Here is a 57,671-nt window from a genome sequence, read left to right as displayed (position 1 = left end):
TCACTTCGCTAACACTAAATGGAAAAGCCAGACTGCTGTATTGCCGCATGACTGCACGGGTACGGGCCAATTCCTGCGGCTGCCAGCTCTTCAGATCTTTGCCGAGCAATTGGCATTCGCCATCAGAAGGGGTGAGGTAGCCGGTTAACAAGCGCAGCAGGGTTGATTTCCCCGCGCCATTCGGCCCGATAATGGCTACCATTTCGCCGCTGGCAATTTGTAGCGAAACATTCTTGATTAGCCTCTGGCCCTGCACATGATAGGCGAGCTGATTAGCCTCTAATAACGCCGGCGGTGTTACTGCCTGATTAACTCCAGCTATATTAATCCCTGCTATATCAACCACTGAGTTGCTCCCGCTGACGTAAAATCAGCCATAGAAAATAAGGGCCACCCAGTAGGCTGGTTATCAACCCGACCGGCATTTCAGCCGGGGCGACTAAGGTACGGGCCAGAGTATCGGCGGTCAGTAATAGACAAGCCCCACCCAGTGCGGCACCGGGCAGCAACCAGCGGTGGTCAGCACCGATACGCATGCGGATAAGATGTGGCACGACCAGCCCGATAAAACCGATAACTCCACTGACAGCCACCGCGGCACCGATCAAGATGGCGCTCAGTAATAGCAAACGCAGCTTGGCTTGGCGTACATTAACACCGAGGTAGTGTGCCTCTTCATCTCCTAGCTGCAACAGATTCAATTGACGCGCCTGTAATAATCCAAGAACACAGGCGGGTAGGATCAGAGAAGCCGCCACCATCAGTGTTGACCATTGAGCCTGGCCTAAGCTCCCCATACTCCAGAGTGAGAACTGGCGTAATTGCTGGTCATCACTGATATAAGTCAGCACCCCGACCGCCGCACCGCACAGCGCATTAATGGCGATACCAGCCAGTAGCAGGCGGGATAAGTTGCCATGGCCCCAGCGGCTGAGGGTAAAAATAATGGCTGAGATGGCCAGGCTGCCAATAAACGCGCCGACCATATGGCTATAAAGGGCTAATAGTGGCGGCAGGCTGAATGGCATGACAATAATTAGCCCGACACACAAAGCGGCACCACTACTGATACCCAATAGGCCGGGATCAGCCAGCGGATTACGGAATAACCCTTGCATGATGGCACCGGAAACCGCCAGCGCGCAGCCGACAACCACCGCCAACAACACGCGCGGCAGGCGGATATTCAACCAGATATGCCACATAGCATCATCTAATGATGCATGCCACAAGGTACGGAACGAGAGCGTCAAAGCCCCCATATTGGCCGAGCCGAGTGCTAATAAGATTAGAACCATCAGTAAGATGCTCAGCATCAGGCGTGGATGGATACGGCAATTCATTGCGCTTGTTCCATGCCTTTGCGCAGCAGCGCCAGCACTTGCGGCGTTTCCAAGCCAAAGCCAAGTAATGCCATGTCATCCACCACTAACAGGCGCTTATGTTGACCCGCGGGTGTCAGGGCTATACCGGGTAATTTCCAGACCCCCTCATTGCCACCCAGTGCTTTCACACCGGCACTGGTAATCAGCAATAAGTCAGGTGCACTAGCGATAACCCCCTCTTGTGACAGTGGGCGGTAGCGGCTAAAGCCTTGCATGGCATTGCTACCACCGGCGGCACGGATCATGGCATCTGCGGCAGTATTCTGACCGGCAGCCATCGGTGTCAGGCCACCGTGACTCATAACAAACAGCACTTTTACCGGCAGTGGCGTACTGCTCACCGCAGCTAAACGTTGTTGGTAGTCTTTAATCAGTTTTTGGCCTTGTTCTGGCTGATGAAGCGCTGTGGCGACCGCACTAATCTTCGCCGTTACACTTTCCGGCGTGGTTTGTCCCGGTACAGTAACCACGTTAACCCCGCTGTCGGCAACCTGTTTGAGTACCAATGAGGGTTGAGCCAGTTCGCTGACCAACAGCATGGTCGGCTTCATCGCCAAAATCCCTTCGGCATTGAGCATTCGCATGTACCCCACGTCAGGCAGCTTCTGCACTGCCTGCGGTTGTAGACTGGTACTGTCACGAGCCACAATCTCGCCACCAGCACCGAGTGCATAGGCGATTTCTGTTACATCACCACCAATGGTGACAATACGTTCTGCGGCGAATGTATTTAGCGGCAGAATACCGGCGCTCAGTGACAGAATGAAAGGGAGTGACAGCAGCCTTAGTCTCATGCAGCGATATCCTTATTGATCAGGAGGGCAATCTGCTCACGCCATTGATTTTGTTCTGGTTGCCCTTCGGTGCGTTGACCATAAAGTTGAGCAAGTTGGGTACCATCGGCGGCAAACAGTTCCAAACTGGTGACAAACCCATCTTTGGTTGGTTTACGGGTGATCCAGCTTTCAGCAATAGCAGTTTCAATCAGATGCAGCGTAAAGCGTTTATTGAAAACGTTAATCCAGTCTTGATGCGGGGCCACTTTCTCAATTAAACCGGTGAAAATTTGCACGCAGCCGCGGTTACCCACAAAAATCATGATTTCGTTCTGATCCTGCTGGGCGATATTCAGTAGTTGTGTCAGTGAACTGTTATCAACACGATAGGCGAGATCATCCCCGACGGCGCGGAATGCTTGCTGGCGGGTCAAATTATTGCGCTTAAGCAACTGGAAGAATTGGTGTACATCGGTCATGGCACGCCATTCGGTATCCACGGTGGCATCATCAACTGTTGGCTCGGCCACTTCAGGTGTGCTCAGTGCTTCTAATGGCAATGCTGGATTTTCTGTACTGATAAACTTCGCCAGCACGGCTTGCCAAGCCACCATATCCGTCTGTTCAGTAGCATAGACTTTATGTAACGCATCACCCTGCTGGTCAAAGAACTGGATACTATGGAGCACACCGTGGCGTGTCTCTTCTGACAGTGTGAATGCACTGGCCCACTGATTGAGGAACAACCGCAAATCCAATTCACGCGGGTTAAGGATTAAACCCGCATGACCGTTCAGATGTTGATTCTGGTAACGGCCCATCTGCTCATGCACGGCATAGGTGTTGCGGGTGATAGCTTTGGCTTCCCCCACCGCCTCCAATGCGGCCAGTAGGGTGCGGGCATCGCCTTGTAAGCGTTTTGCATCATGACCCACACGGCTATGAGTCAATTCCGCTTCTGAAATACCCATTAGTGTCGCTAAATCACGCGCGTATTTGCCTGGGTTATCCGCTTTGGCTTGTATGTACTGCTCATATATAGATTTGCTCATTAATGACATCCTCGTTCTATTGATTTTTTATATGCAGGTGACAGCGTTAAATGATAATCCGGTAACCCATAAATTGGATTACCGGATGAGTAGTTTCAGACTATCTTTTTTTAATGAATTACCACTGGTAACTCACAAATAGCTTCGCGTTGCGGCCATCTTGTGGCACGCCTTGCGGCGCGTAGTACTCTTTGTCGAATGCGTTGCCCAGAACCACGGTAGTTGTGACACCTTTCAGTTGTTCCTGGCCTTTATAGCTGACATAGAAATCATTGAGACCATAACCGGCCTGACGTTTACCGGTGCTTAACGGTTTGGAGCGGTCAGCAAATGTGGCAATCCAACCCACCGCGAAACCACTGCTGGCAACCGGGATATCCACTACGCTGGTGACGGTATCCGGGTTAATGGACTCGAGCCATTTATTGGTGCTCTGATTTTTACCCCGGGTACGGTTATAGGCCAGATCCCAGTTAAACAGGGCTGTTTTATAGCTCATGGTGGCATCCCAACCCCAGATTTTTACCCGGTCGATATTCACTGATGATGTGGTCATCGCCGTCATATTAACGCTGGTGTCGATATAGTCTTTCGCATTGGTATCGAAGTAGCTGGCCTTGAATTGCAGGTCATCTTCAGCCATTAGCAAATCATTGAAACGTAAACCAAACCCGTACTCTTGGGTTTCATTAGTTTCCGGTTTTAGATTCGGATTGGGCACCCAGTAGTTGGTGAGTGTCATTCCCGGGCGGATAGGAATTGAGAAGTGTTTTGAGTCGTTGTACATCTCGCCCATGGTTGGTGCGCGGAAAGCTTGGGCATAGGAGCCAAACAGCATCAACCAGTCAGTGGGGGTAACACTCACTGCGCCGCGTGATGACCATTTGTCGGCATCGACGTCAGCATAGCCTTCGCTGCTGCCGCTATAGTTGTCATAACGGGTACCGGCTAAAATGGACACTGGCAGGTCGCGCAGGGTGATTTCATCTTGTAGCCAGCCGGAGCCAAACCGAATATCTGCTTGTGGGAAGCTGGTCGTCGCGCCTCCCGGCGTCTGCTCTTGTTTATAGGCTTCTGTGCCGTAAGTCAGCAGGTGTGATGCAAAGCTGTCGGTAAACAAACGCGTCCGGTTTTCCAGCTTTCCGCCTTCCGTGGTTTGTTTACGTCCCTCTTCGGTTGCACCTTGTGGCCGTGCATTGATTTCCACTTCAGAGTAGTAAACCCGTGCGGTGGCATTCAACCACTCCTGATCCAGTGGCTTAAGGTGGTAACTGAGTTGGGCATCACGTTGGATCGTTGAACGATTGGTTATGACATTGCCACTGGAAGCTGCACTGGTTTGTGGATTTTTGGGTTCTATTGCGTTGTTGTTGTAATAGCGCAGATTGGCACTCAGTGATTGAATCTGGTCAATATGCCATGTTCCTTTTGCCAGCACATTACTGATGGTTTCGTCATTTGGTGCATCAAAACCATTACTCTGACGGATATTGCCGATATCACGGGTACCGAAGGAGAGAATGCCATCAACATCATCGGTGCGGCCATAGGCACTGGCACCGAGGCCGAAACTGTGATCACCGGTAGCCGCAGAGCTGTAAACGCGGTAACCGGTATTTTGGCCCGCTAACAGCAAGTCAGCGGCATCGACAGTTTCAAAAGAGATAACACCACCTAATGCGCCACTGCCGTACAGCAGGGCAGATGGGCCACGTACTACTTCAACACGTTTCACCAGTGCCGGATCAAGGAAAGTGGCGTTCAGATGGCCGGTATCGGTACCTTGGCGAATACCATCAACCAGAGTCAATACACCTTGCTTACCGTAGCCACGTAGTGTCACATCCTGGCCGTTGACCCGCCCGCTGCCGGTGACGGTCAGCCCCGGTATTTTGCGCAGCATATCTGCCGCAGAGGTGGCGGTCTCGCTGGTCGGCGAGGTACCTTCAATCACGGTTACCATCATCGGTGCTTCAAAACTACTGCGCTCATTACCTGTTGCCGTAACCACCATGGTATCGGTAGTGTGCTTTTTACTGCTTGTCGGCGTGGTAGTGGTATCAGCCGCTTGAACGGCCAAAGGCAGCGTGCAAGCGATTGCCAAACTGAGTGGGGACCAGCGGAAACGGTCAGAAATGAAACGAGGCATGTCGGCAATTCTCCATATTTTCTATGCGAATAAAACAGATATATAGGTTGCTGGCTGCCTTGATTCGAGAATCTGGGTGGCTTGCTATCCCCTTCGTCTTTTGATGCTACAGCAGTATTAGCGGCCCGTTACTCGGCTCTGTACGGCTGCTGTTTTGCTGTAATACCCATGACGTGGGTTCTGTGTATGTTATTTGGTCAGTATTAGTTTGCCGGCCTTGGTCTGGCGCAGTTGATAGTGTTCGCCTTGATGGACGATAAAGGCGACACCGTGCTCTCCCAGCAGTTGTTCGCTGGTGACAGACAAGGGCTTACTTGCTGTCGGATACTCGACAGCAGGTTCGTCGTTCAACCTCGGTGTTTTATTCAACTGTGTGTCCATATATTTAGCACGGAAATGATAACGAGTATCAATATAATAAGCATTATCATGTATGATCGAATGTTACATCAAGACATATTTATTGTTAATTGATTTTTTAGCTGGCGAACTAAATCTGGCTCGACAAGTGCGTAAGTTTGATGCCAGTACCATCCGTGGCTCAAGGCCGTTAATGGTTGAATCAGGCAATCGCATGCGGGTCAGTAGTTGGTTTGGCTGGATGGACGAGATAATCGCGTAGCTGTACTTAGCCAAAAAACACCCACAGCCACGACGGTCTATGGCCTTCTGACGGCACTGGCAGAAAGTGAAGAAACTAAATATAATGAGGTCATACATTAACCAGAATTATATTAAGGAGGATTACTATGTTGACCCGTGAATTGTTTCTTTATTCACTCGTCTTTAGTGATCGTGATTGCTCAAGCGTTACCGGTATCGTGCTGCGATAACCTGCTTGAGCGAAGCTAACTAACACTCTGACAACTTCCCTCCGGCTTACCGGTTATCGTCGGCTTTATTGACGATAGGCATCTCTATGCCTGTAAAACTTGAGTAAGCAATGACCACATTACTTTCTGCAAAATCTGTCGGTTACGACAACACTTTCGGCCCACTGCTGGCTGAGATTTCCTTCGGCCTGAAAAAAGGTGACCGCATTGGTTTGATAGGCCATAACGGTTGTGGAAAAAGCACTCTGCTGAAAATCCTCAGCGGTGATCTTCCCGCCACGGCCGGTACTATCACTACCGCCAACCAGTGCCTGATGGCTCGGGTTGAACAACATCTCCCCGCCGCTTTAGATGATTGCACCTTACTGGATGCGGTGCTCAATCACCTCCCCAATAGCCTGCATCAACCAGAACGTTGGCAAGCAGAGGTTTTGCTCGTCAGCTTGGGGTTTGATGAACCCACTTGGACACTGACTGCCGGTACGTTAAGTGGTGGTCAGCATACGCGTCTGTTGCTGGCACGAGCACTGATCCGCCAGCCAGATTTGTTGCTATTGGATGAACCCAGTAACCATCTGGATTTACCTACCCTGCTGTGGCTGGAGCAGTTTCTCCTGAATTGGGGGGGCAGTTTTGTACTGGTTTCACATGATCGCAGTTTGCTGGATCGTGTGACCAACTGTACCTGGATTTTGCGTGACAAAAATCTGCAATTTATCCGCCTGCCTTGCACTCAGGCACGGCAGGCATTGGCGGAGAAAGATATCTCGGACAGTCATCGCCGTTTAGCCGAACAAAAGGAAATTGATCGGGTAGCAAAAAGCGCCAAGCGACTGGCCATCTGGGGCAGCGTGTATGACAACGAAAAGCTGGCGCGTAAGGCTAAACAAATGGAGAAGCAGGTCGATCGCCTCAAGGATGATCAAACTCAGGTTACCGCCGGTAATCAGTGGCAATTGCGCCTAAATGGCGAAGCTCTGGCGGCAGACCGAGTGCTGGCACTCTCAGATTTACGGGTTCGACCAGCGGCTCAGGCACCGGTGCTATTTGAATTGGCACAATTTCGGGTCAAAAGCGGTGATCGCGTCGCACTGGTAGGCCGCAATGGTTGCGGTAAATCTTCTCTGTTGCACTGCCTATGGCGGGCTTTTAGCCAACCAGAGACCGCCGACGTGGGAGTGACGTTCCATCCTAGGGTACGTGTGGGCTATTACGACCAAAGTCTGCAACAACTGCGTGACGAAGACACTCTATCCGAGGCTTTAGCCCCCTTTGCACCCTTGACCGAAGATCAGCGAAAAATGGCGTTGATCGGTGCCGGATTCCCCTATCTTCGGCATCAGCAGCAGGTTAGCACCTTGAGTGGTGGCGAGCGTTCACGCTTGTTATTTATCGGCCTGACACTGGCTAACTATTCATTGCTACTGCTTGATGAACCGACTAACCATCTTGATATGGAAGGTAAAGAAGAGCTGGCAAATACGCTGAAAACCTTCAGTGGTGCGGTGTTGCTGGTTTCCCATGACCGTACATTGATTGAACAAAGCTGCAATCGTTTTTGGTTAATCGATAAGCAGTGGTTGGAAGAGTGGCACCATCTAGAACCGGTCTATGCCATTTTGGCCGATAAACCCGCATCAGTTTCTGTGCCCGCCTCCACATTCGAACCTGAGTCGATAATGTTAGTGGAAAGTGAAGAAGAACAGTTGTTGGCTGAGTTGTTGGAATTAGAAAGTAAGCTGAAACAGGATCTGGCACGTAAGTTCAAGCATCAGAAGCCAGAGCTGCAATGCCAGTGGCGACAACAGATAGCGCAATTAAACACCTTACTTGATTTGACGTAATGCTCAAGCCGCAAGGATGCGGCTTGTTTTTGTGGCACGGCTAATCGAACTCAGCAAGCCCATTTTAGATTATAAAAACTAATCCAAATTCCAGAATGTCGACCGCGTTACATTTATTGAAATAAACAACTGGTTGAAAGATCAAGTTCACTTCTTTTTGCTGTAATCATCACATTAATGCAGTTTTTTGTGTCGTAGCATCCTGCCGAACGAAATACATAATTCTTAGGAATTTTAATCTGCAAGGCTATGAAAGATGAAAATTTACAGTAACTTACCGATAACTCTCAATGATGTAATTGATGCACAAAAACGATTGAGAGGTCATATCTACAAAACAGGATTAGCGAGGTCGAATTATCTGAGTGAGCGCTGTCATGGCGAGATTTATCTGAAGTTTGAGAACATGCAACGTACCGGGTCATTCAAAATTCGCGGCGCATTCAATAAGCTCAGCTCACTCAGCGAAGAGGAGAGAAGGCAAGGGGTTGTGGCTTGTTCTGCGGGTAATCATGCGCAAGGGGTTTCTTTATCCTGTGCCATGTTGGGGATTAACAGCAAGGTGGTGATGCCAAATTGCGCCCCTAAATCAAAAATTGCGGCGACCAGTGAATATTCTGCGCAGGTGGTGCTACATGGTGAGAATTTCAACGATACCATAGCAAAAGCCAGTGAAATTATTGAAATGGAACACCGTATTTTTATTCACCCTTTCGATGATGAGAAAGTGATTGCTGGTCAGGGCACTATCGGGCTGGAAATACTCGAAGATCTCTATGATGTCGATAATGTGATTGTCCCTATTGGTGGCGGTGGATTAATTGCCGGTATCGCGCTGGCAATTAAATCTATTAATCCAACCATTAATATTATTGGCGTCCAGTCAGAGAATGTTCACGGCATGGCGGCATCTTATTATAGCGGTAGTATTACTAATCATCGTAAAACCGGTACGCTTGCCGATGGTTGTGATGTGACTCGCCCAGGTACGTTACCTTTTGAAATCGTCAAAACATTGGTTACCGACATTGTACTGGTCAGTGAAGATGAAATAAGAAAAAGTATGATTGACCTTATTCAGCGTAACAAGATTATTACCGAAGGTGCAGGTGCATTAGCATCCGCAGCATTATTAAGCGGCAAACTAAAAGATTATATCACCGGCAAAAAGACCGTCAGCATTATATCAGGCGGCAATATTGATTTATCGCGCGTATCACAAATAACGGGATTAGGCAGTATTTCGTAAAATATATTAATAAGGAATTTATTAATGGATATCGATAATGCTATTACAACCACTACCGCAATCGAAACAAAAACGTGGCGCAAATCAGATACAACCTGGACTTTGGGATTATTTGGCACAGCAATAGGGGCAGGCGTTTTATTCTTTCCAATCCGCGCAGGTTTCGGCGGTTTAATTCCTATTTTAATTATGTTGGTGTTGGCTTATCCGATTGCCTTTCTCTGTCATCGGGCATTGGCGCGTTTATGTTTATCTGGCAGTAACTGTTCTGGCAATATTACGGAGACCGTGGAAGAACACTTCGGTAAAACCGGTGGTGTGGTGATTACCTTCCTCTATTTTTTCGCCATTTGTCCGTTGTTGTGGATTTACGGCGTAACCATCACCAATACCTTTATGACCTTCTGGGAACATCAACTCCAACTGGCTCCGCTAAACCGTGGTGTGGTGGCACTGGCGTTGCTGTTGCTGATGGCTGCAGTGATTTACTTCGGTAAAGATCTGATGGTTAAAGTGATGAGTTTTCTGGTATTTCCGTTTATTACTTGCCTGGTATTGATTTCACTCTCACTGATCCCTTACTGGAATGCCTCGGTTATTGAGCAGGTAGATTTGAGCCAGATTTCTCTGCTAGGGCACGATGGCATACTGGTGACCGTGTGGTTGGGTATTTCCATCATGGTGTTCTCTTTCAATTTCTCGCCGATTGTCTCTTCTTTCGTGGTCTCAAAGCGCGAAGAATATGAACCGGAGTTTGGCCGGGATTTTACTGAGAAAAAATGCTCTCAGATTATTAGTAAGGCCAGCATGTTGATGGTGGCTGTGGTGATGTTCTTTGCCTTTAGCTGCCTGTTTACGCTGTCGCCGCAAAATATGGCAGAAGCTAAGGCACAAAATATTCCAGTGCTGTCTTATCTGGCAAACCATTTTTCTGCCATGTCCGGTAGCAAATCGACCTTCTCCATTACGCTGGAATATGCCGCTTCACTGATTGCGCTGGTCGCTATTTTTAAATCTTTCTTCGGACATTATCTCGGTACGTTGGAAGGTCTCAATGGTCTGATTATTAAGTTCGGCTACCAAGGCGATAAAACTAAAATATCCGGTGGCAAGCTTAATCTGGTCAGTATGTTTTTCATCATGGGATCAACCTGGGTGGTGGCTTATCTCAACCCGAATATCCTTGATTTGATTGAAGCCATGGGGGCACCAATTATCGCCTCACTACTGTGTCTGCTGCCTATGTACGCCGTTCATAAACTGCCTTCTCTGGCCCGTTTCAGAGGCCGGCCAGAAAACTATTTTGTTACCCTCGTCGGTCTGCTGACCATCTTCAATATCGTCTACAAATTAATATAAGACGGCGCTTAAAAGCCCGTATTTTGCCCAAAAAACACGGGCGGAGTAATCACATGACATTAAATCCTACAGTTTTGGTTATTAACTGTGGTTCATCATCCATTAAATTTTCAGTACTGACCGCCGACAATTGTGACGCGGTAATCTCCGGGATTGCCGACGGTATTGGCACTGAAAAACCTTTTTTGCGGATTGATAGAGTCACTCAATTTCAATTGGCTCAATGGAATTATGTTGATGCATTAGCAGCGATTGCCGATGAGCTGGAAAAGCGTGGCCTTAATAAATCAATTTCGCTGATTGGCCACCGTATTGCCCATGGTGGTGAAATATTCAGTGAATCAGTGCTGATTGATGATTGGGTGGTGGAGGAAATCAAAAAGGTTTCGCCATTGGCTCCGCTACATAACTACGCCAATTTGCACGGCGTTGAGGCGGCACGCCAGCTATTTCCCGGCATTAAACAAGTCGCCGTATTTGATACCGGTTTTCATCAAACATTAAAACCGGAGGCTTATCTTTATGCGCTACCTTACCGCTATTTCCGCGAACAGGGGGTACGACGTTATGGTTTTCATGGCACGTCGTATCGCTATGTGGCAGGGCTTGCCGCGAGTTTCTTCGGATTTGATGGGAGCGATTGCGGCCTGATTATCGCTCATTTGGGGAATGGTGCATCTGTCTGCGCGGTTCAGGACGGCAAAAGCGTTGATACATCGATGGGCATGACCCCATTGGACGGTTTGGTCATGGGAACACGCAGTGGTGATGTGGACTTTGGCGCACTGGCATATCTGGCGCGCCAAACCGGGAAAAGTCTGGAAGATTTGGAGCATATGCTTAATAAGGAGTCCGGTTTATTGGGGATCTCTGGTCTGTCTGCTGATATGCGGACGCTGGAGAAAGCCTATCACGAGGGGCATGAAGCGGCGCGTCTGGCGATACATACCTTTGTGCATCGCCTTGCACGCCATATTGGCGGGCATATCAGTTCGCTGCGCCGGTTCGACGGCCTGATTCTGACCGGGGGAATTGGCGAAAACTCATCGCTTATCCGTCAGTTAACGCTGGAGCATCTGGCCGTTTTTGGTGTCGACATCGATCACGGTAAAAACAACCGGCTACAGCATGGAACCTCTCATGTCATCACTACCGCCCGCTCACGGGTCGTTGCCGCAGTTATCCCCACCAATGAAGAAAAAATGATTGCGCTTGATGCGGTCCGCCTTGGCTATGCGCAACAGGACGCAGCGGTTTCCGAGGCTGTTTTTTGACCCTCAACCCCATGAAATCACCAGCTATATTCTGTTTATTGGAGTTTGTTCATGAAGATTGATGTTGATGTAAATAATAAAAAATATGCCGATGCATGGCTCGGATTTAGCGGGAACAATTGGCATAGCGAAATTAATGTCAGAGATTTTATCCAGCAGAACTATCAACCTTATGAAGGTGATGAGTCGTTTCTCTCCGGCGCCACCCCTGCGACCCAAAAATTGTGGGAGCAGGTTATGGAGGGGATTCGTTTGGAGAATGCGACTCATGCGCCGGTAGACTTTGATGATGATATTGCCACCACCATCACTGCCCATAAAGCGGGTTACATTGAACAACAGCTGGAAAAAATCGTCGGGCTACAGACCGATAAACCCCTGAAGCGTGCGTTACATCCTTTTGGCGGTATCAACATGGTGCAAAGCGCATTTGACGCCTATGGCCGTGAGATGGATGCCAACTTCAAATATATCTTCACTGATTTACGTAAAACCCATAATCAAGGCGTGTTCGATGTTTATTCGCCTGAGATGCTGAAATGTCGTAAATCCGGCATTTTGACCGGCCTGCCGGATGGCTATGGACGAGGGCGAATTATTGGCGACTATCGGCGTATCGCACTGTATGGCATTGCCTATCTGGTGCGGGAACGTGAGCTACAGTTTGCCGATTTACAGCCACAACTTGAGCAAGGTATTGAGTTGGAAAGTGTGATTCGTTTGCGCGAAGAGCTGGCTGAGCATCGCCACGCGCTGTTGCAGATTCAAACCATGGCCGCACGCTACGGTTGCGATATTTCAGGACCGGCCAAAAATGCTCAAGAAGCTATTCAGTGGCTCTATTTTGGTTATCTGGCCGCGGTGAAATCGCAAAATGGTGGTGCGATGTCACTGGGCCGCACCGCGACATTCCTCGATATTTATATCGAGCGCGATTTAGCCAACGGGGTGTTGAGCGAGCAGCAGGCGCAGGAGCTTATTGATCACTTCATCATGAAGATTCGCATGGTGCGTTTCCTGCGGACACCTGAGTTTGATTCACTGTTCTCCGGTGATCCGATTTGGGCCACGGAAGTGCTGGGCGGAATGGGCTTGGATGGCCGAACCTTAGTGACCAAGAATACCTTCCGTTATCTCAACACGTTGGAAACCATGGGGCCAGCGCCGGAGCCTAATTTAACCATTTTATGGTCGGAGGCGTTGCCACAGGCATTTAAGCGTTATGCGGCCAATGTCTCGATTCAGACATCTTCGTTGCAATATGAAAATGACGATCTGATGCGGCCAGATTTTAATAGCGACGATTATGCGATTGCCTGCTGTGTTAGCCCGATGGTGATCGGTAAGCAAATGCAATTCTTTGGTGCGCGCGCCAATCTGGCTAAAACGCTGCTGTATTGCATCAATGGTGGCATGGATGAAAAACTCAAAATTCAGGTCGGCCCGAAATGTGCCCCGATGACCGATGACGTGCTGGACTATGAACGGGTGATGGCTAGCCTCAACGTGTTTATGGATTGGTTAGCGGTGCAATATATCAGCGCCCTGAATCTCATCCATTATATGCATGACAAATACAGCTACGAAGCGTCACTGATGGCACTACATGATCGCGATGTTTATCGCACCATGGCCTGCGGTATCGCCGGGCTTTCGGTAGCGGCGGATTCGCTTTCAGCCATTAAATACGCCAAGGTTAAACCAATCCGTGATGCCGATGGGCTGGCTGTCGATTTTGCCATTGAGGGCGAATATCCTCAGTACGGTAACAACGACGAGCGTGTCGACACTATTGCTTGTGATTTAGTTGAGCGTTTTATGAAGAAAATCAGCAAGCTGCCAACCTATCGCCATGCAGTGCCGACGCAGTCAATTCTGACTATTACCTCTAATGTGGTGTATGGACAGAAAACGGGTAATACCCCCGACGGCCGACGCGACGGTATGCCATTTGCACCAGGTGCCAACCCTATGCATGGCCGTGATCGCAAAGGGGCCGTGGCATCACTCTCCTCTGTCAGCAAGCTGCCGTTCAAATATGCCAAAGATGGGATTTCTTACACGTTTTCGATTGTCCCTGCGGCCTTGGGCAAGGACTCGGCGGTGCGTAATAATAATCTGGTCGGCCTGCTGGATGGTTATTTCCACCATGATGAGTCGATGGAGGGTGGGCAGCATCTTAATGTCAATGTCATGAATCGCGATATGCTGCTGGATGCCATCGAACATCCAGAAAACTATCCAAATCTCACCATCCGTGTTTCTGGTTATGCCGTACGTTTTAACGCCCTGACGCCCGAGCAGCAGCAGGATGTGGTCTCCCGAACCTTCACCAATACGTTATAATTGTTAGCCCCTCCCTAACAAGAGGGGCCAATAGCTTATCTCTGCGTATTTCGCACTTTAATCCGGCTTTACGTTGTAGTGATGTTGAGCATAGCCGATTCGCCCTAGTCACTGTCACTTTCTGCCTGAGGCCATTCCCGCAGTTCGTATGCAATGACTGCCGGGTTGATATAAATCATATGCCAGCTACGGGCGCCTTGAACGGGTAGATCATCATGAATTTCAGCGGGGTTGACCATGATGATATCTCCGGCTGAAGACTCAACTCTGCCGATGTTACTCCATGAATGTTGTGATCCCTGAACAAAGATACCGATGCCAAACTCGTCATGGGAATGACGGGGAAAGGTGTGCTCGGTCAATAATGACATCGCTTCGGCCCCCGGAATCACCTGATGATGCAGTTTGATTTGGTGAATTGCGCGTTTTAACGTCATCTCTCAGCAAATTCGAGAATTAAAATCAGAGAGTTAGAATCAAGCTGACGATAAAACCATTACTTCATTCGTACGTGTCTTACGCTAATATTGAAATCCGAGAATGGATTATCTTTAAAGCTTATCACTCTCTGGTTCTCAGTGAAAATACGTGCAGTATAGTGTGACAAATATAATAACCTGTTGAAAAGGCAATTTCATAATCCTCCTGATTTTAGGATGTAAAATTAAGCTGCTGATAATCCATCTTTATTTCTGTCAGAGAGTATACTATCACTTGATCGAAGTACCTTTTTTCTGCCCGATAAACAAAATGGATTTTTTGTCAAAAGTGTCAAAATAATTTTTTGATCGACTAAAAAATGATTATATCTAAACTTTATATTTATTTTGCCGATAACTCATTATCAACTGGATGATGGCTTGATATTGTCGTTGTGTTAGGCGAGATAGGGTGGTTCATCATATGACATTATGAAGATAATATTATTATCTTAAGGGATACTTATGTTGCCAACATCTCATGATAATATAAAGATTGAATTTTTATTTGGTGGGTTTATATTTTTAATCGCATATTTTTTTGTGTTCATATTTAATTTAAGTGAGGTGCTGTTTCCCTATTTGTCAAAATATAAGAAATATAATCTAGATGCGGTTTTTATTGCACTAAATGTCACCGGATTGCTGGGGTTTATCTATAGCTCATTGCGAATAAACAGAATGTCAAAGGAGATAGCGAAACGTATTGAGGCAGAAAAGAGCATCAACTGGATGTCTGGCCATGATATTTTAACGGACCTACCTAACCAAAAATTTCTCGACTCTTATATTTCACGTTCTGCTAAGAATAAAGATGCACTAAATTATGTGGTTCTAAGTATAGAGATTAATAAGTTTAAAGATGTCAACGATCTGCTCGACTACGGCCACCGAAATGAAATATTTAAGCTGGTTGGACAACGTCTCTCTTATATGTTCCCAGATAATGTCTATAAATTACGTGGTGATGAGTTTTTGGTATTAAAGTCAAATAAAGATAAAGCGGACCTATCATTGCTGGGCGAACGCATAGTGAAGACTATTTGCAGCCTTATTCAAATTGGCGGCTTTACCTTTAATATAGCCGCCAATGTTGGTATCTCCCGCTATCCTGAAGATTCTGGCGATCTTCGACAAGCTATTCAGCAATCGGCCTGTGCTTTGTACATTGCTAAGAAGGCCGGTCGTGAGGAAGTCCGAGTCTTTACTCCCTTGATGCAGAATACACTTTTATCCCGAGCCCAACTTAAGAGTGATTTTAAGAAAGCGTTGGCGAGTAATGCATTCTCTGTCTATTACCAGCCGTTAGTGGACCTGAGAACCGAAAAAACAGTCGGTTTTGAAGCCCTTGCGCGCTGGGAGATTTCCCCAGGCAAATTCATTTCCCCTACTCTATTCATCCCTCTGGCAGAAGAGATGGGTAAAATCTCTGAGCTGACGGAGCAGTTGTTTCGGCGGGCCTGTCTCGAAACATTAAGCTGGCCTGCTCATCTGGTACTGTCATTTAATATTTCCCCGATACTGCTGTGTAATAAGCAACTGAGCACGCGCATCATGAGTGTCATGAATGAGTTGGGGCTGCCCGCAGATCGTCTGGAGGTAGAAATCACGGAAAGTGCACTTTTTCAGAATGCCAATGTAGCCCGATTTACGCTTAAAAAACTGAGGGATGAGGGAATAAAAATTGCGTTAGACGATTTTGGTACCGGTTACTCCAGCCTTTCTCAGCTTTGCAACTTCTCATTTGATAAGTTAAAGATTGATAAGAGCTTCATCGATACTTTCCAACACAATGAAAAAAAAGAAAAAATCGTACGTGCCATTATCTCATTGGCCAGTTCTCTGGGGGTGAAAGTCACCGCCGAAGGTATCGAACACACCAGTCAACTTGTGCGTCTACAGGATATTGGGTGTGATATTGGCCAGGGATATCTGCTTGGTATGCCCGCAGCGAAAGCGGTCCTATATCCGGTGGAATCCTTATTGATTTATAAATTTTCTCCAGAAGTCGCTGAGAAAGAGAGCGCATAAAAACAGGAGGATATACCGCTGAGGTATTGGCAGTGGGCAATATTTCTCTGTGGGAGTATGAGGGGGGAATCATTGAGGGTACGCTGTGCCCTTCGCTGGCAGGCAGCGAAGGGCGGTAACATTAAAACTTAGTCCAGCCGCCCTGTTCTGCGACTAATGCGACACTCTTAATTCGTGTCTTTGGCCTGAGCAGAGGGCCTGTTGAAACGCCAGGTGCCTTTCCTTTGATTTTAAATACCGAGACAATTTCTGTTAGTTGACGAGCCTGCTCTTCCAGCGAGGCAGCAGCAGCAGCAGATTGCTGCACTAAGGCGGCATTTTGCTGCGTGACGCTGTCCATTTGAACCACCGCAGAACCAATTTGGCTGATCCCTTTACTCTGTTCGGTCGAGGCTGCGGCTATTTCGCTCATAATGTCATTTACGTTGCTGACTGAGCTCACGATTTTGTCCATCGCATCACCTGCTCGCGTCACCTGTTCAGACCCGGATTTAATATTTTTAACTGACTCATTGATCAGCACATCAATCTCTTTTGCTGCCTGTGCGCTGCGTTGCGCCAAATTTCTCACTTCACTGGCGACAACGGCAAATCCCCGGCCTTGTTCCCCTGCTCGTGCTGCTTCGACCGCGGCATTTAACGCAAGAATATTGGTTTGAAACGCAATACTGTTGATGACGCCAATGATATCGACGATTTTATGTGAGCTGCTGGTAATTTTCGTCATGGTGGCAATGACGCCACTGACAATTACGCCGCCCTGTTGTGCTTCCCGAGTGGCCTGGTTCGCCAGTGTACTTGCCTGACCGGCATTATCTGCATTCTGCTGAACGGTTGAACCGAGTTGTTCCATGCTGGAGGCGGTCTCTTCCAGCGCCGAGGCTTGTTCTTCAGTTCGGGAAGACAAATCGGTATTTCCGACTGATATCTCACTAGAACCCCTGTAAATCGAATCCGCACTGTTGCGGATTTCAAACACCGTTTTGGCCCAGTTATCCTGCATCTTGTTAATATAAGGAATTAACTGGCCAATACAGTTTCTACCCTGATCTACGATGTTGTGGTCAAGTATGCCTTGTGCCAGAGATTCAAGATGAGCTTTTACTCTGTTCAAAGGCTTAACGAGAAAGTTAACCAGATAGCGGTCGGTTGTTACCATGATCAGCACACTGATTAATAACGCACTGACTAGGATATATTGACACCACACTAGCCATTGGGAAATCCGCTGATTTGCTTCTTCATTTAGGGATATAATTTTTGCGTTGTATTTGTCTATCGCTGCACTGAAGTTCCGTCTTAACGGAAGATATTTACCTGTTTTTATTACTTCAAAATTGTTTATATTTTTCTCTCTTGCTGATTCAAACATCGGCAAAACTGCACTGTTATAGAGATTAAAAGAACTGTTATAAATATCATCTATTGTGGTTGAGTCAATTTTCCCATGATCAATAGTTTTAAATTGACTGAGCCCATTTTTAAGGCCGTCTAATTCGGTAAGAGTTGCCTTCATCTCAAGATCGAAAACTCCAGTGTCATTTTTCGCCATTGCTCCCATAGCACGTTCCATCGCTGTTGTCGCGCGGTAGTATTGTGCATTGGCACTATTAATAATATCGCCATTTTGCTGCTGAGTATGGGTTACACCTAGCTCTTGGTTTAATTGCTTAAGAGAGTATAAAGCAAAGCCTGATGCCCCGGCCCACAACAGTGAAAACACGATGAGAATGAGTATAAGTGCCGTTCTTATTTTAATATTTTGTATGAATCTCATGTTATTAAACCTCAAATGTCGGACACGGGAAAGATACCTTGGAAAGGCAGTTAATAACTAATTTCGGTGTCTATAAAACAGTTGAGTAAATTGTTTTATATTTCATCTTTATTATTATCGGCGGTTGAGATTTTATCTTGAGTTGTTTTTTTTGTTATAGAGTAAATAATGTGTTTTTAATGAAGTGATAAAATTATATTTATACATTAGGCCATCAAGATTAGACCTATTAGCTCACTTGATTAAATGAGTTGGTTATAATTAGTACAATAAATAAAAGGTGAAATACTCATGTTTATCATGATCTAATGTGGTTTATTAAATTTAAAATTGAATTGCTCAATAGATATCACATAACAAATTATCAAGAAGTGTCATTCTTTATAAGACTTAATTATTCAAAAATAGGATGTGTTTTCTGAATAATTTGAATTTATGGGCACGGCCAATATCACTTTCTTCTTGGAGAAATCAGCACGATTGGAAAAGTTAAAGATCAAAGTGACATTATTTTAGGGTGGATTCACTGAGTTTTTTGAAAAACTTGCCGAAAACTTATAAATTTCATAACACAGGTATGATTTATAATGACAGAATTAAATATCTATGGGCAAGCACTGGGCAAATCATTACCCGACTGGTTGCCTCGAACAACTCCCCAACGGATTATCCTCAAAGGAGACTATTGCCTCCTTGAACCTATTGATATCAAGCATAGCAAGGATCTATTTGAAGCCTGGCACAGCATTGATGACGAGCGTGACTGGACTTACTTTCACATTAATCGCCCCATCACAATTAGGCAATGTGACCATTATATTGCCTCTCTTAGTGCAAGTAAGGACCCTCTCTTTTATTCAGTCATCAATTACTCCACCGGAAAAGCAGTAGGTTTTATCGCGTTACAACGCATTGACCCCGAGAATGGGGCGGTAGAAATCGGTTGGATTAACTGGTCACCGTTGATGAAACGTACTTTATGCAGCACTGAGGCAATATTTCTTTTGCTATCCTATGCGCTGGATACTTTGCAATACCGGCGATGTGCGTGGAAGTGTGACAGTTTGCACCAGCCAGCGATTCAAGCGGCAGAACGCTTGGGATTTCAATACGAAGGTACTTTCAGACAAATACAAGTATCCAAAGGGCATAGTCGTGACACCCGTTGGTATTCTATTATCGAGAGTGAATGGCCAGGGATTCGGCGAGCTATACAGCTTTGGCTAAGCTCAGCTAACCTGGATGACCGGGGTAAACAGAAGCAGAAATTGGCCGAGTTTATGCCAGTGACAGAAGAGTAGTTATTTTCAATTAGCGTAATGCTGGCTTCACATCACCGAAGCCAGTGTATGGCATCTTATTGTTTATTATAGTATAAATCGTAATTCTGGTTAGTTATGCTGCTCATTTAGAGGTTAGTGGCAAATCATGGGGTGATTTTACTCAATGTGAGACGTAATAGTCATTTTGGTCTTCAATCAGCGCAAGGATTGGAAGACGATGTAGAAAATAGTTTGGCTATATAATAAATTGATATTGAAAGTTATTTTTTGTGTGACTTTTCGATGATGTAGTGAGCACAAAATCTCTACATGAGTGAGTGACAGTGCGGAGTGTCCTACCATTTACTGCCGAATGGTATTTGTCAGCCTGGGTGCACAAAACGGAAATCGATAACGCCTAATGCTAGAGCTAAAATGTGGAAGCAATACCGCCATCGTAGTACTACATGAGATTTATGGTATTAATCCGCATATCAGGCGGGTGTGTCATGAATATCATGCGATGGAGAGGGACGTTTATTGCCTCAATCTTATTGGGCGTGATGAGCCATTTAGCTATGCACAGCAGAATGAGGCATATCGCTATTTTATTGAAAATGTAGGTTTTGACACATCCCATATCGTTACTCTGCTCCAGACTCTGCGGCCACAGTATGACAATCTTATCCTCGTAGGATTTAGTGTTGGAGCCACGCTTGCGGCCAGAAGCGGGTTATGTGCAAGGGTTGTCTGCCACTACGGTTCACGTATCCGCGAGCACAGCGATATTGCGCCACCTTGTCCAGCCCTTGTCATCCTTGCCCGACATGAGGCTTCTTTCGACACGACAATCCTGCAAAGTGAACTAAAAAAATATCCTAATGTTGATAGCCGCATATTCAGCAGCCATCATGGGTTTTGTGATGGGGATAATGCCAACTTTGATGCAGAAAATGCCGATCTTGCAACTAGATTGGTACACCAGTTTATAGGGTAGCTTTGAAAAAATGGGCAAGTTTTCCATTAATACTCTAGCCCGCACGATTAGCGACTACTTTTGCGGTAGTGTATGTCCTATTACGTTAATGAGGCTCGCGGCTACTGACTTTCTTCTCTATATTTTAAATAATAAACATTTAAATTGTTAATGCCATATTTTCTACAGATACTACGACGATAGCCACTGACGGTTTTATAACTGAGTGATAACCTTTTTGAAATCTGAACAGAATTTAAACCTGATATAATACATTGTAATGTTTCATTTTCTCGTTTAGTTAATTTATTTTTAACAAGATTATCGTCATCAAGAGGTATGAAATGACCGTCATAGCGGTTGTGACATATTGTCCCTATTGTTTTTTTGATGTAAGGCATATTACTTTTTCTGTATATGACTGCATGATATATATTAGGGAGGTTAGACAGGTCAGAGTAGTTGTCACAAAATAAAATAATCCCTACATTGTGGGATGACTTTATTTTAATTAATAGATCATGAACTTCACTATGTTTGAATCCAGTAATGTCAAGTAGTATCAGCTTGAGTTTCCCATCTATATTTTTTATCAGTGAGGGAATAGAACGGTAAACCCTTATTACTGAGTCTTCTGAATGTTGGTATAGCACATCATTCAATAGTATTTTGAAAGAGAAAGACATAAGCCCGCACTGACTGAGGATAAAATAGTTCATATAATAATTCCTTTTATTTTTAACTAATGAATGAAAATAAGAAAATCCACTGCGAAATAGTGATGTATTTACTGATGATACTCTCGGAAAGATAAATATAGCCGTAGTGAACATCATTGCTAAAGGCCAAAAATCGCCATGCCTTCCCCCAATAATGCTTCGCTGAAAACAGCGGCTATCTAAAGGGAAAGTCAATTAGCCTGCCAGAAAAATTGATAGCTAAGTTTATTAGAACTTAAGATTTCAGCTATTTGTAGCAGGCCATAATCATCTGATTTTTATTTACTTATATCTAATATAGAAATCTAGATTAGAAATTATATTTCACACCTAGCATTACAGCGGTATCACTGTAACCTTTGTTGCCGATTTGCTGGGCAACATTACCCCACAGGTTAACTTTTTTATTGATTTGGCCTTCAACACCCACTTTTAATTCACCGATATTGGCGGCTCCATCTTGCTTCACTGTCACGTTATCCATAGTGACACCAAAGTCTTTGGTATTATGGATCCAGTTTGCTTCTACAAATGGCTGAAATACTCGGTCTTTACCTTTATCCTGGCTGCTATAGCCATTCATAAAGGCTTTCACACCCAGACGGGTCTGAATATTGCCATCACCTTCACCAGAGACATTCGTGCCGTTAGCTTCTTTATGGTCGTCAGCTTTCACACCCATCCAGGTCACCTGCGCTTTAGGCTGGATAAAGTAGGTGGCATTTTTAGCGGCATTTTCACCGATTTTGAAGGTATAACCACTCTCAACCGAGGCAGTTATCCCCTTAGACTTATATTCTTCAGTATTCAAATCTTGACCGTCAACGGTGTTGTTGAACCAGCTGTATTGCGCCCAACTGTCGACATATAAGCCGGACTTATCGGCCTCGTTGGCATACCAGGTCCCGTAGACACCGGCGCTGTAACCGTCAGTTGACCCTTTAGCGTTGTAACCGGACACTTGCGAGATGGTGGTGCTTTTGCTGTTACCATACCCAGCCATAACGCCCAGATGGAAACGGTCCATGTCGTTATTGCTCCACTGAGCAATATCTCCGCCTAATTGCAGCACATAACGGTTAGCCTGTGTGCTCAGTTGATCTTGAGAATCACGGAAACGGTTATGCCCACCCTCGTTACGCAACCACATACTGGTTACTTTCTGTTCGCCAGTCAGTGCGTCGATATACTGAGTTTCGCCCAAACGATCATGCAAACGAGTGACAAACATATTATTAGCCGAGGCTAAGTTGGCAGTATAGCCGCCAGCTTCTGGACGCTCAGTCATAGCAGATGGAACTGTTGGGTCTGAAGGTGGCGTAGGAATAACAGCATTAGTCAGATACCAGTTATTGGCATTAGCATCAGAACCGCGCATCAATGAATAATCATAAGCACCGGCAACGATACGATCCTTTTGAATAAACTCACCGTCAGATAAGCCATTAACCTGAATCAATTCAATACCGTTTAACGTTGTCGCGCCAGTGCCACCCGCGTTAGTCACGCTGACGAAGGTGTTCCCTGAAGTGTTACCTTCGACGATCATTTTATCCGTTATGGAGTTGTCGTCATTTAATTCAGTATTAAACAATAAGTTACCGTTATTACCAATATAGTCACCATGGACAGTTAATACGTCGCCTGCAATAGGATTGGAGAAATTAATTGTCCCGGCGTTAGTCAGCTCAGCGACGTCAGAACTTGCCATCATATTCCACATGGCGCGACTATCAATATTCACCTGGCCGCCATTACGTGCAAGACCATTCCATTGTGTATTGTTAATGCTGAGATTAGCTTGGCTACCTAAACCTGACTGGATATCACCATTTAAAACCATATCGTTTGCATTAACATTAACGATACCAAAGTTCGCCAGGCTAGCATCGGTATCTGCATTTATTAATATGCCATTGTTAATAACACTACTGTTATCAAGGACTGCATTGATGGTGCCACCAAGAGCATTAAATGTTTTGCCGTTTTGACTATGTATATTGGCATTCTGTTGATTCATAGTCACAATTGCTTGTGTGTTACTATTCACTGCATCAGCGTTATTACCACTAGTAACTATATTGGTATTAGTCACATTAACAGTGGTCCCACTGTCATTAGCCTGAACAGCATACGCATTATTACCCACCGTACTGATGTTATTGCCCTGACTAATAATAGAACTCGCGGAACTGGCCATCATGGCTACTGCACCATTACTGGCTGTACTGATAGTGCTACCCGTAATATCAGCCTGGCCGCCTAAAACTGCCTGGATAGCGGTATTATTAGCGCCGAGGGTTTTAACCGATGCTCCTGGGTTAATAACAATTTTACCACCTGGCCCTCTCGCACTTACTGCGGTTGCCTGATGAGTGATAATTTGCGTATTTCCACTGACAGTAGCTAAAGATGATCCATTACCATTCAGTTCAGAAGAGACTAGCGCAGTACCCGCCCCGAATGTTTCCAGGGTACTGTCGATGATATCAAATTGAGTATTTGCACTATTTGTTGTTTCAACGAAGACCGCAGCGGCAGAGGCTCCACCGGTACTGGCGTATGAGCCGGTCATGCTCCCTCGTGAACCATTTGCTATTTGTAAAGCACTGGCACTTGAGCCGAGATAAGCACCTGTTGTTGTCAATCTAGAGTTATTGATAATTACTGAACTATTATTAGCAGCTATACCCTTGCCACCGGCACCTGTTGCTGAAATGGTACTGTTATTTAATGAAATTTGGCTATTAGAGACCAGTGACAGGCCGGAGGCATTTGCCCCTGAAACTGAAATATTTGCGTCATTCAAGTTAACACTGGCGCCAGTTTGCGCATACACGCCGTGTGAGCCAGTCCCTGTAGTGGTTAATGTACTTCCGTGTAAAAAATCGACACGTGAGCCTGCCCCAGAAGCATATAAAGTATCAGCGGCATTACCCCCAGTCGTTAATGTGATATCACCGTCAGCAATTAATACGCCACCATTTGATACCGTTGCTGCATGCCCAGAAAAATCGTTAATCAAGCCAGTATCTACTACTGTCCCATCAGGGGCATTTACAGTTGTGCCATTTACTATAATTTGGGAAAAAGCAGGCGTTGTTATTGATGTAAAGGCAATAGCGATTAGAGTTTTTTTAAAGGCAGGCATATTATATCTCTCATTTTTTTAAGTAAAAATCTGTTTATTAACAAGTGGTTATATTATTGGTGTTTTTAATGTAATTGAACCGTTCTCGATAACCATTTTTACTTTAGTAAATATGGAGTGTAGGCTACGCCACAGTGTATTTAATATTATATGGCATACTAATGATTGAGTTTTTATATCATGCTGTGATTATAGCTATAATTTATTTTGTTAAATATAGGATATGATACATATCGCTGTAGGAATTTTCTTGATTTGTTTTTTTGTAAAATGACATGGAAAATTTCTTTAGTATTATTTAACTAAATGATTAACATTTCATATCTACGAGGGGAAACCTATTTTTGTATCTAATGGGGGGATACTCTGGCGTTGACGTATTTTAACACTTATCCATTTGAGTTTTGTAGGAGAGTGAGCCAAGAACAATGTCTTCTAACTGAAAATAGACATTGTTGAGCATCAATGCTTAACGTCCTCTCAACTTGTCATTTTAAACGTAAATTATCTTATTAAAAATACAAAAACAAATGAGGAAACTATAGATGCGATAAATATAGAGATGCCGATTAGTATATCAGTCATGAGATCATTCATAATGAATCCCTGTTAAAATCACTCTAGCCTATTTTAATTTACGAATATATTGTCAACTTAGCGGCATTAGCATCCACACTATGCACCAGCGAGTAATCATAAACACCCTCCACGATCATGCCATTTTGAAAGCTCACTGTTAGAGCCAAAGCCATTAAACTTAATCAGCTCGAAACCATTTAGTGTCTTTTCACCACGATAACTAAGGTTATTTAACCTATCCGCTGTTATCTAATGGTGCTAACGTGCTATCACATAAGCTGCACATTAAACAGTATCAATTAAACAGACAGTTTGATTAAACTTTATTTAAAACTAAAATAGTCTACAGTTTTATACGTGATAGTTATGATTAACATCAGCGGTGTGGAGGATTTGAATAGTAATAAATACTAAAGTGTTAACACAATTATAGGATTGAAAAAATAACGAGTCGTCACTCACCGATCTCATTATCTCCAGTTCCTATTATTTGATAAAAAATAACAGGGATCCCAATGTGTTTATATTGCTACTTTAGATGGAATAGTTAAATTTATTTTGCTGGAATAGTTAATTATAATTTTTTAAGTTATACCAGCGTTTATTTAAGTTCCCCTGTATTGATTGACAGATGGATTAGCCACATCAATCAATAGGGCAACGCGTCGTGTTTATACGTCCCTTATTGTAATCAGAGAGTGAATAATTAAAAACTCATCACTATATTAACCATTGTTGCTGCATGTAGATCTCCTGCTTTGGCTCAAAATGGAGACTTTTATGAACCTAATGCTTCTGCATCACAAACCAGTGTAAATGATGGTTTTATTGCATATGGCTTTCAATGTAACATCTGATAAACTGGAGCATCTCTTTATCTGGCAGGTTAATCGATACGCTAATTTCATGGTCGATATTTTCTGGGTATTATTATCCTCTGGAACCTACGCTGGTATTGCAAATAGGGTATCAACTGCCATAAACGCCAGATAATGTTCGCAGTACGTGCTACTGCGAGGGGGGAGATATTCTACGCTTAATCAATATGCCAATGAAATTGGTAGGAAATGTTAATGTCCACTTGAGGAGTTCAATGTGTCTTTGAGCAAAAATTACTTATATCAGGCTGGAGCTACCCAGGTAAGATGGGCTAGCGAGTTATTTTCGGCCTCTATTTTATTATTTTGTGGACTAATACTCTATTCAGTTAATTTGTGCGCGGCACAATCTCTTCCCCATAACGACTTACTCACTAAACCCGGCGATGTTATTCAAATTAAGCTCAGTGAGTTGCATCCGACCCAAATAACCGTAGGTAAGCTCCAGATTGCAGGTGATTTGGCTGATTATGCTAGCGATTCAAAGCACTTATTCAACGATTTGTGTAAAGTTCAAGGGGCAGGGAAACTGGCTAAATATAGCCTGTCATCAACACCGAAAGATCCCACTTCATATACCTGTAAACAGGCTATAGGAACCAATAAAGCTGATATGAACACGGTTGATATCGGACCAATGGGGAAACTTTACCTGACTGATGGTCATCATGCATTTAACAGCTTTTGGGATGCACCCGGTGGTGGCGGTGATGTGACCTTAAGCGTACTGGTCAGGCAGAATATAAGCCGTGACAACGACGGAACGTTATTTACTCAAGCTCAGTTCGAACAACAGATGACTGAACTTAAACATTTTCTCCCTATTGATGCCGAGGGGAAACCAATTACGTTCTCTCAATTGCCTGCAACCCTGGGGACGAGTGCTTTTCAGGACGATCCATATCGCTCAATACTCTATTATCTACGCGGTATATCTTACGATAAGTCTGATAAAAATCTTAACCCTGAAACGGGTAAGCCTTATAAAGAAATACCTTTCCTCGAGTTTTATTGGGGACAGCTATTACGCAGTAAGATGGATTTAAAACGTTATAATTTGCATAAGCAAGATGACTATATCAAGGCTCTGGAAGACGCCGCAACCCTGATGGTGAATGTACCCAAGCAGCAACTGATAGGGCATTCAGGTCAAACGGCAAGAGCTTTAGGCCAGCTGAACAGCATTGATGAAAAGCGTTTAGATAAACTGGCGAAACCAGATTCTAAATTAGCGAAGGCACTTAATTATCAGTCAACTAACTGAGTTATAAAAATAAGATCTTTGTTGAATAAATCGAACTTTTAGCCCTAATCAGGTTTGGATCACCACATTTCTGATGATATTGCAGTATCTCGTGGCAAAACAAAGGTTCGATATCATCCATTGGACAGCTTACAACAAGGCGCTCATCAGTCGCGGCTTGCTAACATTCTGGCTGGATGAGTCGGTCATCTAGACTTGGTGTCGATAGGAACAGGTGAGTTCGGTTGATATGGGGATGAGAATAATAAAAATAACGGAAAGATTTCAGCTGGCCCTGCCGGGCAGGGCCAAACCGTTTAGCACGAGATCAACTTAAATCGACATCCTTATGCCCGAAAAGCCACGTCAGGATAAACCCGGAAATATACGAAATAACCAGACCAGCCACATACACCAGCATCCCGGCGAAAATACCTTGGGCTGATGTCATCAGAGGAATAGATACCAAGCCAGATGGGCCAAACACGGTATTCAGGCCCACCGGTAATCCCAACCAGGCAACAAGGCCAATAAAGAAGCCGCCGACAGCACCGCCTAAACATGCGGTAATAAAAGGCTTCAGGCGTGGTAACGTTACGCCATAAATAAGCGGCTCACCGATCCCCAGTAGCCCAGGGAAAATAGCCCCTTTAATCTGTGTCCGCAGGACTGAACCTTTTGGCGAACGAGCATAAAGTGCCAGTGCCGCACCCACCTGACCGGCACCCGCCATGGCCAGAATAGGGAATAATGAGTTAAATCCTTGTGCATCCATTAAGGCGAAATAGACCGGAACAAACCCTTGGTGGATACCAAACACTACTGCAATCAGGAATAACCCTGCCAGAATGGCAGTACCAAACGGGTTACCATTCAAATGCATAAACAGCCATGACATCCCCTTAAACAGCTCGCCACCCACTGGCATGATAACAACGAAAGTGATTGCTCCTGTAGCGAGTAACGTTATCGCCGATGTCAGGATCATATCCAGATTATCAGGGATAAAACGGCGCACCTGTCGCTCAATCCATGCGCCCAAGATACAGGCCAACAGAACCCCAATGATATTGCCGCGCGGGTCAATTGCCAGACCAAAGAAGTTTTCCATGCCACCGTAGTAGCCGACGGTACCTTCCGGCACATAGCGTAAAATAAATAGCGAAGCGATAATTGCGCCGTTGACCCCCGTCCCACCAAAGGCTTGCTGCGTATTAAAGCCAATCAGAATGCTAAGGAAAGTGAACAAGCCGATGCTAAATACTTTCATGTATGCAATCAGTGCCGCCAGCCATGGAGACTGAATAACGCCGTCCAATGCCAGTGTCTGCTGGAGTAATGTTGCTATCCCCAATAGTAATCCTGCGGCAATGAACCCTGGAATGAGTGGGGTAAAAATGGTGGCGAATTTGGCCAGAAAACTATGAACAGCGCTTTTTTGTTTCGCTTTCATTTGCTGTTTTGTCTGGCTGGCTAGCACCTGCAAATCAACATCCTGAGCACTTTCATGTCCCTGCTGCGGTTCAGAACCCAGGAGCTTGTTCATCATCTCGCTGGCGGTCTGGGCTTTGCCCGGCCCGAGAATGATTTGCAGTTGATCATCGCTGTTCACCACCCCCATCACTCCAGGGATTTTTTTCAGGTCGTCATGTTGTATCAGTTGACGGTCTTTTAAGGTGAGACGGAGCCTTGTCATGCAGTTTCCGCAGACAATGATATTTTTACTCCCGCCCGTGAAGAGTAAAATTTGGTCTATCGTAGTGCCGGTTATTTTCGCCATAGTTATACTTTAATCTCCTGTAGCGCTTTACCGATAAATCCCTTATTTTTGTTAAGGATAGCGCTAGCTTCCTCAGCAGACATACCACTTAGGATCATCATAATGGCTGTTTTACAGTGTCGGTTGTACTCATTTCACTATTTTGATTACAGGAAATAGCCACTACGCTAGTGCCAACATGGCGTGCATAGGCCATAGCCCCCAATACATAAGGTGTGCGGCCACTTGCTGCAATGCCCACTAACACATCATGTGCATTAAAATTGAGGTTATGCAGGTATTGCTCACCCATTTTGCGGCTATCTTCTGCATTTTCAACTGCCTGTAAAATAGCAGTATTACCGCCAGCGATCAGCCCTACGACCATTTCTCGCAGCGTACCATAAATTGGCGGGCATTCGCTCGCATCCAACATCACCAAGCGACCAGAAGTGCCTGCCCCACAGTAAATTAATCTGCCACCTTGCGCGAAAGCAGTACCTCTTTTTTGTTTTTATTATTTTGGATGGGTTGGCTAACCCCCGAGCTGCTCTTCAAAAAACGAATACACGGCTATTCTGGTAATAACTCATCCACAATATAAGGACATTGCTCATGAAGAGAGGTGTCTCCGCCGCACAAATCATCAATATGTCGAAAGATCTCTAAAATTGAATAGTTTGTTTGCGCGGGATGCTTACAGGGGGAAATCTATTGAAATCGTGTCAGTAATGGATAGGGAGTCGGAGCGGAAATAGAGCAGAATCCAGATACGAAAAAGCCCCGCTTTGCAGCGAGGCCTTATAAATAGTGGTGCCCGGACTCGGAATCGAACCAAGGACACGGGGATTTTCAATCCCCTGCTCTACCGACTGAGCTATCCGGGCAACGGGGCGCATTAAACCGTATTGGCCGCTGATCGTCAACGAATTTATGGTTTAAAACCACTAAAACTGTACTGACTGCTCTCTTTTCAGACAAAAGAACCAGAAATTATCTCAGGGCAGCGATAAAACTTAGTGGTAAATTACTTAACCCAGTGCGCCATTTTTACGGCATTGCGCGACTTCCAATACATCTTCAGCCAGGCGCTTGGCAATTTCAACATCGACGAGTTGACGTTTAACCAGCAGTTTGCTCAAACAACCTTCCAGAATCAGTTCCATCTGTTGTGCAACCATAGCTGCATCATCAGCGTCCATCTCTTGCAACAGCTCTTGGGTATAGAGTAGTGAGGCCTGTTTCTGCTGTTCAGCCAACTGGTGGATCGGGTGTTCATTATCGGGATAGAAACTGCATGCAGCAATAAATAAGCAACCGGGGTAACGCTGATTCTGCACTTGCTCACCTAGCGTCTGGTAACGCGCCAGTAACTTTTGTTTGGGTGATAAGGTCTCGTCCAGTTGCAATTGTCGCCGCCAGGTATCTATCTGCTGGCCATGAAAGCGCAGACAGTCATACAACAAAGCTTCACGATCCGGCCAGAAACGGGCCAGATCACTGACTTCAACTGACACCTCTTTTGCCAGCATCTCCAGCGTGGTGTTTGCCAGTCCTTGCTGCTCCAATAGATTGAGCGCACTGCTTAAAACTTGTTCACGTTGCACGTTGCTCTCCTCCAACCGCTTATCTGGCAAGTGTGGTTTACCACCGCCTATGGTGCAAATAGTCTATACCCTGCGTACTGATTAATAGACATCGGCAGGTATGGACATTTTCTGCCAGCAGACTCTGTACCTTATCATTACTACGGCGACATTTTTCTAACTCTTTACCCTTTAGTTGTTTGTTAATTTATAACGACAAAATCACCGCACGATTTTTGCTATTTAGCAGTCTGTGAAGCAGGGCGCATTTTATTGTGCATCTGCCTATAACGATTGGTGAATAACTCATAATTCCTGTTCTTTTGCCTGATGGTTTATTGGAACGGGGTTTCTATAATGATCATCGTGAACCGTAAATAGAAAAAATCTTACAAAACAGGCGCAAAATTAACGACTAACACCCACTGCGGTGTGCGCTGGCAACCTGAATTGCATCACGTCCTGCATCGAGCCGTCGTTCCATCCGGGCGTTCAATTATAAGGATCGAAAATGAGTCTGCAAAATTATCCTAATCAGTTCCGCCGCAACCTACAACAAGGGCAAACCCTTATTGGTTGCTGGAGTGCACTGGCAAATCATATTTCAGCCGAAGTGCTGGGCCTGGCGGGTTTTGACTGGTTGGTTCTGGACGGTGAACATGCGCCGAACGATGTTACGACGTTTATTCCACAACTCATGGCGCTGAAAGGCAGTAATAGCGCACCGGTTGTACGTGCGCCCTGTAATGAACCCATCATTATAAAACGCTTATTGGATATCGGTTTTTATAACTTCCTGATCCCGTTTGTTGAAAGCGAAGCAGAAGCCATACGTGCGGTTGCCTCAACCCGTTATCCACCGGCGGGGATCCGCGGGGTTTCTGTGTCTCATCGCGGTAACAATTACGGCACCGTACCCGACTACTTTGCCACCATCAACGACAACATCACCGTACTGGTGCAAATCGAAAGCCAGCAAGGGGTGGATAATATTGATGCTATCGCCGCCGTTGATGGGGTGGACGGTATTTTTGTTGGACCGGGCGATCTGTCGGCGGCACTGGGTTATCTGGGGCAGCCCAATCATCCCGAAGTACAAAAAGTGATTCGTCATATTTTTGATCGCGCTAAAGCACAGGGTAAGCCGAGCGGCATTTTGGCGCCAGTTGAAGCTGATGCCCGCCGTTATCTCGAATGGGGGGCAACCTTTGTCGCTGTTGGCAGTGATTTGGGCGTATTTCGTAGCGCGACTCAGGCGTTATGCGACAAATTTAAAAAATAACCATCAGTCTGTTTTGACAGTTTAGTACTGCCGCGTTGACGGCCTTCCGACTTAATTGAGGAGTAATAAATGAAAATCGGCTTTATTGGTTTAGGGATTATGGGAAAACCAATGAGTAAAAATCTGCTGAAAGCGGGCTACTCATTAACTGTCCTCGATCGTAATGCTGCGGTACTGGATGAATTGATCACGGCTGGCGCACGCACCGCAACGACGCCAAAAGCACTGGCAGCAGAATGCGATATCATCATTACCATGCTACCTAATTCGCCTCATGTAAAAGAAGTGGTACTGGGTGAAAACGGTGTTATTGAAGGTGCTAAACCGGGTTCTGTGCTGATTGATATGAGTTCGATTGCACCGCTGGTTAGCCGTGAAATCAGTGAAGCGCTGGCACTAAAGCAGGTTGCAATGTTGGACGCGCCAGTCAGTGGTGGTGAGCCAAAAGCTATCGATGGCACCTTGTCAGTGATGGTGGGTGGTGATAAAGCGGTATTCGAGAGCTGTTTCGAGGTGATGAAAGCCATGGGGGGATCGGTGGTGCATACTGGTGATATTGGTGCTGGTAATGTGACTAAACTGGCCAATCAGGTGATTGTCGCACTGAATATTGCCGCGATGTCTGAAGCCTTGGTGCTGGCAACTAAGGCGGGAGTGAACCCTGATCTGGTATTCCAAGCGATCCGTGGTGGTCTGGCAGGCAGTACCGTGTTGGAAGCCAAGGCACCGATGGTGATGGATCGTAACTTCAAACCAGGCTTCCGTATCGATCTACATATCAAAGACTTAGCTAATGCCCTCGACACCTCACATGGCGTCGGTGCTCAGTTGCCCCTGACCGCAGCCGTGATGGAGATGATGCAGGCGCTGAAAGCTGATGGTTTGGGCACCGCTGACCACAGTGCATTGGCGTGTTATTACGAGAAATTGGCTAAAGTTGAAGTCACTCGTTAATCGGTGGCACCGGTGCCTGCGGGTGCCGGGCTACTGGGTAACAGGGCTATACTGGTAAGCATTCCGTTATCCTGAGCGGCCGGTTTATAACGTCGGAGCCTGTGCGGTATTGGATAGCTCATGAGATTGAATCATTTATGAAAATAGTCATCGCCCCAGACTCTTATAAAGAAAGCTTATCTGCGCTGGATGTTGCGGTGCAGATTGAAGCGGGTTTTCGCACTCAATTTCCCGATGCACAATATATCAAATTGCCGGTCGCGGATGGTGGTGAAGGTACCGTTGAGGCCATGGTCGCGGCCACCACTGGCCGGATTATTCAGGTCAATGTGACCGGCCCGTTAGGTGACGAAGTTGCGGCTTTTTACGGAATATCCGGTGATGAAAAATCGGCTTTTATTGAAATGGCGGCCGCCAGCGGGCTAGAGCTGGTTCCACCAGAACTGCGCAACCCACTGAAAACCACTTCCTACGGTACCGGCGAATTGATTTGTAATGCGCTGGATCAGGGGGTCAAACATATAATTATCGGCATCGGTGGCAGTGCCACCAATGATGGCGGTGCGGGCATGGTGCAAGCGCTGGGTGTCAAACTGCTGGATAAGCAGGGTAAGCAGATTGGTTTTGGCGGCGGGAAGCTGGCTGAACTGGATGTTATTGATATCTCAGGACTGGATCCGCGGATTAAGCAGTGCCAAATCGATGTTGCTTGTGATGTCACCAATCCACTGACTGGCAGTGAAGGGGCATCGGCTATTTTTGGGCGGCAGAAAGGGGCGACACCTGAGATGGTTAGCCAACTGGATGACGGTTTGCAGCATTATGCAGGTATCATTAAACGTTATCTTGATATTGATGTTGACCAGGTTGAAGGCGCTGGCGCGGCGGGTGGTTTAGGCGCGGCATTACTGGCGTTTTGCGGTGCAACCTTAAGTCCCGGTATTGATATTGTTACCGATGCTCTTGGTCTGGACGCTTTGGTTAGGGACGCGACATTTGTTATTACCGGCGAAGGGCGCATTGATAGCCAAACCATTCACGGCAAAGTGCCGATTGGTGTCGCGAGAGTTGCCAAACGTTATAATAAGCCAGTGATTGGTATTGCCGGTAGCCTGACAGATGATGTTGATGTGGTGTATGAGCATGGTCTGGATGCGGTATTCAGCGTGATCTACAGTATCTGTACTCTGGAGCAGGCACTGGATAATGCGGCAGCCAATGTGTTTATGACCGCACGCAATATTGCCGCCACGCTGGCGATGGGGATGGCTGTCGGTAAATCAGCGCAAGAAAGTAAATAACACGTTTTTGGTCATAACCATTCACCGGTAAATCTCTATCAGGGCTAACGATTGATTGGCCCTGATTTCCTCGTTGGCGCTCAACTTTGCCAGCAACATGCCCCCGGTCTTGCCATTTATGTGACCCGTCCCTCAACTCTCTTTCTTTGTGGTGTGAATTGGGCGTTTGTCCAATGTATTCCCCTTCCAGACCTCATATGCTGGTGCATCAGCCCAGACTGAGGCCCATTCATGAGTGTATATAATCTTGACCCCCGGCTAGCCCAGGATATTGTTACCCGTACCATGAAGATCATTGATACCAATATTAATGTGATGGATGGTAAAGGGCGGATCATTGGTAGTGGTGATGAAGAGCGCCTTGGCGAACTGCATGAAGGGGCGCTCTTGTCGCTGTCTCATGGCCGGATTGTCGATATCGATGAAGCTGTTGCTCGCCAGTTGCACGGGGTGAGGCCAGGGATCAACCTGCCATTGCGCCTTGAGGGCGAAATCGTGGGGGTGATTGGCCTAACCGGCAACCCGGGGCAACTACGTCAATATGGCGAACTGGTGTGCATGGCAGCAGAGATGATGATGGAGCAGGCGCGGTTGGTGCATCTGCTGGCGCAGGATAGCCGTCTGCGTGAAGAGTTGGTATTGAACTTGATCCGCACCGAAGAGATATCACCGGCACTGATTGAATGGGCGCAGCGCCTTGGGGTGGATATCAATGAACCACGGGTCGTAGCCGTGGTGGATGTGGACAGCGGCCAGTTGAGTGTCGACAGTGCTATGTCGGAATTACAAGAGCTGCAAACCCTGTTGACGACGCCAGAGCGCAATAATCTGATTGCGATTGTTTCACTGACTGAGATGGTGGTGCTTAAACCGGCGCTAAATAGCCATGGCCGCTGGGATGCTATTGATCACCGGCGGCGTATGGAGTCTTTGCTGTCGCGCATGACTGAGCGGGGCCGCTTGCGAGTGCGCCTGTCGCTTGGCAATTTCTTTACCGGGCCGGGCAGTATTGCGCGCTCATACCGTACCGCTCGTACTACCATGGCGGTCGGTAAGCAACGGATGCCGGAGCAACGCAGCTATTACTATCAGGATTTGGTGTTACCGGTATTGCTTGATAGTTTGCGTGGTGGCTGGCAGGCCAATGAATTAGCCTTACCACTGGCTAAATTACGGGCGATGGACAGTAACGGTCTGTTGCGGCGCACTCTGGCCTGCTGGTTCCGTAATAACGTGCAGCCAACGGCTACTGCCAAAGCGTTATTTATTCATCGCAATACCCTGGAGTATCGGTTGAATCGTATTTCCGAACTGACCGGTTTAGATTTAGCGAACTTTGATGATCGCTTGCTGCTGTATGTGGCGCTTCAATTGGGCGAGCAGGAGTAGAGATAGATGTGATAGCAAGAAGAGCAGGCCGAGTGAGTGTCACCCGGCCTGATGATTCACTGATACTTAGGTCACTGGTGCCGGATTAAACACCGCCAAGGCATTGCGCAGCCCCCATTGATCGGACCACGTCCGTTTGCGGTCACTGGCAATATCCAGAATAAATTCAAATAATTGCTGACCAACCTCTTCAATAGTGGCATCACCTGTCGCAATGGTTCCGGCATCGATATCCATCAGGTCATGCCAGCGGTTAGCCAGATCAGTGCGGGTTGCCATTTTGATTACCGGCACTGCCGCCAGACCATAAGGGGTGCCGCGCCCGGTGGTAAATACCTGAACGGTAATACCAGATGCTAACTGTTGCGTGCCGCAGACAAAATCACTGGCTGGGGTGGCTGCAAAAATCAGCCCACGCTTGGTGGGGCGCTGCCCCGGTGAAAGCACTTCCACAATGGCGCTGCGGCCGGATTTGGCAATGGAACCGAGTGCTTTTTCCACGACGTTTGCCAATCCGCCCTTTTTATTCCCGGGTGAAGGGTTGGCGCTACGATCGGTTTTGCCGGTTTCGAGATAGTCGTCGTACCATTTCATCTCTTCCAGTAACCTTCTGCCAACCTCCTCGTTAATCGCCCGCGGGGTTAACAGATGGATAGCATCACGCACTTCCGTGACTTCAGAGAACATGACGGTTGCGCCGCAACGCACCAGTAAGTCCGAAGCATAGCCCACCGCAGGGTTGGCGGTTACGCCAGAAAAAGCGTCACTGCCACCGCATTGCATACCGACCACCAATTCAGAGGCTGGGCAGGTTTCACGTTGGCGCATATTCAGGCGTTGTAGATGTTTTTCCGCTACTTGCAGAATGTCATCGACCATGGAACGGAAGCCGACGTGTTTCTCATCCTGCAAGCGCACGATATTGCTTTCATCCAGTGAGATAACCTGCACGTCAGGTGTCCCTTCCAGCAGCCGCTCGGGTTGGAGCTTTTCACAACCGAGACCGACGACCATCACTTCGCCACCAAAATTGGGGTTAAGGGCCAAGTTATGAATAGTGCGAATGGGCACTACCGCTGCTGGGGCATTGATTGCCACTCCACAGCCATATAAGTGATTCAGTGCAACTACGCCATCGACATTGGGATATTTGGGTAGTAGGGTGCGCTCAATGATATTGACCACATAATCCACCACGCCAGCGACGCAATGTACGCTGGTGGTAATCGCGAGTAGGTTTTTGGTCCCGACACTGCCGTCAGCGTTGCGATAGCCCTCAAAGGTATAACCTTCCAGTGGTGGCAGAGCCTCGGGGACTGCGGTGGCAAGGGGTAAGGTCTCCAGTGCAGGTGCGGCAGGTAATTCAACCAACGATTCATCTATCCAGCCGCCGCGAGCGATATCCCGCACTGCCAAACCAATCACCTCAGCATAACGAATGATTGGGCCGCCTTTAGGAATATCGACCAAAGCCACTTTATGGCCTTGTGGCACATGCTCAATAAGTTCAAGGCCACATTTAAACCGGGTGCCAGCACATAGGCCATTGTTATTAACCACAATGGCAACATTATCCGCGTCCTGTACTTTAATATAAAGCGGGTTGTCTACAGGACTATTACAAATGCTCATAATATTTCCCTTATATACCCTTTAATTTTTTTGGGTACGATAATTATGTTGATAACATAACTGTTATTTTTATCAATACAGCCATTATTTGTCTTAAACATAATGCTCACTAGCTTGTAAATAAGTATACGCCGCTAAAAAGAGCAAGGCATTGTGCGGATGACCTAGATGCTAATGGGTTTAGTGTCTATTTTTGTTCGCAAGCCCAAAAGCAGGTGAGCATTATCACGAAAAGGTCATTTATCGCCGACATACTTTGACATTAAAAACGCATATAGAAAAAGCCCTTCGACAAAGGGCTATGTTAAAAAGGGGTACGCGGGCTTTTATTATGCTGATGCTTTGATATCAAATGAGGCTATGCCAATATTAATAACAGAGGCGATATTGCGAGAAGCAGTTCTGATATTTTCAGTTGCCTGAGAGAGTGCATCGTCAAGTGTACAAATATGGTAAATAATACTGAAAATAGCATCAACACCATGTTGATGAACAATGTTGGCATCGGTAGCCAGGCTGCCGGCAATACCAATCACTGGTTTATTGTATTTTTTGGCTAATCGAGCGACACCGGCCGGGACTTTGCCATTGATACTTTGGCTGTCTATCCGGCCTTCACCGGTCAGAACGAAATGACAGTCTTTGATATAGGTTTCCAGGTCTAATGCTTCCGCGACTATCTCCACGCCCTGGCGCAACTGTGCACCGCAAAATGCTAACAATGCGGCCCCCATACCGCCAGCGGCCCCCGCGCCGGGTATCCTATCTACGTCTATTCCCAGATATTGTTTAACCATCTGCGCGTAATGGACCAGGTTATTATCCAGTATCACAATCATTGCGGCCGTAGCCCCCTTCTGTGGGCCAAAAATAGCGGAAGCACCTTGCTCACCGGTCAGCGGATTGGTCACATCACAAGCGACTTCAATGCGGCAATCTTTAAGGCGTGGGTCCAGCTGCGACACATCTATCGAGGCAATGTTATGTAAACTGCCGCCACCAAAATCAATCTCTGCGCCGTAGGCGTTACGCAATTTGGCTCCTAGCGCCTGTACCATACCTGCACCGCCATCGTTGGTGGCACTGCCACCGATACCGATAATAATATGACGCACGCCTGTTTGCAGCGCCGCACGGATTAATTCACCGGTACCGTAGGAGGTAGTATTTAACGGGTTCCTCAATTCGGGAGGGACCAATTCCAGTCCGCTGGCCGCTGCCATCTCAATAAAAGCCGACTTCCTATCACCTGATAATCCCCAGAAAGCCTGGATTTTATTACCCAGCGGCCCGGTAACATCAGTCATGATTTTTTGGCCGCCGGTTGCGCTGATCATGGCGTCGACAGTGCCTTCACCACCATCAGCCACGGGGATCTTGATGTATTCAGCATAAGGGAATATTTCTCTAAAACCTTGTTCAATAGCCTGAGCTACTGCTATTGCCGATAAACTTTCTTTATAAGAGTCTGGTGCGATGACTATTTTCATTAGGTGTCCTGTCGCTATATTTCAAACAACAAGTGCCCCATAAGAGGCACCTATTGTTATTCCCTTAAGATGTTTTCAATTCCAGACGTTTGATATCGCCTACAACAAATAAGTAGCAGAACATAGCCATAATGGCAGAGCATCCAACAAAGATTAATGCGGCATTAAAGGAGTGTAATTCTTTCACCAGATAACCGATAACCAGCGGTGTGACAATAGAGGCGACGTTACCAAATACGTTAAATAATCCGCCACATAAACCAACAATTTCTTTTGGTGCGGTATCAGCAATAACTGGCCAGCCCAATGCACCGAAACCTTTACCAAAGAAGGCCAATGCCATCAGTGCGACCACCACTACGTCACTATCGACGTAGTTACACAGAATAATGCTTGATGCCAATAACATACCTAACACGATAGGGACTTTACGGGCAAAAGTCAGAGAGTGACCACGTTTAATGAGTGAGTCAGAGAATACGCCACCTAATACACCACCGGCAAATCCGCACAATGCCGGGATAGAGGCCACCATCCCCACTTTTAAAATAGACATCCCTTTATCTTGTACTAAATAAATGGGGAACCAGGTTAGGAAGAACCAGGTAATGGTATTAATAAAGTATTGACCAAAGAAGACACCTAACATCATTCGGCTAGCCAATAATTGCTTCAGATAATCTAATTTAGGACCGCTTTTATGACCGTCAGGTTTCTTGTGGTCCATATCGACAACAGCACCACCTTGTTTTATGTATTCAAGTTCAGATGCAGACATACCCGGGTGATCGGTCGGGTTATGGATAAATTTAACCCAGGCAATGGTTAATACGAAACCTAGCCCGCCCATCACAGTAAATACATGCTGCCAGCCCCAGGCAAAGGTTAAATAACCTAATAACGGAGAGAAAAGGGCCAGAGAGAAGTATTGTGCAGAGTTAAAAATGGCTGAAGCGGTGCCTCTTTCTTTGGTTGGAAACCAGGCCGCGACAATTCTGGCGTTAGCCGGGAAAGAGGGGGCTTCAGAGAAACCTAACATAAAGCGCATGATAAACATGGAGATAGCGGCATACGCTATCGGGAACATGTCGACAAACCCTTGCGTAAAGGTAAATAACGACCAGAAGAACAGGCTATAGGTGTAGACCCGCTTGGAGCCGTAGCGGTCTAATAACCAACCACCCGGTATTTGCATTAGCAGGTAAGCCCAACCAAAGGCTGAGAAGATATAACCCATTGCAACAGCATCTAATTGCAATTCTTTTGCCACTTCGGTGCCTGCAATTGACAATGTTGCCCGGTCAGCATAGTTAATTGCAGTCACAATAAAGATAATCAATAATATTATATATCGGACGTGGGTCCGTTTTTCAGTCACAGCGGCTTCCAGACTCATTTTTATACCCTCTATAATCATTATTTAGGTTGCCGCATTTAAATTCGTTATGAATGAGATGCAATAACCTATTTTTTATTTTGTGTTATATAAATAAAAAATCAATTTTCATAAATGTCTTCGTTAGCGCCAGATACATTATATGGAGCGGAGAAATAATTCGCATTGTGCATAGGCCCAAAAAAATGCGGCTAAATTATTTAATTGTTGTGTGGCTGTACAGCGAAGTGGGGTTATCATCACAAATACCCGTCGGACTTGAGGTTGCGACGGTGCGAGCGGTCTTACCGCAACAGCAACTAGTTTGGTTATATCCCAATGAGATTATTTTTAATCCTGATAATAAACTGATCTAGATCAAAATTATCTTTAGTATTCAGATGGGGTAAATAAACATCTAATTAACATTGTCCGAGTTAAATCTCTTTATTATTGTAAATAACTGGGTAAAATAACTGTGCTTAATCGATTCTTCCCGCTATTTATTACTCTTTATCTTCGTGCATTTGCCTATTTAATTATCCCGAAATATCAGCAATGGCACGATTCTTTTGCATTAAAAATTAATTGTAATAATACAATATTATAGACACTATGTTTGTAAGGTTAATGATTTGATAGAGTTGTGAATAGTTGTTGCAAATAATAATTATTTATCCGGCAATGGCGTGACTTCTGGGAAGAAATAAGATGAATCCATTTATTGTGGCTGACGCCGAAAGTTGTATTGGCTGTCGGAGCTGTGAAGTAGCTTGTGTGGTCGCTCATCATGAGGGGACATTCCCTGATAAACCTGACTATTTCACACCTCGGGTGAAAGTATTTAAAGGTAACCAAAGTGCCACTGCGGTCTTTTGTCACCATTGTGAAGATGCCCCTTGTGCCAGCACTTGCCCGAATGGTGCCATCGTTGAGTTAAATAACAGTGTTCAGGTTATTCAGGAAAAATGTATCGGCTGCAAAACCTGCATGATCGCCTGCCCGTTTGGCATGATGACGGTGGTGACCGAGACGGTACAACCTGCGAGTCATCGTCTGGCCGATGCCTATCAACGTACTGAAGCACAGAAATGCGACCTTTGTATTGATCAGCCTGATGGCCCTGCTTGTATCAAAACCTGTCCGACGCAGGCCCTGACACTGGTTGATCAACATTATCTACTCCGGCAACAGCAGCAAAAGCGCCAGCGCACCGCATTGAATGAGCACAATGGCCGTTTGTTCAGTAGTGCTACTTCTGCTGGCGCGGCGCACTCATTCAGCCCACTGAGCAAAAATATTCGTGATGTGGCACCGGTTAATCTATTGCAGCGGCCACGAACACCGCGCCTTGAGCCTAAAAAAATCCCACTGGCGGAGCGTAAGGCAAGTTTTGCCGAGATCTATCTGCCGTTCACCGAAGGCCAAATCCATGAGCAGGCTGAACGTTGTTTAAATTGCGGTGATAAAACCATCTGTCAGTGGACCTGCCCGCTACATAACGCTATCCCGAAATGGATTTCATTGGCTCATCAGGGCCGTATTCATGAAGCAGCTGAGTTATCCCACCAAACCAGTAGTTTGCCAGAGATATGTGGCCGAGTTTGCCCGCAGGACCGTTTGTGTGAACAAGCTTGTACTTTAAACGACCACGATGGCGCAGTGACGATTGGTCAGATTGAACGGCATATTACGGAAACGGCATTAGCCACCGGCTGGCGGCCGGATATGTCGCAAGTCAAACCCACGGGTAAACGTGTTGCTATCATCGGTGCAGGGCCTGCGGGGTTAGGGTGTGCGGATATTCTGGTCCGTAACGGCATTACACCGGTGGTGTTTGATCGTTATCCCGAAATCGGTGGTTTGTTAACCTTTGGTATTCCGGCATTCAAATTAGAGAAAGGTGTGATGACCCGTCGGCGTGAGATTTTTAGCGAGATGGGTGTCGAGTTCTGCCTAAATACCGAGATTGGGCGGGATATCACCATGGAGAGCCTGCTTAGTGATTTCGATGCCCTATTCCTCGGCGTGGGAACATACCGTTCAATGCGCTCCGGGTTGGAAAATGAGGATGCTCAAGGGGTTTACGATGCTTTGCCATTCCTGATCGGCAATACCCAACACCTGATGGGGTACGCGGGCAGTGGTGCTCACCCTTATGTCAGCATGGAAAACCAACGGGTAGTGGTTTTGGGCGGCGGCGATACTGCGATGGATTGTGTGCGTACGTCGTTGCGCCATGGTGCTAGCAGCGTGATTTGTGCTTACCGCCGTGATGAAAAGAACATGCCTGGCTCCAAGCGAGAGGTGAAAAATGCGCGCGAGGAGGGGGCCGAATTTATGTTCAATCTTCAGCCACAAAAGATTGAGGTGGATGAACAGGGGCAGGTTACTGGTATCAAAATGGTTCGCACTGAAATGGGGCAGGCAGATGCTAAAGGGCGGCGGCAGGCCCGCCCAATCACCGGCTCCGAGCACATTATTCCGGCCGACGCGGTGATTATGGCCTTTGGTTTTAGCCCGCACCGTATGTCGTGGCTGGCAGAACACAATGTGGTGCTGGATAAGCAGGGGCGAGTGGTCGCACCGACGATTTCCGGTTACCCGTATCAAACCAGTAACCCAAAAATCTTTGCGGGTGGTGACATCGTGCGTGGCGCAGATCTGATTGTCACGGCCATTGCCGAGGGGCGCAAAGCGGCCGAAAGCATTGCTTATTATCTCAATGTTTTATAACCCCGGCGGCCAGGAGAGAAGATGAACCGATTTGTAATCGCCGATATGACGCAGTGCATTGGTTGCCGCACCTGTGAAATTGCCTGTGTGGTGGCACACAGTACCAATAATAACGCCAGCACCATTACGCCAGAGCAGTTTCATCCGCGCCTGAGTGTAATGAAAAGCTTTGCCGTCAGCACCCCAATCTTGTGTCATCAATGTGAGGATGCGCCCTGCGAGAACTCCTGCCCGAACGGTGCCATTGTCACAGGCATTCATGGGGTTCAGGTAATGGCATCTCGCTGTATTGGCTGCAAAACCTGCATGTTGGTCTGCCCATTCGGGGCGATGAATATGGTTGAGCAGCCAAGCCATGACTCAATGGTACGGGCGCAAGCGCATAAATGTGATTTATGCCATTCCCGTGAGGCAGGCCCAGCCTGTATAGAAGTCTGCCCAACCAACGCATTGAAATTGGTGACGCCGATGGCGTTGGAAACGCTACAGCGGGACAGGCAATTGCGCGCTGCTCGTGGTGCTGCGCCGGGTATCGTCCGGTAACCTTTGTGGTCATAAGGATAATAAAATGGAAAAGATCCTCACGGTCTGCCCTTATTGCGGTTCTGGATGCAAATTAAACTTATTGGTTGAGGATGGCGAAATTGTTGGCGCCCAGCCGGCCAATGGTGTCACAAATCAGGGGGAGTTATGCCTGAAAGGTTACTATGGCTGGGATTTCCTCAACGATACCCGGTTGCTAACCCCACGACTGACCGCACCATTATTACGGCATAAGCGGGGTGAGGCATTTCAGCGTGTGAGCTGGCAGGAAGCCATTGCCTTTATTACCACCAAACTCAAAGCAATAAAAAAGCGCCATGGTGCGGATGCTATCATGATGACTGGCTCCTCAAGGGGGCCGGGTAATGAGGCCAACTATGTGATGCAGAAGTTTGCACGTGCCGCCATTGGCACCAACAATATCGATTGTTGCGCTCGACTGTGTCATGGCCCCTCGGTAGCAGGATTGCAGCAAACACTGGGCAATGGGGCAATGAGTAACTCGATTGGTGAGATTGAAAATACCGATTGTGTGTTGGTGTTTGGTTATAACGCGGCTGACTCTCACCCGATTGTTGCCAGACGGATCCTCAAGGCCAAAAACAAGGGAGCCAAACTGATCGTTTGCGATCCGCGACATATTGAAACTGCCCGTATTGCTGATCAATGGTTGGCACTGAAAAATGGCGCGAATATGGCACTGGTGAATGCCTTTATCTATGTGCTGATTGAAGAAAAACTGTACGACGCTAATTATGTTCGTGCACATACGCGCGGCTTTGAAGAACTGCAAGTTGGAGTGGCAGATTACCGCCCAGAGGATGTTGAACACATTACTGGCTTGCCGGCACAAGCGGTACGACAGGCCATGCGCACTTATGCTGCCGCTCCGGCGGCCACTATCTTGTGGGGCATGGGTGTCACCCAATGGGGGCAGGCGGTCGATGTGGTTAAGGGCTTGTCTTCGCTGGCGTTATTAACCGGTAATCTGGGGCGGCCAAATGTTGGCGTCGGGCCGGTACGCGGCCAAAATAATGTGCAGGGCGCGTGTGATATGGGCGTGCTGCCCAATACCTTCCCCGGTTATGAGAAAGTGACTGATGATGAAGCCAGAAGCCGCTTCGCTGTTGCCTGGGGAGTACCTGAGTTACCCGCGCATATCGGTTACTCGATTACCGATGTGCCGCATAAAGTTGCAGAAGGCAAGTTGAAAGCCTATTACGTGTTTGGTGAAGATCCAATCCAGACCGAACCTGATTTGGCTGCAATGCGCGCCGCGTTCGAGGCATTAGAGCTGGTGGTGGTGCAGGATATCTTTATGACTAAAACCGCCGAATTGGCGGATGTGGTACTCCCGGCGACCTCGTGGGGTGAACATGAAGGGGTTTATACCAGCGCCGATCGTGGCTTCCAGCATTTTAACAAAGCCATCGAGCCGAAAGGCGATGTGAAGCCTGACTGGGAAATAATTAGCCTGATATCCACGGCAATGGGTTACCCAATGGCGTATCAAAATACTCGCCAAATTTGGGATGAAATGCGCAACCTGTGCCCACCGTTCTATGGTGCAACCTACGAGAAAATGGCCGGTTTGGGTTATGTCCAATGGCCTTGCCCGACAGAAGATCACCCCGGCACGCCGTATCTCTATACTGATAGCCAGTTTGCTACTGAGGACGGTAAAGGCTTACTCAGTTGTGCACCATGGCAACCGCCCCATGAGCAGATTAACCCTGATTACCCACTGGCACTTTGCACCGTGCGGGAGGTGGGCCACTACAGTTGCCGCTCTATGACCGGTAACTGCGCCACATTGAAGATTCTGGCAGATGAGCCTGGCTATGTACAAATACACCCAGAGGATGCCAGCCAGCTCGGTGTGATTGATCAGGCACTGATCTGGATCTCCTCGCGGCGTGGCAAAGTGATCGCTCGTGCCAGTGTTACCGATCGAGCCAACCTAGGGGCGGTGTATATGACCTATCAGTGGTGGATTGGTGCTTGTAATGAGTTGACGGTGGATCATGTTGATCCGGTGTCAAAAACACCGGAATTCAAGCATTGTGCCGTTAAGGTTGAGGCGATTAGTGATCAAAACGCGGCGGAGCACTATGTTGAGCAACAATATAGCCAGATGAAAAAGCGCTTATCCGATGCGGCTACCGTGCAGTAATTGATAACCTACCGCGCCAGACCATTCGCATGGTTTAGCGCGGCATGGTTTGCTGCAAATGTGCTAAGAACTCAGCGGCGTTCATAAAACCGGTCACTCTGGCGGCGGGAACTTCTTTACCCTGCGCATCAAAAAATAGAATAGTCGGTAAGCCCAATACCTTGAGTTCTTTCAACATCGCCGCATGTTCGGCGCTGTTGCTAGTGACATCAGCCTGAATGAGCACAGTATCCGCGAGCTGGCGCTGAACATAGCTATCACTGAAGGTATATTTCTCAAACTCTTTACAGGCCACGCACCAGTCGGCATACAAATCCAGCATCACCGGCTTGCCCTGCGCTTGCGCTAATGCAGCCTGTAATTGCGGCAAATTAGCCACTGGCTGGAAGGTTAAATGTTTGATTTCAATCTGCTGTGTGTTGCCATTAAAAGCCCAATCCTGTAACGGGCGGGCAGCGATTAACAGTGCTGCCAATAGCAACAACTGTAAGGCCCGCGCCCAGCCAGAATGAGCTTTAAGGCTGAGTACAAATGCCCAGCCGAAGAAGGCGATGGCCAGCAGGCTCCATAAACGCAAGCCCCAGACATCACCCAGTACTCTTTCCAGCAGAAATACCGGCAGCGCCAGAATCACAAAGCCGAAAGCTTCTTTGACATATTGCATCCATGGGCCGCTACGTGGGATCAGCTTGTTGCCAAACAGCGTTACAACTACCAGTGGAATACCCATACCTAACGCATACAAATACAACGTACCGCCACCGGCCAGCATATTTCCGCTTTGCGCGATATACAGCAAAATGGCGCTGAGGGGCGCGGTGGTGCACGGCGAGCAAATCAGGCCCGCCAGTGCGCCCATGGCAAAGACACCGGCCAGCGAGCCGCCACGTTGGCTGCTACTCCACTGCACCAACCGGGTTTGCAGTGACGAGGGCAGTTGCAGCGAATAGAGGCCAAACATCGATAGCGCCAATAATACGAACAGCACCGATAGCCCAATCAACACATACGGGTGTTGCAGCGCGGCCTGAAATTGTAAGCCAGCCGCCGCCACCACCAAACCGAGCAAGGTATAGGTCAACGCCATGCCCTGCACGTACACCACCGCCAGTATCAATATTCGCCGCTGGCTGTGGGGCTTTTCACGGCCAAGAATAATGGCGGAAATCAGCGGATACATTGGCAATACGCAGGGGGTAAAGGCGATGCCGATACCAATTAACAGCGCCCATAGTGGTGAGAAGGGTAATTCAGCCGGTGTGGGCGCGCTTTCTTGGGGGGGCTGTGCCGTGCCCTGTGGGTTAACGGCGGGGGTTGCAGAGCTTGCGATAACGGCATTAAGCGGCACCACCCGCACTTCTGGCGGGTAACAGAAACCAGCTTCGGCGCAGCCCTGATAGGTGACACTGATACTCTCGCCTTCCGCAGCCTGCGAAATCGGGATTTTCAGCACGAGCTGCTGTTTGAAAATCGCCACTTCACCGTAGAACTCATCATGATGCGCAATACCCTCTGGCAGAGTAAATTCCCCGAGAGTGGCGTGCTGTGGCACAATTTTTATTTGCTGGCGATACAGATAATAATCGGGATGAATCTGCCAACTCAGTGTGAGCTGGTCACCTTGTTGGCGAAAATCAAAGGCAAACGCCCTATCGACCGGAAGAAACCGGCTCTGGCTGCTTTTTTGGCCAAGAGGGGAGCTCTCACCAAATAGTGAAGCCTGTGCGCTGTGCGGTGCGAGTAAAGCACTGCACAGCAGCAGAATCAGAGTAATGAAGCGTTGAGCCATGACAGGTAATCTTTATCTCCGCCCTGTACCGGTAACACCAGTAATTCTGGCGTCTGGTAGGGGTGATGTTGTTTGATGTAACTGAGAAGGGCTTGCTGATGATCTGTATCGCTCTTAAACAAGAGTTGTACTTCATACTCTTGCTGGAGCTTACCTTCCCAGTAGTAAATCGAGGTTGCACCGGGCAACAGCGTGGCACATGCGGCCAATTTCTCACCCAGAACCTGCGCGGCTAAATCTTGCGCGCTGGCTTCATCAGGGGCGGTGCACAATACCACAATTGCATCACAATCAGACATCTTAACCTCATCGGTCGCGTGGCTTATATGACGAAGCGGAGCGTAACGTGCTGAATATACGCGTTACCTGAATACTTGCCTGGATACTATAGCGCGAAGCGTGGGCAGGTCAGAAGATGATTTATGTAACAGTGAGATGGATTCGATGAAAGTTGCCAATGAGCGTTGTAGAGGAAAATTGTTGATGTGAGTGGGGCGCAAATGAATTGCGCCCCAAAACGCTTACAGAACCAGACTGCCCATCACAAAACCGAAGCAAACGGCCAGCGCCACCCCGATGGTGCCAGGGATGAAGAATGGATGGTTAAACACGAAACGACCAATACGCGTGGTACCAGTGTCATCCATTTGTACCGCGGCTACCAATGTTGGGTAGGTTGGCAGAATAAACAGACCAGACACCGCCGCGAAAGAAGCAATGGCTGCCAGTGGTGACACGTTCAGGGCCATTGCCATTGGCATCAACGCCTTGGCAGTTGCAGCCTGAGAGTACAACAGTGCAGAACAGAAGAAGAAGATAACGGCCAGTAACCATGAGTGGGCCTGAATCAGGCTACCCGCAGTTTCTTTAATCCACTCCAGGTTGTGCTGTACAAAGGTATCACCTAACCAGGCTACACCCAGGATACAGATACAGGCACTCATACCGGCTTTGAAGGTGCTGGAGTTCAGGATTGAATCGGTATCAACCGAGCATACCAGCGTAGTGATAGTTGCCACACTCAGCATGATGATCAGGATGGCGTTAGTGGTATTCATCAGCGGAGTTGCAACCAGACCGACACTTGGGCTGTTGATAATCGCATAGGCAACCACACAAAGAACGCCGGCCAGGAACAGCAGCACTGACGTTTTAGCCCGTGGCTTGATCACTTTTACAGTGTCGCCGCGCAGTGTTACTAAGCCTTCTTCCAAGCGTTTGATATAGATAGGGTCATCAGACAGTTTGGAGTTAAAGCACAAGGATACGATCAGCGACATCACCAGCACCGCACACAGGGTAGAGGGGATGACTATCATCAGCAGATGCAGATAGCTAACGCCATGACCTTCCATAACGGAAGACATGTAAACCACTGCCGCGGAAATCGGTGAGGCAGTAATGGCTATCTGTGCGGAGACCACTGCTGTGGACAGAGGGCGGCAAGGTTTAATGCCTTGCTCTTTCGCCACTTCTGCAATCACGGGCAGTGCTGAAAGAGAAATGTTACCTGTCCCGGCAAAGATGGTCAGAAAATAAGTGACCAGCGGAGCAAGAATGGTGATGTGTTTTGGATTCTTACGCAGTAACTTTTCAGTTTGCTGTACCAGATAATCCATACCGCCCGCTACCTGCATCGCAGAGATTGCAGCAATAACGGCCATAATAATTGAGATAACATCGAACGGAATGCTACCGGGTTTAACGCCAATCATGGCTAAAACCAAAACACCGATGCCGCCTGCAAAACCGATACCGATACCACCTAATCTGGCCCCTAAAAAAATGGCCAGTAGGACGATGACTAACTCTACGGCTATCATAGTGTTTACTCCTTGATCCAAATGAAAAATTAAAGTTAAAAAATTGTGTTTGCCAGAAAGTAAAAAGGCACGCCGTCCAGAGGAGCATGCGTGCCTTTCAGGGCTACCGGATGATTATTTTATTGTTCATTTTCATCGGTATAACGTTTCGCTTTATAAGCCGGATGCATCAGGTTTTCAACAGAGAAAATGTCGTCCAGCTCAGCTTCAGTCAACAAGCCGCGTTCTAGAACAACTTCCCGCACATTTTTACCGGTTTCTGCACAGATTTTACCCACGATGTCACCATTATGGTGGCCAATGAATGGGTTGAGATAGGTGACGATACCGATGGAGTTAAAGACGTAACGTTCGCAGACCTCTTTGTTGGCAGTAATACCGTTAATGCATTTTTCCAACAGGTTATAACAGGCGTTTGTCAGGATATGGATAGACTCAAACATAGCCTGACCAATCACTGGCTCCATAACGTTCAACTGGAGTTGGCCTGCTTCGGCCGCCATAGTAATGCAAGTGTCGTTACCGATCACCTTAAAACAAACCTGGTTAACGACTTCAGGGATAACCGGGTTAACTTTGGCCGGCATGATTGAAGAACCTGCCTGTAATTCTGGCAGATTGATTTCATTCAGACCAGTACGTGGGCCAGATGACAGCAAACGTAAGTCGTTGCAGATTTTTGACATCTTAACGGCCAGGCGTTTTAGCGCACTGTGCACCATCACGTAAGCGCCACAGTCAGAAGTAGCTTCGATCAGGTCTTCCGCCGGAACACAAGCCAAACCACTGATTTCAGATAATTTCTGTATTGCTAACTGTGAGTAGCCTTCTGGTGTGTTCAGCGCAGTACCGATAGCGGTGGCACCCAGGTTAACTTCCAGCAGCAATTCTGCGGTACGTTGCAGGTTCTTGGTTTCTTCTTTTAATAAGATAGCAAAGGCTTTGAATTCCTGACCCAGCGTCATTGGCACCGCATCCTGTAACTGAGTACGGCCCATTTTCAGGATTTTTTCGAATTCTTTGGATTTTCTTTCGAAACCTTCTTTTAACTGATCAATCGCCTCGATCAACTTCATGATGGAAGTATAAACCGCAATGCGGAAACCGGTTGGGTAGGCATCGTTGGTGGATTGGCATTTGTTCAGATGGTCGTTAGGGTTAAGGTATTGATACTCTCCCTTCTGGTGGCCCATCAGCTCCAGACCGATATTGGCCAGAACTTCGTTGGTGTTCATGTTTAAAGAGGTACCGGCGCCGCCTTGGAACACGTCAACCGGGAACTGATCCATACACTTCCCTTTATCCAGAACTTCATCACATGCCTGAATAATGATATCCGCGATTTTGCGTGGAATAGTGTGTAGCTCTTTGTTCGCCATTGCCGCTGCTTTTTTTACCATGACCATGCCGCGTACAAACTCTGGAACATCACTGATTTTGCTGTTACTGATATAGAAGTTTTCAATCGCACGCAGGGTATGAACACCGTAGTAAGCCTCTGCGGGGACTTCTCGTGTACCTAACAGGTCTTCTTCAATACGAATGTTATTTGACATGAGAACCTTCTCTATTGTGCTGTCTTGTTTTGTATTTGTTAATTTAATAATGCCGCCGTGAGCAATATGATGCCGCTATGAACCTTTAGTGCGGAAAGATTAACCACTCATCTTCTTGCTGACAGGATCATATGCTGCTTAGCGACAAAAAGCCTTGAACTGAGATCACTATATGGTCGGAATTAATCGAGATGATCTGATATCTGTGATTCTTCTCACAGTTAGATTAATTAGTAATAAAAGTATGGCTGCAACTTGAAAATAGAGCCAACCATCACCATTTTACTGTAGTCGACCCACGTTGAAGGGGGAGCTGACGCTGCAATCCGCTAATCGAGGGGAAATGGCGTGTTAGCATCAGCCGGGTCAAGGTTTTCATGGTATCTGTCAGGCAGGTTTACCTGATGAGGGATACTGAATGATTGGAATAAGGAGAATGCGGTGCGTTGGTTACCGTTAGCGCTGATATTTTTATTGGCATATATAGAAATATCGATATTTATCAAGGTTGCAGCTGTATTGGGTGTGTTGGTTACCCTGCTGTTGGTGATCCTTAGCTCCTGTGTGGGGATCTCTCTGGTGCGTAACCAGGGGATAAAAACCTTTATGCAGATGCAGCAAAAACTGGCTGCCGGGGAAAGCCCGGCGGCGGAGATGGTTAAAAGTGTGTCGCTGATCTTGGCTGGCTTCTTGCTGTTGATCCCCGGCTTCTTCACCGACTTCCTCGGTTTGTTGCTGCTATTACCACCGATTCAAAAATCGTTAACGCTAAAACTGATGCCACATCTGAATATTTATCGTGGTGGCGGTTTTACTCACAATGGTACTGGCCCAATGGGCGGTGGCAATACCTTTGATGGTGAGTTTCAGCGCAAAGCTGATGACCACTTCACCGTAGAGCATCATCCCGATGAGGATGATAAACCTACAGATAATCGTTTCAAAGATGAGAAGTAAGTTGTGGGCTTATTCTAATGGCCTGTTTATTAATCATAAATTTATAAAGTAAATCACAGGGCTTTCTGTGGTGGGTAGGCCACCTGGGGATGAGAATCTTCCTGCTCAGGGTGAAAAAAAGTGAAATTTTTTTTGTCGTCTCCCTTGAAGGGATGAGAGGCTGCCCCCACTTAGAATGTCACGGTATCGGTTATGAAGGCATACCGATATTAATCCTAAATCTGATACGGACCTTCTCATAGGAGAGCTATCAATGAAAATTCGTCCATTGCATGACCGCGTTATCGTCAAGCGCAAAGAAGTTGAATCCAAATCTGCTGGCGGCATCGTTCTGACTGGCACTGCAGCGGGTAAATCTACTCGTGGTGAAGTACTGGCAGTCGGCAATGGTCGCATCCTGGATAACGGCGAAATCAAGCCGCTGGATGTGAAAGTAGGCGACGTCGTTATTTTCAACGATGGTTACGGCGTGAAGTCAGAGAAGATCGACCATGAAGAAGTGTTGATCATGTCCGAAAGCGACATTCTGGCAATTGTTGAAGCGTAATTCACGCTCTCTAATCTTCTGAACTGAACGAGTTAAGGGAAATACCAATGGCAGCTAAAGACGTAAAATTCGGTAACGACGCACGCATCAAAATGCTACGCGGCGTAAACATCCTTGCTGATGCAGTGAAAGTGACCCTAGGCCCGAAAGGCCGTAACGTAGTTCTGGACAAGTCTTTTGGCTCTCCAACTATCACCAAAGATGGTGTTTCAGTTGCGCGTGAGATCGAACTGGAAGACAAGTTTGAGAACATGGGTGCACAGATGGTTAAAGAAGTTGCCTCTAAAGCGAATGACGCTGCGGGTGACGGTACCACTACTGCAACTGTATTGGCTCAATCCATTATCACTGAAGGCCTGAAAGCAGTTGCGGCCGGCATGAACCCAATGGACCTGAAGCGCGGTATCGACAAAGCAGTTATCGCTGCTGTTGAAGAGCTGAAAAAACTGTCTGTACCTTGCTCTGATTCTAAAGCTATCGCTCAGGTAGGGACTATCTCTGCCAACTCTGACTCCACCGTAGGTGAGCTTATCGCTCAAGCGATGGAAAAGGTCGGTAAAGAAGGCGTTATCACCGTTGAAGAAGGTTCAGGCCTGCAAGACGAGCTGGACGTAGTTGAAGGTATGCAGTTTGACCGTGGTTACCTGTCTCCTTACTTCATCAATAAACCAGAAACCGGTTCTATTGAACTTGAAAGCCCATTCATCCTGCTGGCTGACAAGAAAATCTCTAACATCCGTGAAATGCTGCCAGTGCTGGAAGCGGTAGCGAAAGCCGGTAAACCACTGCTGATTGTCGCAGAAGACGTTGAAGGCGAAGCCCTGGCGACCCTGGTGGTTAACACCATGCGCGGTATTGTTAAAGTTGCAGCGGTTAAAGCACCTGGCTTCGGCGACCGTCGTAAAGCTATGCTGCAAGACATCGCGACACTGACTGGTGGTACTGTTATCTCTGAAGAGATCGGTCTGGAACTGGAAAAAACCACTCTGGAAGATCTGGGTCAGGCAAAACGCGTTGTTATCAATAAAGATACCACTATCATTATCGATGGCGTAGGCGACGAAGCGTCAATCCAGGGTCGTGTTACTCAGATCCGTCAGCAAATTGAAGATGCGACTTCTGACTACGACAAAGAAAAACTGCAAGAGCGTGTCGCTAAACTGGCTGGCGGCGTTGCCGTTATCAAAGTTGGTGCCGCAACTGAAGTTGAAATGAAAGAGAAGAAAGCACGCGTTGAAGATGCTCTGCACGCAACCCGTGCGGCAGTAGAAGAAGGCGTAGTGGCTGGTGGTGGTGTTGCACTGATTCGTGCTGCATCTGCTATCACTAAATCGGGTCTGAAAGGTGATAACGAAGACCAGAACGTCGGTATCAAAGTTGCTCTGCGTGCGATGGAATCTCCACTGCGTCAGATCGTGGTTAACGCCGGTGAAGAAGCCTCTGTTATCGCGAACAACGTTAAAGCGGGTTCAGGCAGCTACGGCTACAACGCTTATACCGAAGAATACGGTGACATGATCGCGATGGGTATCTTGGATCCAACTAAAGTGACTCGTTCTGCTCTGCAGTACGCAGCCTCTATTGCTGGTCTGATGATCACTACCGAGTGCATGATCACTGACCTGCCACGTGATGACAAAGGCGGTGATATGGGCGCTGGCGGCATGGGTGGTATGGGCGGCATGGGCGGCATGATGTAATGCTGCCAACCTTTGAGCTGCCATTAGATTGGTAGCAAAAGGGACAAGCTGTTGATGAAAGCGAGTGGGGTGACCTGCTCGCTTTTGTTTTATCTATTGCCACCAAAATCTGCCATAACGCTACTCCGTGTTATCCTATACTCAGTCTTTTCTGGTTCAAATTTCGTAACCAACCATCATAAAAGCGGTTTTATTTCATTCAGTGTGATGATTGCAGGACTTTTTTTAGTCGTGGCAGTAATTTAATGTGTAAACTGTTAATCATTAACCATCAGGCTCGACATCGAGTATTTGGATAATTTCGGCAACGGATGCCTAAGCGGCAGCGGTGCTTTCTGGTAATCTTTAGCGTGATTCTCAACTTCGAATGGGGAAAAAAATGCGGATTAAAGTGTTACTTGGCCTTTCAGCAGCGCTGTTGCTGGCGGGTTGTAGCTCCACTAACCAATTAAGTTCGGCGGGTGAGCAAGTGAAATTCTCTGATACGAAGCCTGGTGCTGAATGTCAGTTGGTCGGCCAGGTGGCTGGTACTCAGAGTAACTGGTTCTCAGGTGGTGGCGGTGAAAGCAGTTCTATGCGTGGGGCAGCAAATGACCTACGTAATAAAGCAGCAGCAATGGGCGGCAACGTAATTTACGGTGCTACCAGCCCGAGCGAAACCTTCTTATCAAGCTTTGCACCACTGGATAGCAAAATGGTTGGTGAAGTTTATAAGTGCCCTTGATAGCTCAAGCAAGAATTTAAATAAAGCAGGGGATGCCATGGCATCCCCTGCTTGTTACAGCCGTCATCTTTCTGGCTGCACTCGTTACTCGGCCCATTCATGGACCTCGCCTCTACAAAGCCGCTGCAAGCCGCGTTCAAATCTGCTCCCGGCAGATTTGTCACCCGAATTATTCATCCTGCATCAATCGGAGATCCAGCGGGGTCTTGCTCGGTTCACCGCCGATTTCCCGTGCTAAACGGGGAACCAAATAACCGGATACGCGGCTTAGCAGACCTTTCATTAATAGCCGTGCTTCGTCATCATCGACCATAAAGTGAGCCGCACCTTGCACTTTATCCAGTACATGAATGTAGTAAGGCAGAATACCAGCATCAAACAAGGCATTGCTTAATGTTGCCAATACCTCGGCATCATCATTGACCCCTCGCAACAGCACACTCTGATTTAAGAGGGTTACACCCGCCCGTTTGAGCTGTGCCATACTGTCCCGCAAAGGCTGATCGATTTCATTGGCGTGGTTTATATGTGTAACCATTAGCACTTGTAATCGAGTATCACCCAGCCGCTGGCATAGCGCCGCAGTGATACGGTCAGGGATAACCACCGGTAACCGGGTATGGATGCGTAAGCGCTTGATGTGAGCTATGTTTTCCAGCTCATCCAGCAACCAACTGAGCTCGTGGTCTTTCGCCATGAGCGGGTCACCGCCGGAAAAGATGATCTCGTCTAGCTCTGGGTGCTGGCGGATATAATCCAGTGCCTGATGCCAATTGGCTTTGTTGCCTTGGTTATCCTGATAAGGGAAATGGCGGCGGAAACAATAGCGGCAATTGACGGCACAGCCGCCTTTTACCAGCAGCAGTGCGCGGTTGCGATACTTGTGCAACAAGCCGGGTACGACGCTGCGTTGTTCATCAAGCGGGTCATTGGTAAAACCGGGTACTGCGATAAACTCTTCGCGTGCGGTCAGCACTTGAAGCAATAATGGGTCAGACGGATCTCCCAGCCGCATACGCGCAACAAAAGCGCGAGGTACTCTGAGAGGGAATAAACGACGAGCCTCAATACCTTGTTGCAGGTTGGGGTGTTCATTTAAGGAAAGAATTCTTAGCAATTCGGCCGGATCAGTAATTACATCGGCGAGTTGTTGCAACCAATCTTCTCTAATTGGCATGTTTCGGGTTACAATACTTGCCATTTTTTAGGCTTAACTACCAGTTTCTTGAGGACCATTATGGCCACTTATTATAGCAACGATTTTCGTCCCGGTCTTAAAATCATGTTCGAGGGCGAGCCTTATGCAGTTGAAGCCAGCGAGTTCGTAAAACCAGGCAAAGGCCAAGCTTTTGCTCGTGTTAAGATGCGCCGCCTGCTGACCGGTTCACGCGTTGAAAAGACCTTTAAATCTACCGACTCAGCCGAAGGCGCAGACGTTAACGATTTGAACCTGACTTACCTGTACAACGACGGTGAGTTCTGGCACTTCATGAATAACGAGACTTACGAGCAGTTGCAAGCTGATGCCAAAGCCATTGGCGATAACGACAAATGGCTGATTGATCAGGCTGAATGTATCGTGACTCTGTGGAATGGTCAGCCTATCGCTGTCAGCCCACCAAACTTTGTTGAACTCGAAATCACTGACACTGACCCAGGTCTAAAAGGTGACACTGCCGGTACCGGTGGTAAGCCTGCAACTCTGAGTACCGGTGCCGTGGTCAAAGTGCCATTATTCGTACAGGTTGGCGAAGTTATCAAAGTTGATACCCGCTCTGGCGAATATGTTTCTCGCGTTAAGTAAGTCTTAATAAATAAGATGCGCTGGGAATGAAAGAAAACCGCTTAAACGCGGTTTTCTGCTATCTGGGCCTGTCGGATGTGGGTTTTATCGATAGCGCACTGTTGTGCTGTTAATTGAGTCGGAAAAAGTGCAATGCTGTTTTTTTGACTATCCTTATAAGGTGAATAAGCCAAATGCCCTATAAGGAACCTTTATAATGTTAAAGAAAAGCATCGCCATTATTTTTTCATTGTTGGTTATCTCTTCATTGAGCGCCTGCAACACCACGAAAGGTGTTGGCAAAGATGTTCAAAGTGCAGGTAGTGCGATTGAACGTAGCGCTGAATAAACGTCTGTTTATATTCTTATCGGCGGCGATTGCCGCCGGATTTGTTTTTGATCGGCCATAATATTGCTGCTTATTATTTAGCGTGATAACGTATCCCTCTTACCTTTATGCTGTTCGGGACGACCTGGGCACGCATCTGTTTTTCGGGGACGACCCCGCCTGAGCGAGGTGGTTACGATGGCTTGGATTATTCTGGTTATTGCTGGTTTATTAGAAGTTATTTGGGCTATTGGCCTGAAGTATTCTCATGGTTTTACGCGGCTGACCCCCAGTGTTATCACTCTGGTAGCGATGGCGGTCAGTGTCTTTTTGTTGGCCTATGCCATGAAAACGTTACCAGCAGGCACGGCCTATGCGGTTTGGACCGGTATTGGTGCGGTAGGTACTGCTATTTTAGGTATTGCCCTGCTTGGGGAGTCTGCCAGTTTGGCGCGGGTGTTTAGCTTGGGGCTAATTTTAGCTGGAATTATCGGCTTGAAGTTGGCGTCATAACAAGGGATTTCCTTTAGCGCTCGCGGAATGAACAGCAGATCGGGTTATAGTTCGATCTGCTGTTACAGATTGAAGGCTAAAACACAGCATTATTACTTTTTAATCTCTGCGCTCGGCCCTTCCTGCTTAACCCATATCAACTTATCAACCGGGAAACCATAATTCCTCGCTACGGCAACCAAACGATCGCGGGTCTGAGTATCGATCGTTGGCGTACGGGATAAAATCCACAAATAATCCCGATTAGGGCCGGCAATTAAGGCATGCTGATATTTATCATCTAAATCAATGACATTATAGCCACCATAGAAAGGCCCAAAGAATGACACTTTAAGCGAGGCTTGTTGGGGGGAACCAATAAAATAGGCT

At 47.0% G+C, this 57,671-nt stretch carries 45 protein-coding genes, 1 tRNA gene and 1 pseudogene (2 of these 47 cut by a window edge); 24 read left to right on the top strand and 23 right to left on the bottom strand.

Annotated elements, in window-relative coordinates; genetic code table 11:
• From V2A84_RS17290 to hemP, 6 genes are all read right to left on the bottom strand, one after another.
• A protein-coding gene (locus V2A84_RS17290; protein WP_083163925.1) for a heme ABC transporter ATP-binding protein crosses the window boundary here: on the bottom strand, positions 1-322 show its beginning. The gene continues 485 nt to the left of window position 1, outside the view; the window shows 322 of its 807 coding nt (coding positions 1-322); its start codon is at positions 320-322; its stop codon lies beyond the left edge, outside the window.
• A 16-nt stretch (positions 323-338) separates the two neighbouring features.
• Positions 339-1,343 (bottom strand): FecCD family ABC transporter permease, encoded by a 1,005-nt coding sequence (locus V2A84_RS17285; protein ID WP_083161071.1) that lies wholly within the window; start codon positions 1,341-1,343, stop codon positions 339-341.
• The gene (locus tag V2A84_RS17280) at positions 1,340-2,179 is read right to left on the bottom strand and encodes a heme/hemin ABC transporter substrate-binding protein (protein ID WP_083161069.1); all 840 of its coding nucleotides are present in this window, start codon (positions 2,177-2,179) and stop codon (positions 1,340-1,342) included. Before V2A84_RS17280 ends, V2A84_RS17285 begins: the two co-directional genes overlap by 4 nt.
• On the bottom strand, positions 2,176-3,213 hold the full coding sequence (locus V2A84_RS17275; RefSeq protein WP_442848993.1) for a hemin-degrading factor: 1,038 nt from the start codon (positions 3,211-3,213) through the stop codon (positions 2,176-2,178). The genes V2A84_RS17280 and V2A84_RS17275 overlap by 4 nt, the downstream gene beginning before the upstream one ends.
• A 118-nt stretch (positions 3,214-3,331) precedes the next feature.
• Positions 3,332-5,362, bottom strand: a complete 2,031-nt coding sequence (locus tag V2A84_RS17270) for a TonB-dependent hemoglobin/transferrin/lactoferrin family receptor (RefSeq protein ID WP_083161065.1) — start codon at positions 5,360-5,362, stop codon at positions 3,332-3,334.
• Between the two features lie 189 nt (positions 5,363-5,551).
• Positions 5,552-5,743: a hemin uptake protein HemP gene (gene hemP / locus V2A84_RS17265; RefSeq protein ID WP_083161063.1), complete on the bottom strand. Its 192-nt coding sequence runs from the start codon at positions 5,741-5,743 to the stop codon at positions 5,552-5,554.
• A gap of 82 nt (positions 5,744-5,825) precedes the next feature.
• Here hemP and V2A84_RS17260 point away from each other — a divergent pair, with 82 nt between their 5' ends.
• The 6 genes from V2A84_RS17260 (at position 5,826) to pflB (ending at position 14,267) form a co-directional block, all read left to right on the top strand.
• On the top strand, positions 5,826-5,984 hold the full coding sequence (locus V2A84_RS17260) for a hypothetical protein (protein ID WP_193784745.1): 159 nt from the start codon (positions 5,826-5,828) through the stop codon (positions 5,982-5,984).
• Between the two features lie 321 nt (positions 5,985-6,305).
• Complete coding sequence (locus V2A84_RS17255; RefSeq protein WP_083161059.1) at positions 6,306-8,039, top strand: ABC-F family ATP-binding cassette domain-containing protein; 1,734 nt, start codon at positions 6,306-6,308, stop codon at positions 8,037-8,039.
• Positions 8,040-8,295: 256 nt separating this feature from the next.
• Positions 8,296-9,288 (top strand): bifunctional threonine ammonia-lyase/L-serine ammonia-lyase TdcB, encoded by a 993-nt coding sequence (tdcB, locus tag V2A84_RS17250; RefSeq protein ID WP_083161057.1) that lies wholly within the window; start codon positions 8,296-8,298, stop codon positions 9,286-9,288.
• Positions 9,289-9,312: 24 nt separating this feature from the next.
• A complete protein-coding gene (gene tdcC, locus V2A84_RS17245; protein WP_083161055.1) occupies positions 9,313-10,647 on the top strand; it encodes a threonine/serine transporter TdcC in 1,335 nt (444 codons plus the stop codon).
• Between the two features lie 53 nt (positions 10,648-10,700).
• Complete coding sequence (gene tdcD / locus V2A84_RS17240; protein WP_083161053.1) at positions 10,701-11,921, top strand: propionate kinase; 1,221 nt, start codon at positions 10,701-10,703, stop codon at positions 11,919-11,921.
• A gap of 51 nt (positions 11,922-11,972) precedes the next feature.
• Positions 11,973-14,267, top strand: a complete 2,295-nt coding sequence (gene pflB, locus V2A84_RS17235; protein WP_083161051.1) for a formate C-acetyltransferase — start codon at positions 11,973-11,975, stop codon at positions 14,265-14,267.
• Positions 14,268-14,371: 104 nt separating this feature from the next.
• Here pflB and V2A84_RS17230 read toward each other — a convergent pair whose 3' ends face one another.
• Positions 14,372-14,704: an AraC family ligand binding domain-containing protein gene (locus V2A84_RS17230; RefSeq protein ID WP_102970489.1), complete on the bottom strand. Its 333-nt coding sequence runs from the start codon at positions 14,702-14,704 to the stop codon at positions 14,372-14,374.
• 507 nt (positions 14,705-15,211) lie between these two features.
• Here V2A84_RS17230 and V2A84_RS17225 point away from each other — a divergent pair.
• Positions 15,212-16,777, top strand: a complete 1,566-nt coding sequence (locus V2A84_RS17225) for a putative bifunctional diguanylate cyclase/phosphodiesterase (protein ID WP_442848992.1) — start codon at positions 15,212-15,214, stop codon at positions 16,775-16,777.
• A 121-nt stretch (positions 16,778-16,898) separates the two neighbouring features.
• On the opposite strand, the gene V2A84_RS17220 is transcribed toward V2A84_RS17225, so the two are convergent.
• Positions 16,899-18,554, bottom strand: coding sequence for a methyl-accepting chemotaxis protein (locus V2A84_RS17220; RefSeq protein WP_083161047.1), 1,656 nt, complete (start codon positions 18,552-18,554; stop codon positions 16,899-16,901).
• A gap of 587 nt (positions 18,555-19,141) precedes the next feature.
• Here V2A84_RS17220 and V2A84_RS17215 point away from each other — a divergent pair.
• Positions 19,142-19,855: a GNAT family N-acetyltransferase gene (locus V2A84_RS17215; RefSeq protein WP_083161044.1), complete on the top strand. Its 714-nt coding sequence runs from the start codon at positions 19,142-19,144 to the stop codon at positions 19,853-19,855.
• Between the two features lie 382 nt (positions 19,856-20,237).
• Positions 20,238-20,813: a dienelactone hydrolase family protein gene (locus V2A84_RS17210; RefSeq protein WP_083161042.1), complete on the top strand. Its 576-nt coding sequence runs from the start codon at positions 20,238-20,240 to the stop codon at positions 20,811-20,813.
• A gap of 101 nt (positions 20,814-20,914) precedes the next feature.
• Here the strand turns inward: V2A84_RS17210 and V2A84_RS17205 are convergent, their stop codons facing one another.
• Positions 20,915-21,511, bottom strand: a complete 597-nt coding sequence (locus tag V2A84_RS17205; protein ID WP_193784744.1) for a helix-turn-helix domain-containing protein — start codon at positions 21,509-21,511, stop codon at positions 20,915-20,917.
• Positions 21,512-21,821: 310 nt separating this feature from the next.
• The gene (locus tag V2A84_RS17200) at positions 21,822-24,662 is read right to left on the bottom strand and encodes an autotransporter outer membrane beta-barrel domain-containing protein (RefSeq protein ID WP_083161038.1); all 2,841 of its coding nucleotides are present in this window, start codon (positions 24,660-24,662) and stop codon (positions 21,822-21,824) included.
• A 1,674-nt stretch (positions 24,663-26,336) separates the two neighbouring features.
• Between V2A84_RS17200 and V2A84_RS17195 the strand changes: the two genes are divergently transcribed.
• Positions 26,337-27,383, top strand: coding sequence for a ParB/Srx family N-terminal domain-containing protein (locus V2A84_RS17195; protein ID WP_083161036.1), 1,047 nt, complete (start codon positions 26,337-26,339; stop codon positions 27,381-27,383).
• A gap of 307 nt (positions 27,384-27,690) precedes the next feature.
• Here V2A84_RS17195 and murP read toward each other — a convergent pair whose 3' ends face one another.
• From murP to V2A84_RS17175, 4 genes and pseudogenes are all read right to left on the bottom strand, one after another.
• On the bottom strand, positions 27,691-29,142 hold the full coding sequence (gene murP / locus V2A84_RS17190; RefSeq protein WP_083161034.1) for a PTS N-acetylmuramic acid transporter subunit IIBC: 1,452 nt from the start codon (positions 29,140-29,142) through the stop codon (positions 27,691-27,693).
• Between the two features lie 2 nt (positions 29,143-29,144).
• Positions 29,145-29,617, bottom strand: a pseudogene (locus V2A84_RS17185) (N-acetylmuramic acid 6-phosphate etherase); the annotation flags it as partial.
• Positions 29,618-29,932: 315 nt separating this feature from the next.
• Positions 29,933-30,008 (bottom strand) — tRNA-Phe (locus V2A84_RS17180).
• A gap of 144 nt (positions 30,009-30,152) precedes the next feature.
• The gene (locus V2A84_RS17175) at positions 30,153-30,728 is read right to left on the bottom strand and encodes a transcriptional regulator (protein WP_083161032.1); all 576 of its coding nucleotides are present in this window, start codon (positions 30,726-30,728) and stop codon (positions 30,153-30,155) included.
• 490 nt (positions 30,729-31,218) lie between these two features.
• Between V2A84_RS17175 and garL the strand changes: the two genes are divergently transcribed.
• The 4 genes from garL to V2A84_RS17155 all read left to right on the top strand — a co-directional run bounded on the left by garL (position 31,219) and on the right by V2A84_RS17155 (position 35,633).
• Positions 31,219-31,989 (top strand): 2-dehydro-3-deoxyglucarate aldolase, encoded by a 771-nt coding sequence (garL, locus tag V2A84_RS17170; protein WP_372557801.1) that lies wholly within the window; start codon positions 31,219-31,221, stop codon positions 31,987-31,989.
• Between the two features lie 69 nt (positions 31,990-32,058).
• Positions 32,059-32,943: a 2-hydroxy-3-oxopropionate reductase gene (garR, locus tag V2A84_RS17165; protein WP_083161028.1), complete on the top strand. Its 885-nt coding sequence runs from the start codon at positions 32,059-32,061 to the stop codon at positions 32,941-32,943.
• A gap of 137 nt (positions 32,944-33,080) precedes the next feature.
• The gene (locus V2A84_RS17160; RefSeq protein WP_083161026.1) at positions 33,081-34,244 is read left to right on the top strand and encodes a glycerate kinase; all 1,164 of its coding nucleotides are present in this window, start codon (positions 33,081-33,083) and stop codon (positions 34,242-34,244) included.
• Positions 34,245-34,475: 231 nt separating this feature from the next.
• Positions 34,476-35,633, top strand: a complete 1,158-nt coding sequence (locus V2A84_RS17155) for a CdaR family transcriptional regulator (RefSeq protein WP_019211377.1) — start codon at positions 34,476-34,478, stop codon at positions 35,631-35,633.
• A 66-nt stretch (positions 35,634-35,699) separates the two neighbouring features.
• Here the strand turns inward: V2A84_RS17155 and garD are convergent, their stop codons facing one another.
• The 3 genes from garD to V2A84_RS17140 all read right to left on the bottom strand — a co-directional run bounded on the left by garD (position 35,700) and on the right by V2A84_RS17140 (position 40,151).
• Complete coding sequence (gene garD / locus V2A84_RS17150; protein WP_420073539.1) at positions 35,700-37,265, bottom strand: galactarate dehydratase; 1,566 nt, start codon at positions 37,263-37,265, stop codon at positions 35,700-35,702.
• Between the two features lie 329 nt (positions 37,266-37,594).
• Complete coding sequence (locus V2A84_RS17145; RefSeq protein WP_442848991.1) at positions 37,595-38,755, bottom strand: glycerate kinase; 1,161 nt, start codon at positions 38,753-38,755, stop codon at positions 37,595-37,597.
• Between the two features lie 64 nt (positions 38,756-38,819).
• The gene (locus V2A84_RS17140; protein ID WP_005187385.1) at positions 38,820-40,151 is read right to left on the bottom strand and encodes an MFS transporter; all 1,332 of its coding nucleotides are present in this window, start codon (positions 40,149-40,151) and stop codon (positions 38,820-38,822) included.
• Positions 40,152-40,841: 690 nt separating this feature from the next.
• Between V2A84_RS17140 and aegA the strand changes: the two genes are divergently transcribed.
• Genes aegA through fdhF form a run of 3 tightly spaced genes read left to right on the top strand, consistent with a single transcriptional unit; the run spans position 40,842 to position 45,582 of the window.
• Entirely contained in the window at positions 40,842-42,866 is a 2,025-nt protein-coding gene (gene aegA / locus V2A84_RS17135; RefSeq protein WP_083161020.1) for a formate-dependent uric acid utilization protein AegA, read from the top strand.
• A gap of 21 nt (positions 42,867-42,887) precedes the next feature.
• Entirely contained in the window at positions 42,888-43,409 is a 522-nt protein-coding gene (locus V2A84_RS17130) for a 4Fe-4S dicluster domain-containing protein (RefSeq protein ID WP_442848990.1), read from the top strand.
• Between the two features lie 25 nt (positions 43,410-43,434).
• On the top strand, positions 43,435-45,582 hold the full coding sequence (gene fdhF, locus V2A84_RS17125) for a formate dehydrogenase subunit alpha (protein WP_442848989.1): 2,148 nt from the start codon (positions 43,435-43,437) through the stop codon (positions 45,580-45,582).
• A 34-nt stretch (positions 45,583-45,616) separates the two neighbouring features.
• Here fdhF and V2A84_RS17120 read toward each other — a convergent pair whose 3' ends face one another.
• The 4 genes from V2A84_RS17120 to aspA form a co-directional block, all read right to left on the bottom strand.
• Positions 45,617-47,371 carry a protein-disulfide reductase DsbD gene (locus V2A84_RS17120; protein WP_442848988.1) on the bottom strand — a complete coding sequence of 585 codons (1,755 nt, stop codon included), beginning with the start codon at positions 47,369-47,371 and terminating at the stop codon, positions 45,617-45,619.
• Positions 47,347-47,670: a divalent cation tolerance protein CutA gene (cutA, locus tag V2A84_RS17115; protein WP_005187404.1), complete on the bottom strand. Its 324-nt coding sequence runs from the start codon at positions 47,668-47,670 to the stop codon at positions 47,347-47,349. Before cutA ends, V2A84_RS17120 begins: the two co-directional genes overlap by 25 nt.
• A 222-nt stretch (positions 47,671-47,892) precedes the next feature.
• Entirely contained in the window at positions 47,893-49,194 is a 1,302-nt protein-coding gene (locus V2A84_RS17110; RefSeq protein ID WP_083161011.1) for an anaerobic C4-dicarboxylate transporter, read from the bottom strand.
• A 119-nt stretch (positions 49,195-49,313) separates the two neighbouring features.
• On the bottom strand, positions 49,314-50,750 hold the full coding sequence (gene aspA / locus V2A84_RS17105; protein ID WP_372557810.1) for an aspartate ammonia-lyase: 1,437 nt from the start codon (positions 50,748-50,750) through the stop codon (positions 49,314-49,316).
• 441 nt (positions 50,751-51,191) lie between these two features.
• Between aspA and V2A84_RS17100 the strand changes: the two genes are divergently transcribed.
• The 4 genes from V2A84_RS17100 (at position 51,192) to V2A84_RS17085 (ending at position 54,678) form a co-directional block, all read left to right on the top strand.
• Positions 51,192-51,707 carry an FxsA family protein gene (locus V2A84_RS17100; protein WP_083161007.1) on the top strand — a complete coding sequence of 172 codons (516 nt, stop codon included), beginning with the start codon at positions 51,192-51,194 and terminating at the stop codon, positions 51,705-51,707.
• A gap of 253 nt (positions 51,708-51,960) precedes the next feature.
• Positions 51,961-52,254: a co-chaperone GroES gene (locus V2A84_RS17095; RefSeq protein WP_048618980.1), complete on the top strand. Its 294-nt coding sequence runs from the start codon at positions 51,961-51,963 to the stop codon at positions 52,252-52,254.
• Positions 52,255-52,301: 47 nt separating this feature from the next.
• On the top strand, positions 52,302-53,954 hold the full coding sequence (gene groL / locus V2A84_RS17090) for a chaperonin GroEL (protein WP_083161005.1): 1,653 nt from the start codon (positions 52,302-52,304) through the stop codon (positions 53,952-53,954).
• Between the two features lie 379 nt (positions 53,955-54,333).
• Positions 54,334-54,678, top strand: a complete 345-nt coding sequence (locus V2A84_RS17085; protein ID WP_032906818.1) for a DUF4156 domain-containing protein — start codon at positions 54,334-54,336, stop codon at positions 54,676-54,678.
• A gap of 169 nt (positions 54,679-54,847) precedes the next feature.
• Here V2A84_RS17085 and epmB read toward each other — a convergent pair whose 3' ends face one another.
• Complete coding sequence (gene epmB / locus V2A84_RS17080; RefSeq protein WP_372568570.1) at positions 54,848-55,879, bottom strand: EF-P beta-lysylation protein EpmB; 1,032 nt, start codon at positions 55,877-55,879, stop codon at positions 54,848-54,850.
• Between the two features lie 36 nt (positions 55,880-55,915).
• On the opposite strand from epmB, the gene efp reads away from it, so the two are divergent.
• The 3 genes from efp to sugE all read left to right on the top strand — a co-directional run bounded on the left by efp (position 55,916) and on the right by sugE (position 57,302).
• Positions 55,916-56,482, top strand: a complete 567-nt coding sequence (efp, locus tag V2A84_RS17075; protein WP_083161001.1) for an elongation factor P — start codon at positions 55,916-55,918, stop codon at positions 56,480-56,482.
• A 196-nt stretch (positions 56,483-56,678) separates the two neighbouring features.
• Positions 56,679-56,810 (top strand): entericidin A/B family lipoprotein, encoded by a 132-nt coding sequence (locus tag V2A84_RS17070; protein WP_004392446.1) that lies wholly within the window; start codon positions 56,679-56,681, stop codon positions 56,808-56,810.
• A 177-nt stretch (positions 56,811-56,987) separates the two neighbouring features.
• Complete coding sequence (gene sugE / locus V2A84_RS17065; RefSeq protein WP_083160999.1) at positions 56,988-57,302, top strand: quaternary ammonium compound efflux SMR transporter SugE; 315 nt, start codon at positions 56,988-56,990, stop codon at positions 57,300-57,302.
• A 92-nt stretch (positions 57,303-57,394) separates the two neighbouring features.
• On the opposite strand, the gene blc is transcribed toward sugE, so the two are convergent.
• Positions 57,395-57,671, bottom strand: partial view of an outer membrane lipoprotein Blc gene (blc, locus tag V2A84_RS17060; RefSeq protein WP_083160997.1) — the 3' portion only. Its footprint extends 272 nt past the window's final position; the window shows 277 of its 549 coding nt (coding positions 273-549); its start codon lies off the right edge, out of view — the gene reads right to left on this strand; its stop codon occupies positions 57,395-57,397.

It is taken from the genome of Yersinia sp. 2553 StPb PI, assembly GCF_052217105.1.
In the GTDB taxonomy this organism is placed as follows: domain Bacteria; phylum Pseudomonadota; class Gammaproteobacteria; order Enterobacterales; family Enterobacteriaceae; genus Yersinia; species Yersinia enterocolitica_E.
This window is presented reverse-complemented; position numbering and strand designations above follow the sequence as displayed.

Excerpts from the sequence above, each read along its gene's own strand:
- V2A84_RS17285 (WP_083161071.1), bottom strand. The coding sequence starts at position 1,343 with ATGAATTGCCGTATCCATCCACGCCTGATGCTGAGCATCTTACTGATG.
- V2A84_RS17280 (WP_083161069.1), bottom strand. The coding sequence starts at position 2,179 with ATGAGACTAAGGCTGCTGTCACTCCCTTTCATTCTGTCACTGAGCGCC.
- V2A84_RS17275 (WP_442848993.1), bottom strand. The coding sequence starts at position 3,213 with ATGAGCAAATCTATATATGAGCAGTACATACAAGCCAAAGCGGATAAC.
- V2A84_RS17270 (WP_083161065.1), bottom strand. The coding sequence starts at position 5,362 with ATGCCTCGTTTCATTTCTGACCGTTTCCGCTGGTCCCCACTCAGTTTG.
- hemP (WP_083161063.1), bottom strand. The coding sequence starts at position 5,743 with ATGGACACACAGTTGAATAAAACACCGAGGTTGAACGACGAACCTGCT.
- V2A84_RS17255 (WP_083161059.1), top strand. The coding sequence starts at position 6,306 with ATGACCACATTACTTTCTGCAAAATCTGTCGGTTACGACAACACTTTC.
- tdcB (WP_083161057.1), top strand. The coding sequence starts at position 8,296 with ATGAAAATTTACAGTAACTTACCGATAACTCTCAATGATGTAATTGAT.
- tdcC (WP_083161055.1), top strand. The coding sequence starts at position 9,313 with ATGGATATCGATAATGCTATTACAACCACTACCGCAATCGAAACAAAA.
- tdcD (WP_083161053.1), top strand. The coding sequence starts at position 10,701 with ATGACATTAAATCCTACAGTTTTGGTTATTAACTGTGGTTCATCATCC.
- pflB (WP_083161051.1), top strand. The coding sequence starts at position 11,973 with ATGAAGATTGATGTTGATGTAAATAATAAAAAATATGCCGATGCATGG.
- V2A84_RS17230 (WP_102970489.1), bottom strand. The coding sequence starts at position 14,704 with ATGACGTTAAAACGCGCAATTCACCAAATCAAACTGCATCATCAGGTG.
- V2A84_RS17225 (WP_442848992.1), top strand. The coding sequence starts at position 15,212 with ATGTTGCCAACATCTCATGATAATATAAAGATTGAATTTTTATTTGGT.
- V2A84_RS17220 (WP_083161047.1), bottom strand. The coding sequence starts at position 18,554 with ATGAGATTCATACAAAATATTAAAATAAGAACGGCACTTATACTCATT.
- V2A84_RS17215 (WP_083161044.1), top strand. The coding sequence starts at position 19,142 with ATGACAGAATTAAATATCTATGGGCAAGCACTGGGCAAATCATTACCC.
- V2A84_RS17210 (WP_083161042.1), top strand. The coding sequence starts at position 20,238 with ATGCTAGAGCTAAAATGTGGAAGCAATACCGCCATCGTAGTACTACAT.
- V2A84_RS17205 (WP_193784744.1), bottom strand. The coding sequence starts at position 21,511 with ATGAACTATTTTATCCTCAGTCAGTGCGGGCTTATGTCTTTCTCTTTC.
- V2A84_RS17200 (WP_083161038.1), bottom strand. The coding sequence starts at position 24,662 with ATGCCTGCCTTTAAAAAAACTCTAATCGCTATTGCCTTTACATCAATA.
- murP (WP_083161034.1), bottom strand. The coding sequence starts at position 29,142 with ATGGCGAAAATAACCGGCACTACGATAGACCAAATTTTACTCTTCACG.
- garL (WP_372557801.1), top strand. The coding sequence starts at position 31,219 with ATGAGTCTGCAAAATTATCCTAATCAGTTCCGCCGCAACCTACAACAA.
- garR (WP_083161028.1), top strand. The coding sequence starts at position 32,059 with ATGAAAATCGGCTTTATTGGTTTAGGGATTATGGGAAAACCAATGAGT.
- V2A84_RS17160 (WP_083161026.1), top strand. The coding sequence starts at position 33,081 with ATGAAAATAGTCATCGCCCCAGACTCTTATAAAGAAAGCTTATCTGCG.
- V2A84_RS17155 (WP_019211377.1), top strand. The coding sequence starts at position 34,476 with ATGAGTGTATATAATCTTGACCCCCGGCTAGCCCAGGATATTGTTACC.
- garD (WP_420073539.1), bottom strand. The coding sequence starts at position 37,265 with ATGAGCATTTGTAATAGTCCTGTAGACAACCCGCTTTATATTAAAGTA.
- V2A84_RS17145 (WP_442848991.1), bottom strand. The coding sequence starts at position 38,755 with ATGAAAATAGTCATCGCACCAGACTCTTATAAAGAAAGTTTATCGGCA.
- V2A84_RS17140 (WP_005187385.1), bottom strand. The coding sequence starts at position 40,151 with ATGAGTCTGGAAGCCGCTGTGACTGAAAAACGGACCCACGTCCGATAT.
- aegA (WP_083161020.1), top strand. The coding sequence starts at position 40,842 with ATGAATCCATTTATTGTGGCTGACGCCGAAAGTTGTATTGGCTGTCGG.
- V2A84_RS17130 (WP_442848990.1), top strand. The coding sequence starts at position 42,888 with ATGAACCGATTTGTAATCGCCGATATGACGCAGTGCATTGGTTGCCGC.
- fdhF (WP_442848989.1), top strand. The coding sequence starts at position 43,435 with ATGGAAAAGATCCTCACGGTCTGCCCTTATTGCGGTTCTGGATGCAAA.
- V2A84_RS17120 (WP_442848988.1), bottom strand. The coding sequence starts at position 47,371 with ATGGCTCAACGCTTCATTACTCTGATTCTGCTGCTGTGCAGTGCTTTA.
- cutA (WP_005187404.1), bottom strand. The coding sequence starts at position 47,670 with ATGTCTGATTGTGATGCAATTGTGGTATTGTGCACCGCCCCTGATGAA.
- V2A84_RS17110 (WP_083161011.1), bottom strand. The coding sequence starts at position 49,194 with ATGATAGCCGTAGAGTTAGTCATCGTCCTACTGGCCATTTTTTTAGGG.
- aspA (WP_372557810.1), bottom strand. The coding sequence starts at position 50,750 with ATGTCAAATAACATTCGTATTGAAGAAGACCTGTTAGGTACACGAGAA.
- V2A84_RS17095 (WP_048618980.1), top strand. The coding sequence starts at position 51,961 with ATGAAAATTCGTCCATTGCATGACCGCGTTATCGTCAAGCGCAAAGAA.
- groL (WP_083161005.1), top strand. The coding sequence starts at position 52,302 with ATGGCAGCTAAAGACGTAAAATTCGGTAACGACGCACGCATCAAAATG.
- V2A84_RS17085 (WP_032906818.1), top strand. The coding sequence starts at position 54,334 with ATGCGGATTAAAGTGTTACTTGGCCTTTCAGCAGCGCTGTTGCTGGCG.
- epmB (WP_372568570.1), bottom strand. The coding sequence starts at position 55,879 with ATGGCAAGTATTGTAACCCGAAACATGCCAATTAGAGAAGATTGGTTG.
- efp (WP_083161001.1), top strand. The coding sequence starts at position 55,916 with ATGGCCACTTATTATAGCAACGATTTTCGTCCCGGTCTTAAAATCATG.
- V2A84_RS17070 (WP_004392446.1), top strand. The coding sequence starts at position 56,679 with ATGTTAAAGAAAAGCATCGCCATTATTTTTTCATTGTTGGTTATCTCT.
- sugE (WP_083160999.1), top strand. The coding sequence starts at position 56,988 with ATGGCTTGGATTATTCTGGTTATTGCTGGTTTATTAGAAGTTATTTGG.